The sequence below is a fragment of the Bacillus sp. Xin1 genome (genome assembly GCF_013314535.1).
Lineage (GTDB): Bacteria > Bacillota > Bacilli > Bacillales > Bacillaceae_G > Bacillus_A.
The window spans coordinates 1-57,671 of record NZ_JABUAE010000013.1 but is presented as its reverse complement, the minus strand read 5'-3'; the positions used below and the strand labels follow the sequence as shown (position 1 = coordinate 57,671).

At 34.9% G+C, this 57,671-nt stretch carries 53 protein-coding genes and 4 pseudogenes (1 of these 57 running past the window's edge); 49 read left to right on the top strand and 8 right to left on the bottom strand.

Going from position 1 to position 57,671, the window contains the following annotated elements; genetic code table 11:
- The 3 genes in view from HRG09_RS13840 to HRG09_RS13830 are tightly spaced (at most 39 nt apart) and all read left to right on the top strand, a layout consistent with a single transcriptional unit that may run on beyond the window.
- Positions 1–435, top strand: the 3' portion of a protein-coding gene (locus HRG09_RS13840) for a NupC/NupG family nucleoside CNT transporter (protein ID WP_174101344.1). 747 nt of this gene lie to the left of the window's left edge; the window shows 435 of its 1,182 coding nt (coding positions 748–1,182); its start codon lies beyond the left edge, outside the window; the stop codon is at positions 433–435.
- 35 nt (positions 436–470) lie between these two features.
- Entirely contained in the window at positions 471–1,772 is a 1,302-nt protein-coding gene (locus HRG09_RS13835; protein WP_174101343.1) for a pyrimidine-nucleoside phosphorylase, read from the top strand.
- A gap of 39 nt (positions 1,773–1,811) precedes the next feature.
- Positions 1,812–2,207, top strand: coding sequence for a cytidine deaminase (locus HRG09_RS13830; protein WP_174101342.1), 396 nt, complete (start codon positions 1,812–1,814; stop codon positions 2,205–2,207).
- Between the two features lie 150 nt (positions 2,208–2,357).
- Here the strand turns inward: HRG09_RS13830 and HRG09_RS13825 are convergent, their stop codons facing one another.
- Positions 2,358–2,588: a DUF896 domain-containing protein gene (locus tag HRG09_RS13825; RefSeq protein ID WP_174101341.1), complete on the bottom strand. Its 231-nt coding sequence runs from the start codon at positions 2,586–2,588 to the stop codon at positions 2,358–2,360.
- A gap of 504 nt (positions 2,589–3,092) precedes the next feature.
- On the opposite strand from HRG09_RS13825, the gene HRG09_RS13820 reads away from it, so the two are divergent.
- From HRG09_RS13820 to HRG09_RS28625, 6 genes and pseudogenes are all read left to right on the top strand, one after another.
- On the top strand, positions 3,093–3,989 hold the full coding sequence (locus HRG09_RS13820) for a LysR family transcriptional regulator (RefSeq protein WP_174101340.1): 897 nt from the start codon (positions 3,093–3,095) through the stop codon (positions 3,987–3,989).
- Between the two features lie 89 nt (positions 3,990–4,078).
- Positions 4,079–4,927, top strand: coding sequence for a YitT family protein (locus tag HRG09_RS13815; protein ID WP_174101393.1), 849 nt, complete (start codon positions 4,079–4,081; stop codon positions 4,925–4,927).
- A 578-nt stretch (positions 4,928–5,505) separates the two neighbouring features.
- Positions 5,506–5,672 (top strand): annotated as a pseudogene (locus tag HRG09_RS13810) (multicopper oxidase domain-containing protein); the annotation flags it as partial.
- Positions 5,673–6,220: 548 nt separating this feature from the next.
- Positions 6,221–7,279, top strand: coding sequence for a lactonase family protein (locus HRG09_RS13805; protein ID WP_174101339.1), 1,059 nt, complete (start codon positions 6,221–6,223; stop codon positions 7,277–7,279).
- A 405-nt stretch (positions 7,280–7,684) separates the two neighbouring features.
- The gene (locus tag HRG09_RS13800) at positions 7,685–7,819 is read left to right on the top strand and encodes a BA3454 family stress response protein (protein WP_098339462.1); all 135 of its coding nucleotides are present in this window, start codon (positions 7,685–7,687) and stop codon (positions 7,817–7,819) included.
- A 161-nt stretch (positions 7,820–7,980) separates the two neighbouring features.
- Positions 7,981–8,136, top strand: a pseudogene (locus HRG09_RS28625) (site-specific integrase); the annotation flags it as partial.
- Between the two features lie 369 nt (positions 8,137–8,505).
- On the opposite strand, the gene HRG09_RS13795 reads toward HRG09_RS28625, so the two are convergent.
- On the bottom strand, positions 8,506–8,811 hold the full coding sequence (locus tag HRG09_RS13795) for a WGxxGxxG family protein (protein ID WP_174101338.1): 306 nt from the start codon (positions 8,809–8,811) through the stop codon (positions 8,506–8,508).
- A 345-nt stretch (positions 8,812–9,156) separates the two neighbouring features.
- Between HRG09_RS13795 and HRG09_RS13790 the strand changes: the two genes are divergently transcribed.
- The 7 genes from HRG09_RS13790 to topB all read left to right on the top strand — a co-directional run bounded on the left by HRG09_RS13790 (position 9,157) and on the right by topB (position 17,950).
- The gene (locus tag HRG09_RS13790; protein ID WP_174101337.1) at positions 9,157–9,672 is read left to right on the top strand and encodes a DUF3231 family protein; all 516 of its coding nucleotides are present in this window, start codon (positions 9,157–9,159) and stop codon (positions 9,670–9,672) included.
- Between the two features lie 596 nt (positions 9,673–10,268).
- Positions 10,269–10,565: an HNH endonuclease gene (locus tag HRG09_RS13785; RefSeq protein WP_174101336.1), complete on the top strand. Its 297-nt coding sequence runs from the start codon at positions 10,269–10,271 to the stop codon at positions 10,563–10,565.
- 393 nt (positions 10,566–10,958) lie between these two features.
- On the top strand, positions 10,959–11,270 hold the full coding sequence (locus HRG09_RS13780) for a metal-sensing transcriptional repressor (RefSeq protein WP_174101335.1): 312 nt from the start codon (positions 10,959–10,961) through the stop codon (positions 11,268–11,270).
- A 12-nt stretch (positions 11,271–11,282) separates the two neighbouring features.
- Positions 11,283–13,679, top strand: a complete 2,397-nt coding sequence (locus tag HRG09_RS13775) for a heavy metal translocating P-type ATPase (RefSeq protein ID WP_174101334.1) — start codon at positions 11,283–11,285, stop codon at positions 13,677–13,679.
- A gap of 20 nt (positions 13,680–13,699) precedes the next feature.
- Positions 13,700–13,903: a copper chaperone CopZ gene (gene copZ / locus HRG09_RS13770; RefSeq protein ID WP_174101333.1), complete on the top strand. Its 204-nt coding sequence runs from the start codon at positions 13,700–13,702 to the stop codon at positions 13,901–13,903.
- Positions 13,904–14,287: 384 nt separating this feature from the next.
- Entirely contained in the window at positions 14,288–15,571 is a 1,284-nt protein-coding gene (locus tag HRG09_RS13765; protein WP_174101332.1) for an aminopeptidase P family protein, read from the top strand.
- A 240-nt stretch (positions 15,572–15,811) separates the two neighbouring features.
- Entirely contained in the window at positions 15,812–17,950 is a 2,139-nt protein-coding gene (gene topB / locus HRG09_RS13760; RefSeq protein WP_174101331.1) for a DNA topoisomerase III, read from the top strand.
- Between the two features lie 160 nt (positions 17,951–18,110).
- On the opposite strand, the gene HRG09_RS13755 is transcribed toward topB, so the two are convergent.
- On the bottom strand, positions 18,111–19,304 hold the full coding sequence (locus HRG09_RS13755) for a nucleoside transporter C-terminal domain-containing protein (protein ID WP_174101330.1): 1,194 nt from the start codon (positions 19,302–19,304) through the stop codon (positions 18,111–18,113).
- A gap of 477 nt (positions 19,305–19,781) precedes the next feature.
- Here HRG09_RS13755 and brnQ point away from each other — a divergent pair, with 477 nt between their 5' ends.
- From brnQ to HRG09_RS13735, 4 genes are all read left to right on the top strand, one after another.
- Positions 19,782–21,134 carry a branched-chain amino acid transport system II carrier protein gene (brnQ, locus tag HRG09_RS13750; protein WP_174101329.1) on the top strand — a complete coding sequence of 451 codons (1,353 nt, stop codon included), beginning with the start codon at positions 19,782–19,784 and terminating at the stop codon, positions 21,132–21,134.
- A gap of 155 nt (positions 21,135–21,289) precedes the next feature.
- On the top strand, positions 21,290–21,709 hold the full coding sequence (locus HRG09_RS13745; RefSeq protein WP_174101328.1) for a VOC family protein: 420 nt from the start codon (positions 21,290–21,292) through the stop codon (positions 21,707–21,709).
- Between the two features lie 378 nt (positions 21,710–22,087).
- Positions 22,088–23,743, top strand: a complete 1,656-nt coding sequence (locus tag HRG09_RS13740; RefSeq protein WP_174101327.1) for a copper resistance CopC/CopD family protein — start codon at positions 22,088–22,090, stop codon at positions 23,741–23,743.
- Between the two features lie 38 nt (positions 23,744–23,781).
- Positions 23,782–24,408 carry a YcnI family copper-binding membrane protein gene (locus HRG09_RS13735; RefSeq protein WP_174101326.1) on the top strand — a complete coding sequence of 209 codons (627 nt, stop codon included), beginning with the start codon at positions 23,782–23,784 and terminating at the stop codon, positions 24,406–24,408.
- A gap of 48 nt (positions 24,409–24,456) precedes the next feature.
- Here HRG09_RS13735 and HRG09_RS13730 read toward each other — a convergent pair whose 3' ends face one another.
- The gene (locus HRG09_RS13730; protein ID WP_174101325.1) at positions 24,457–25,368 is read right to left on the bottom strand and encodes a DMT family transporter; all 912 of its coding nucleotides are present in this window, start codon (positions 25,366–25,368) and stop codon (positions 24,457–24,459) included.
- 97 nt (positions 25,369–25,465) lie between these two features.
- Here HRG09_RS13730 and HRG09_RS13725 point away from each other — a divergent pair, with 97 nt between their 5' ends.
- From HRG09_RS13725 to HRG09_RS13695, 7 genes are all read left to right on the top strand, one after another.
- Positions 25,466–26,335 carry a LysR family transcriptional regulator gene (locus tag HRG09_RS13725; RefSeq protein ID WP_174101324.1) on the top strand — a complete coding sequence of 290 codons (870 nt, stop codon included), beginning with the start codon at positions 25,466–25,468 and terminating at the stop codon, positions 26,333–26,335.
- Between the two features lie 128 nt (positions 26,336–26,463).
- Positions 26,464–26,895 (top strand): Rrf2 family transcriptional regulator, encoded by a 432-nt coding sequence (locus tag HRG09_RS13720; RefSeq protein ID WP_174101323.1) that lies wholly within the window; start codon positions 26,464–26,466, stop codon positions 26,893–26,895.
- Between the two features lie 102 nt (positions 26,896–26,997).
- The gene (locus HRG09_RS13715) at positions 26,998–27,648 is read left to right on the top strand and encodes a DsbA family oxidoreductase (RefSeq protein ID WP_174101322.1); all 651 of its coding nucleotides are present in this window, start codon (positions 26,998–27,000) and stop codon (positions 27,646–27,648) included.
- Between the two features lie 73 nt (positions 27,649–27,721).
- Entirely contained in the window at positions 27,722–28,324 is a 603-nt protein-coding gene (locus HRG09_RS13710) for a nitroreductase family protein (protein ID WP_174101321.1), read from the top strand.
- A gap of 29 nt (positions 28,325–28,353) precedes the next feature.
- Positions 28,354–28,746 (top strand): nuclear transport factor 2 family protein, encoded by a 393-nt coding sequence (locus HRG09_RS13705; RefSeq protein WP_174101320.1) that lies wholly within the window; start codon positions 28,354–28,356, stop codon positions 28,744–28,746.
- A 558-nt stretch (positions 28,747–29,304) separates the two neighbouring features.
- Positions 29,305–30,558 carry a hemolysin family protein gene (locus HRG09_RS13700; RefSeq protein WP_217448033.1) on the top strand — a complete coding sequence of 418 codons (1,254 nt, stop codon included), beginning with the start codon at positions 29,305–29,307 and terminating at the stop codon, positions 30,556–30,558.
- 444 nt (positions 30,559–31,002) lie between these two features.
- On the top strand, positions 31,003–32,037 hold the full coding sequence (locus HRG09_RS13695) for an AI-2E family transporter (protein WP_174101319.1): 1,035 nt from the start codon (positions 31,003–31,005) through the stop codon (positions 32,035–32,037).
- 72 nt (positions 32,038–32,109) lie between these two features.
- Here the strand turns inward: HRG09_RS13695 and HRG09_RS13690 are convergent, their stop codons facing one another.
- A complete protein-coding gene (locus tag HRG09_RS13690; RefSeq protein ID WP_174101318.1) occupies positions 32,110–33,054 on the bottom strand; it encodes an L-lactate dehydrogenase in 945 nt (314 codons plus the stop codon).
- A 643-nt stretch (positions 33,055–33,697) separates the two neighbouring features.
- On the opposite strand from HRG09_RS13690, the gene HRG09_RS13685 reads away from it, so the two are divergent.
- From HRG09_RS13685 to HRG09_RS13640, 10 genes and pseudogenes are all read left to right on the top strand, one after another.
- Positions 33,698–34,621, top strand: a complete 924-nt coding sequence (locus HRG09_RS13685) for a CobW family GTP-binding protein (protein WP_174101317.1) — start codon at positions 33,698–33,700, stop codon at positions 34,619–34,621.
- 334 nt (positions 34,622–34,955) lie between these two features.
- Positions 34,956–36,173: a substrate-binding domain-containing protein gene (locus tag HRG09_RS13680; RefSeq protein ID WP_174101316.1), complete on the top strand. Its 1,218-nt coding sequence runs from the start codon at positions 34,956–34,958 to the stop codon at positions 36,171–36,173.
- 102 nt (positions 36,174–36,275) lie between these two features.
- Positions 36,276–37,049 (top strand): ABC transporter ATP-binding protein, encoded by a 774-nt coding sequence (locus HRG09_RS13675; RefSeq protein ID WP_174101315.1) that lies wholly within the window; start codon positions 36,276–36,278, stop codon positions 37,047–37,049.
- Positions 37,027–37,731 carry a branched-chain amino acid ABC transporter ATP-binding protein gene (locus tag HRG09_RS13670; protein ID WP_174101314.1) on the top strand — a complete coding sequence of 235 codons (705 nt, stop codon included), beginning with the start codon at positions 37,027–37,029 and terminating at the stop codon, positions 37,729–37,731. Before HRG09_RS13675 ends, HRG09_RS13670 begins: the two co-directional genes overlap by 23 nt.
- Before the next feature lie 26 nt (positions 37,732–37,757).
- Entirely contained in the window at positions 37,758–38,618 is an 861-nt protein-coding gene (locus HRG09_RS13665) for a branched-chain amino acid ABC transporter permease (RefSeq protein ID WP_174101313.1), read from the top strand.
- 1 nt (position 38,619) lies between these two features.
- Entirely contained in the window at positions 38,620–39,624 is a 1,005-nt protein-coding gene (locus tag HRG09_RS13660; RefSeq protein ID WP_174101312.1) for a branched-chain amino acid ABC transporter permease, read from the top strand.
- Positions 39,625–39,766: 142 nt separating this feature from the next.
- On the top strand, positions 39,767–40,210 hold the full coding sequence (locus tag HRG09_RS13655; protein ID WP_174101311.1) for a MarR family winged helix-turn-helix transcriptional regulator: 444 nt from the start codon (positions 39,767–39,769) through the stop codon (positions 40,208–40,210).
- 51 nt (positions 40,211–40,261) lie between these two features.
- Positions 40,262–41,203 carry a ring-cleaving dioxygenase gene (locus tag HRG09_RS13650; RefSeq protein WP_174101310.1) on the top strand — a complete coding sequence of 314 codons (942 nt, stop codon included), beginning with the start codon at positions 40,262–40,264 and terminating at the stop codon, positions 41,201–41,203.
- A gap of 16 nt (positions 41,204–41,219) precedes the next feature.
- Entirely contained in the window at positions 41,220–42,275 is a 1,056-nt protein-coding gene (locus tag HRG09_RS13645) for an LLM class flavin-dependent oxidoreductase (protein ID WP_174101309.1), read from the top strand.
- A gap of 15 nt (positions 42,276–42,290) precedes the next feature.
- Positions 42,291–42,857, top strand: a pseudogene (locus tag HRG09_RS13640) (NADPH-dependent FMN reductase).
- 242 nt (positions 42,858–43,099) lie between these two features.
- Here HRG09_RS13640 and HRG09_RS13635 read toward each other — a convergent pair.
- Positions 43,100–44,041, bottom strand: coding sequence for a Na/Pi symporter (locus HRG09_RS13635; protein ID WP_174101308.1), 942 nt, complete (start codon positions 44,039–44,041; stop codon positions 43,100–43,102).
- A 74-nt stretch (positions 44,042–44,115) separates the two neighbouring features.
- Entirely contained in the window at positions 44,116–44,325 is a 210-nt protein-coding gene (locus tag HRG09_RS13630; RefSeq protein WP_174101307.1) for a hypothetical protein, read from the bottom strand.
- A 234-nt stretch (positions 44,326–44,559) separates the two neighbouring features.
- On the opposite strand from HRG09_RS13630, the gene HRG09_RS13625 reads away from it, so the two are divergent.
- The 6 genes and pseudogenes from HRG09_RS13625 to HRG09_RS13595 form a co-directional block, all read left to right on the top strand.
- On the top strand, positions 44,560–44,784 hold the full coding sequence (locus HRG09_RS13625; RefSeq protein WP_174101306.1) for a hypothetical protein: 225 nt from the start codon (positions 44,560–44,562) through the stop codon (positions 44,782–44,784).
- 56 nt (positions 44,785–44,840) lie between these two features.
- Positions 44,841–45,164 (top strand): hypothetical protein, encoded by a 324-nt coding sequence (locus HRG09_RS13620; RefSeq protein WP_174101305.1) that lies wholly within the window; start codon positions 44,841–44,843, stop codon positions 45,162–45,164.
- A 63-nt stretch (positions 45,165–45,227) separates the two neighbouring features.
- The gene (locus tag HRG09_RS13615; RefSeq protein WP_174101304.1) at positions 45,228–45,458 is read left to right on the top strand and encodes a hypothetical protein; all 231 of its coding nucleotides are present in this window, start codon (positions 45,228–45,230) and stop codon (positions 45,456–45,458) included.
- Between the two features lie 173 nt (positions 45,459–45,631).
- On the top strand, positions 45,632–46,903 hold the full coding sequence (locus HRG09_RS13610; protein ID WP_174101303.1) for a hemolysin family protein: 1,272 nt from the start codon (positions 45,632–45,634) through the stop codon (positions 46,901–46,903).
- Between the two features lie 267 nt (positions 46,904–47,170).
- The gene (locus HRG09_RS13605; RefSeq protein WP_174101302.1) at positions 47,171–47,932 is read left to right on the top strand and encodes a TerC family protein; all 762 of its coding nucleotides are present in this window, start codon (positions 47,171–47,173) and stop codon (positions 47,930–47,932) included.
- A 613-nt stretch (positions 47,933–48,545) separates the two neighbouring features.
- Positions 48,546–48,740: pseudogene (locus HRG09_RS13595) on the top strand (tyrosine-type recombinase/integrase); the annotation flags it as partial.
- A 294-nt stretch (positions 48,741–49,034) separates the two neighbouring features.
- Here HRG09_RS13595 and HRG09_RS13590 read toward each other — a convergent pair.
- Positions 49,035–49,658: a histidine phosphatase family protein gene (locus HRG09_RS13590; RefSeq protein WP_174101301.1), complete on the bottom strand. Its 624-nt coding sequence runs from the start codon at positions 49,656–49,658 to the stop codon at positions 49,035–49,037.
- 734 nt (positions 49,659–50,392) lie between these two features.
- Between HRG09_RS13590 and HRG09_RS13585 the strand changes: the two genes are divergently transcribed.
- From HRG09_RS13585 to HRG09_RS13560, 6 genes are all read left to right on the top strand, one after another.
- Positions 50,393–51,796: a cytochrome ubiquinol oxidase subunit I gene (locus HRG09_RS13585; RefSeq protein WP_174101300.1), complete on the top strand. Its 1,404-nt coding sequence runs from the start codon at positions 50,393–50,395 to the stop codon at positions 51,794–51,796.
- Entirely contained in the window at positions 51,783–52,799 is a 1,017-nt protein-coding gene (cydB, locus tag HRG09_RS13580; RefSeq protein ID WP_174101299.1) for a cytochrome d ubiquinol oxidase subunit II, read from the top strand. The genes HRG09_RS13585 and cydB overlap by 14 nt, the downstream gene beginning before the upstream one ends.
- The gene (gene cydD, locus HRG09_RS13575; RefSeq protein ID WP_174101298.1) at positions 52,799–54,520 is read left to right on the top strand and encodes a thiol reductant ABC exporter subunit CydD; all 1,722 of its coding nucleotides are present in this window, start codon (positions 52,799–52,801) and stop codon (positions 54,518–54,520) included. The genes cydB and cydD overlap by 1 nt, the downstream gene beginning before the upstream one ends.
- Positions 54,517–56,241, top strand: coding sequence for a thiol reductant ABC exporter subunit CydC (cydC, locus tag HRG09_RS13570; RefSeq protein ID WP_174101297.1), 1,725 nt, complete (start codon positions 54,517–54,519; stop codon positions 56,239–56,241). The genes cydD and cydC overlap by 4 nt, the downstream gene beginning before the upstream one ends.
- 478 nt (positions 56,242–56,719) lie before the next feature.
- The gene (locus HRG09_RS13565; protein ID WP_174101296.1) at positions 56,720–56,941 is read left to right on the top strand and encodes a hypothetical protein; all 222 of its coding nucleotides are present in this window, start codon (positions 56,720–56,722) and stop codon (positions 56,939–56,941) included.
- 249 nt (positions 56,942–57,190) lie between these two features.
- On the top strand, positions 57,191–57,640 hold the full coding sequence (locus HRG09_RS13560) for a DUF6376 family protein (protein ID WP_174101295.1): 450 nt from the start codon (positions 57,191–57,193) through the stop codon (positions 57,638–57,640).
- The last annotated feature ends 31 nt before the right edge of the window (positions 57,641–57,671 follow it).

The window sequence follows — 57,671 nt, the reverse complement described above, 5'->3', positions numbered from 1 at the left end:
ACAGTAGCGGCTATGTTAATTGGCTTTGTTGCTTTAATTGCTTTCATTAATGCTGTGTTTAAAGGTGTAATCGGTATCTCATTCCAAGAAATTCTTGGCTATGTATTTGCGCCGTTTGCATTTATTATGGGAGTTCCTTGGCATGAAGCTGTTAACGCAGGCAACATCATGGCGACAAAACTTGTATCAAATGAATTTGTGGCAATGACAGATTTAGCACAAGGGAACTTTAATTTCTCTGGAAGAACAACAGCTATTATATCTGTATTCCTTGTTTCATTTGCAAACTTCTCTTCAATTGGAATTATTGCAGGCGCTGTTAAGAGCTTAAATGAAAAACAAGGGAATGTAGTAGCAAGATTCGGTTTGAAATTACTTTTCGGTGCAACGTTAGTAAGTTTCTTATCAGCAACGATTGTGGGTTTAATATATTAAAAGTTTCATAGAATATAAAAGGATTGGTGATTAAGATGAGAATGGTAGATATTATTGCGAAAAAACGTGATGGTAAAGAGTTAACAACAGAGGAGATCGAGTTCTTTATTAAAGGATATACAGATGGGTCAATACCTGATTATCAAGTGAGTGCACTGGCAATGGCTATCTTTTTCAAAGACATGTCTGATCGAGAGCGTGCTGATTTAACGATGGCTATGGTAAATTCAGGAGAAACAATTGATTTATCAGAGATTGAAGGAGTTAAAGTAGATAAACATTCAACTGGCGGTGTTGGGGATACAACAACATTAGTTTTAGGACCATTAGTAGCTGCGTTAGATGTGCCAGTTGCAAAAATGTCTGGCCGAGGTTTAGGACATACAGGTGGTACGATTGATAAATTAGAAGCAGTAGAAGGCTTCCATGTTGAAATTACGAAAGAGCAGTTCATTGAATTAGTGAATCGTGATAAGGTTGCAGTTATTGGACAAACAGGAAATTTAACACCTGCTGATAAAAAAATCTATGCATTACGCGACGTAACTGGAACAGTGAATTCCATTCCGTTAATCGCAAGTTCAATTATGAGTAAAAAAATTGCAGCTGGTGCTGATGCAATTGTTCTTGATGTTAAAACAGGTGCAGGTGCATTTATGAAAACAGAAGAAGATGCGAAAGAATTAGCACATGCGATGGTGCGAATTGGAAATAATGTTGGGCGTCAAACGATGGCTGTTATTTCAGATATGTCGCAACCTCTTGGTTTTGCGATTGGTAATGCGCTTGAAGTGAAGGAAGCGATTGATACGTTAAAAGGAGAAGGGCCAGAAGATTTAACAGAATTGGTGCTTGTATTAGGAAGTCAGATGGTCGTGCTTGGTAAGAAAGCAAATACATTAGAAGAAGCACGTGAAATGTTAATCGAAGTGATGAAAAACGGAAAGGCAATCGAGAAGTTTAAAGAGTTCTTACACAATCAAGGTGGGGATAGTTCGATTGTAGACAATCCAGAAAAGTTACCACAAGCGAAATATGTCATTGATGTACCAGCAAAAACTTCAGGTGTTGTATCTAACATTGTGGCAGATGAAATTGGTATCGCAGCAATGCTTTTAGGCGCAGGGCGTGCGACAAAAGAAGATGAGATTGATTTAGCGGTAGGTTTAATGTTACGTAAAAAAGTTGGTGAAACTGTAAAAGAAGGAGAACCACTTGTTACGATTTATGCGAATCGTGAAAATGTAGAAGATGTAAAAGCGAAAATTTATGAAAACATTTCTGTATCAGAAACTGCTGAGACTCCTAAATTAATTCATACAATTATTACTGATTAATAGTTAATAGGATGGAATCTACTTTGAGGAGGAAATAGTATGGATAAAAAAAGATACATTGAAGAAGCGACAAAGATGTTAGAGAAGGCTTATATTCCATATTCTAAATTCCCTGTTGGTGCAGCGTTAGTTACGAAAGAAGGTAAAGTGTATACCGGTTGTAACATAGAAAACGCTTCTTACGGTTTATGTAATTGTGCGGAAAGAACAGCTATATTTAAAGCGGTGTCAGAAGGGGAACGTGAATTTAGTTATTTAGTAGTAACAGGTAAAACCGATGGGCCCATTTCTCCATGCGGAGCTTGTAGACAAGTCATTGCAGAGTTTTGTGAACCTCAGATGCCAGTGTTACTAACAAACCTAAAAGGTGATGAGAAAGAAGTAACGGTTGAACAATTACTGCCAGGGGCTTTTACAATCGCAGATTTATCTTGAATGTAAGAGTGTTTTAAATTATGAAGTAATTGGATTAGAGATAACGAGATTACATGCTAAAAAGAGCCATGATTTCTAAATATAGAAACTTTGGCTCTTTTTATGTTGCTATTATTTTGCGAAATTGTTTGCCCAGATCCATTTTAGATTTCATTTTCTAAGGTTCATACGATTTTGTGCATGCTGTAAAGCAAACGGAGTTACGTTTTCTCCGTTAGGATCTACAATCGTTGTATTTAATAAAATAGAATCTAAACTCCCGCGAAATTCTTTCATATAGCTTTGTCGTAACATTTGTTGTTCCTGTTTTTCAGTTTCTTTTAGCCCGGACGTTCTTTCTTTTTTTGCTAGTTCATTAATACGAAATAATATATTTTTCATTATGTTCACCCCTTGTTCTCGATTATAAATTAGTTACTTACTAATTTATAGTAATTGTAGTATTTCTTTTTGATTATGTCAATAGTTAGTTGTAAATGAAAAAGACACTCTTTTTTCAAGAAGAGTGTCTAACTGTACGATATTAAGTTCATCCATCATTTTTATAAATGATTTCTATTAAAATAATTCATTTTATTTATTTGTGTTCTAAATATATAATAGCGATTAGATGAGTGTAAAGAAACAGCTGTTTCATGGATGATTAAAGTAGAGAATAAATGTTCTTCAGAGACTTGCTTAATGTGAAAATATGTGAGTTAGTAAAACCAACTAAATGCATGAGAATAATTATTTTTATTGGAGTTTTGTTAAATGATGGACTGTGTTTTTGAGTAAATGGAAAACGGTATAGCTTACATATTCATTTTCGCATTATTATAGAGATATGATTATAAAAAGAAAAACATCCAGACGGTATAGGATCGTACAACAGGAGGAGTAAGTATGGAGCTGCGCCATTTGAAAACTTTTATTATTGTAGCGGAAAGCGGTGGCTTTACACGGGCTGGAGAACAACTTGGGTATACGCAATCGACAATCACCAATCATATTCGATCGTTAGAAGAAGAGATTGGGAGTCCATTATTTGATCGCCTTGGCAAAAAAGTAATTTTAACTGAGGTAGGAGAGCATATGCTTTCTTATGCACATAAAATATTAGAATTATCGAACGAAGCATTGGAATCATCTCAAATGAATGGAAAATCTTCAGGGACAATACGCATTGGAGCGAATGAGTCTTTAATGATTTATCGATTACCTGCTGTTTTATATGAATTTAAAAGGAAGTATCCACAAGTACATATCATTTTACAACCATCAGAGAGTCAAGAATTGCACAATGAACTAAAATCAGGGAAATTTGATTTTGCTTTATTTACACATCCAGAACAACTAGGTGCGGATATCGTTACCCATTCTCTTGTTCAAGAGAAGATTGTGCTTATTGCTCCGCCGAAACATCCACTCACAAAAAAAGTGAACGTTAGCCCTGCTGATTTAGAAGGAGAAATGTTGTTGCTTACAGAGCCAGGGAGCTATCGAGATTTGTTAGAAAGACGGATTAAAGAAGAGGGTATTAACTGTTCTCATATTCATTTCTGGAGTATTGAAGCGATTAAACAAACTGTTATGTGTGGGTTAGGAATATCTTATTTACCATTTATAACGGTAAAAGAAGAAATCGAGCAAGGCAAGTTAAGTGTACTACCATGGACGTATAGCGAAGATTTCGTTACAACTGAATTGGCATATCATAAAAGTAAATGGTTAACTCCTGCAATGAAGAAATTAATTGAAATGATAGAAAAGCATGCAGAGAAATGGAAAGAATTCGCTTGATTCTCTGATCTGAAAGTAGGCTGAAGAAATATACATTGGGGTAGATAGGGGGAAAAGTAATGAATGAAAGAGTAATGAATGAAAGAGTAATGAATGAAAGAGTAATGAATGAAAGAGTAAAAGAAGTAGCGCTTGTCGTAATTGGATCATTATTGTTTGCGATTGGAATTAACTTTTTTGCTATTCCAAATCGATTATCTGAAGGTGGCATTATTGGACTTACAGTTATTACATATTATTTATTTGAATGGTCACCAGGTACTGTAAACCTGTTAATAAATGCAGTATTACTTGCAATTGGATATAAGTTTTTTGATAAAAAGACAATGGTGTATACAATACTTGGTATTGTCTCTTCATCTTTCTTTTTATATATCACAGAAGATATAGCGACTCCGGTAAATCATGATACATTATTAGCTGCTCTATTTGCGGGTGTTTTCGTTGGCGTTGGTTTAGGATTTATGTTCCGGGCAGGTGGTACATCAGGCGGCTCTGCCATTCTAGCACAATTAGCAAATCAATATTTAGGTTGGAGTGTTGGAAAAGGTGTATTAATTATTGATATCGTCGTTATTGCAGGTTCCGTATTCATTATTGGACAGGAAAAAGCGATGTATACGCTGGTAGCGGTATTTATCGGTGCAAAGGTTATTGACTTTATTGTGGAAGGATTGAATACAAAAACTGCTGTAACCATTATTTCAAACTATCCAGACATGATAAGAGAATCTATTATGAAGAATATGACACGTGGTGTAACAGTATTAGAAGGAAAAGGCGGTTACACAGGAAATAATAAAGAAGTATTATATATTGTCATTAATAAACAAGAGCTCATGCAATTAAAGAAAGTCGTGAGTCAAAAAGATGAAAATGCATTCGTTGTTATTCACGATGTACGTGACGTGTTAGGTGGCGGATTTAAAGCGAGTTAAAAGAGCTAGTCTTCAATTTTGAAGACTAGCTTTTTCTTATCATGAAGCGACAGTCTTCTGTAAATGAAATTATTTCCATAAGAGTAGTTGCTTTATAACTGTTCTGGAAAGGGCTATATAGTATTTTTTATCCCGCATTAACGGGCAGTAAGACCCCCACCTCAAGATTCAGAGAGAAACGAGGAAGATAGGTGGGGGATCAACTGCCCGTAAAAGCCCGATTGGTGAGGGCTAATAATCAGTGGGGGATGAAGAAAACCCCCACTGATTAAAGTTTCACTTTATTTAAGAATAAACATGTATATCTTACAGTACTACTTTAGATTATTACAGAAATGTAGCTAGTGTAAGCGTAAAAAAATAATTTTGAAGAATATGGTTAAGGGGGGAAATTCTTTATTTTTTTATTTTTGAAATATTGCTGTTAAATTTAAAAGATTCTAATCGGTTACAACCTACCATCTTACGGTAGCAGTTACAAAAAAGCGAAATGTTAATAACATTTCGCTTTTTTGGTTTTAGATGTTAAGATCTACTAAGTTTAGAAACGATAAAAGACAGTATTGTTATGTAACTGAATCTCTTTTGTAGCAGACAATCCAGGTGAATGGATGTTCCTCTGTCACGATTTACATCATGCTTCAGCGGTGATAGAGTAACAGAAGTGAAATATAAAGATTATAAATCTGATTACGTTTCAAACCTTAATATTTCGAATATGTCAGAGAAAAGAAAAATCCCATAAAGTGAAACTTTAATCAGTGGGGGTTTTCTTCATCCCCCACTGATTATTAGCCCTCACCAATCGGGCTTTTACGGGCAGTTGATCCCCCACCTATCTTCCTCGTTTCTCTCTGAATCTTGAGGTGGGGGTCTTACTGCCCGTTAATGCGGGATAAAAAATGAACCGAATGCTTTTTGTTTATAGTTTGGATTGGAAAAATTAAAGAAAAAGTACCTGCCTGTTAATGCGGGATAAAATTGTAAATGTTAAAAATTTAGCCCCTTATCGAGACTTTGGCTACAACTAATGTTTTGATAAGGGAGCTTTTTTATGAAAAGAATTATTTGTGTAGGATTCTGTGTCTGTATGTTGTTGCTCGTTCTGCGAAAGGGGTTTCAATTCCATTTTTGTGGTAGAATGTCGTAAAGTGAAACGCTGATTAGACTCCTCCATTGAACGTTTACAGGTAGCCGATTTCTATTGAATATCTTTACAATTGTTGAATGTTGCGATAGGGGTCTTACTATTCGTTAATGCGGGTTAAATTATGTCAAAGGAGGATATAAAAAATGAATAACGGTAAATTACTTGGATATATCGGAACATATACGCGAGGGGATAGCGAAGGGATTTACAAATTTACATTGGATACACAGACAGCCACAATTGAAGAAGTAAGTATAGCAGCTAAATTAAATAATCCTACATATTTAGCTATTAGCGAAGATAATCAATTTTTATATTCTGTCATAAAAAAAGGTGAATCAGGTGGAGTAGCAGCTTTTTCTATTAACCATCATACTAACAGTCTTGAAACATTAAATAGCCAAATATTAGATGGGGCATCACCATGTCATGTGGGTATTGATAAAACAAATCAAATGGTAGTTACGGCAAACTATCATAAAGGGACAATTGAATCTTATATAGTAAATAAAGAAAGTGGAGCTTTAGATTCGGCGACATCTATTATAGAGCATAAAGGTTCAGGCCCAAATAAAGAGAGACAAGAGAAGGCACATACACATTACGCTGGATTTACGCCTGATTATAAATACGTGGTTGCGGTGGATTTGGGGATTGATCAATTAATTACGTATAAAGTCAGTAGAGGAATTTTAACAGAAGTTAATCGATTGTCAGTTCAGCCTGGGAGTGGCCCAAGGCATCTCGTATTTCATCCAAATGGACGCTACGTTTATACGATGACAGAGCTGAGTTCGCAGGTAATCACTTTAACATATAATGCCGAAAATGGTGAATTTAAAGAAGTTCAATATATTTCCACTATTCCAGACGAATTTAAAGAAAATAATCAAGGTAGTGCAATTCACATATCTTCCGATGGTCGTTTTGTATATGCAGCAAACAGAGGGCATAATAGTGTTGCTATTTTCAGTGTGAATCAAGACACAGGGGAACTTACTTTTGTTGAATCTGTATATACTGAGGGTGATTGGCCACGAGATTTCATATTAGATCCAACTGAGAAATTCCTTATCGTTATAAATGAAAGAACTAGTAATCTTGTGCTATTTTCAAGAGACGAGTCTCTTGGAAAATTAAAGCTTTTGCAGTCTGATGTTGTAGTGCCTGATCCAGTATGTATTAAGTTTTTAAATATATAATGTTTTGCTATTGCTGTATTTATGTAAGATAATGAAATATTTTAAGTTGAAGCGTATGTGTATTCCTATGAGCATACGTTTTTTGTTAATGATAAGTTTTTAACTGAGAAGCTCTCCTCCTCTAAATGAAGTGGAAGTAGGGAGATTTTAATGAGAGCTTGCTATTGATGAAGGATGAAAAGATAAATATTTTTCTTGACGAGAAAATAATTAAAGTATAATAAATTCATGTTAGGTAACCTAATTCTAAAAGGTAAGTTGTGTATTTAATATAAGTTTATTGAAGGGAATAAGATAGAAATGAGAGTATTTTTCATTCAACTATCATAATGATTATTATTTCATTACTCATGGACAGTTCTATAGGAAAAGATTGTTTTTTTATAGATGAAAGGAGGAATAACAATGATGGCGGTAACTGTTACAGTCAATATTCAAGGGAAAAACTATCAAACAAATGTTATTGCGTATGCAGGAATGACAAAAGAAGCAATTGAACATTTGGCTGAAGTACAAGTAAGAAAACAATGGTCATTGTAGGTTTTATTTATATCTTTATGGGAGGTATACTATAATCTGATTTAAGCCGAAAAAAGTATTTATCGGTGCTGTAGAAAATGATACATTCATATCACCTCAAGAAACAAAGGACTTAGTTCAGATTTTACATGCAGCGAATACAAATATTCATCTGCGATGAGATAAGAAAGACGTTTGGCTATCATATGTACATGCAAACGAAGAACGTAGCATTACTTTTGGAGATATTCAATTATTCATCAGAGAAGGTAACACTTCGATATATAGGTGTAAACCAAGATGCAATGGATAAAGCAATGACTAGGTTTAAAATCTAATCATTGCTTTTTTTATTTTTAATTTATACAGTTACTCATAAATTTCGTACTGTGTAACTCGAAAAAGAAAGTCTTATAAATTCAATGATATCAAGGGATTCAGCAATAGGCTCAGTTACACACAATATAAGATATGGGTAAGGGAAGCGACGGCATAAAAAAGAAGCGTAGTTCGTCAAATGGACGTACCGCTCCATTACCATCAAGTTAAGAAATTCATTGTTTCCGATTAATAGTATCCGTTTTTATGTAATTATTATTGATTTTGAAAAAATAAAAAATCGCCTTATTAAAGGCGATTCATAGTTTATTCATTTTGCATTCTTTTGATAAATAAGTATCTTTTAAAGTTAAATGCAATTTTCTACATTAACGTGTTTCTGGATCTTTTTCTTTTCTTCTAAGACCGAATAAACCGACTAGACCTAATAAACCAAGCCAAGCCCAATTATTATTATCATCACGATCATTATTCAAATCATTTGTTGTATTCACATTTCGAGTTCTAGTATCATTATTAACTCTATTCATGTTATTGTCATTAACTCGAGTTGTAATATCATTATTGTTAACTCTATCCATATTATTTCCATCGTATTCAGCATGGACACTTGTACCAAAAACCATAATAGTTAGTAATAGAGCACCTAAAATAGATGAGAATTTTTTCTTCATAGTTTTCCCTCCTTTCATATTTAGTAATGTCTCCAGTTCCTTTAGGCAATATTCGTTTAAGAATATATAAATGCATTTGAGTTGAAATTATGATGAACATCTTTAATTTCTATTATTAAAAGTACTGATAATAATGGATTATGTTAATTGAAATATATGTGTTATTTATAAGAATAGATTTTTTGTAACAGTATATTCTATAAGATGTAATTACTATATTTGGGTAAGGTGTTCCTTATGAGTTATAAGAACTTATTTTCTTTAATCCGGAACATGATTGGGAAAATTTTTTCTATAGTAAGTATTTTTGTTAAAAGTTTAATTTCTTTAAGGAGGAATATTTTAATGGGTATTTTAAGTGGAAATCCACAAAATGAACCAATGCACTACGGAGAAGTCTTTGGGATTTGGAGTTATCTTGCAGCGGCACAAGGTGCAATTGCTGGATATCAAGTTCTTATTAACCACACAGGAGACGAGGATTTGAAGAAATTTTTAGAAAATCTTGTAGAAAATGATATCCAATCAGAAGTTGAAGAATTAAAAAAATTATTAAAATTAAATGGTGTTGCATTACCACCAGCACCTCCAGAAAGACCAGTTGCATCTATTGAAACGATTCCTCCTGGTGCTCGTATTAATGATGCAGAAATTGCAACTAAAATTTCTATGGATCTTGCTGCTGGGTTAGTAGCATGTAGTCAAGCTATGGGACAATCTCTTCGAGAAGATGTAGGAATGATGTTTGGTCAATTCCATATGAAAAAAGCACAAGCTGGAGCTATATTACTTCGTCTAAATAAGAAAAAAGGTTGGATTATTCCGCCTCCATTACATGTTCAACAATCAGATCAAGCATAATACCTTAATAGAAATCCAATTTATTCTTTATGGCTGTTGCAGTGGGCTTGTCTAGGGAAATAAAGGTTATTGGCGAATTAAAATAAGTGGCAGAGTCGTGACCGCTTTTTGGCCATAAATGTACCGGTTGTTTTAGAATTACCATGTTATATTTGTATTGTGAGAAGTGGCGGAAAACACTTCTCGCAAGAATACCTTTATAATTCTAAACGGCTTCATATTGACAGCATGATTAAGAAATCCGTAACCAGCTTTAATGGTACTGATTGAATGATACCGTTAATATAGGAGAGCTTTTGCTCTTCTTTGAGCTAACAACATCCTAGGTAGATGCAATGAAGACGGCCTAATAAGTCGACCAAGAGCGTCTGTCGTGGTTGTTAGCTGGAAGAAGAATGAAACTTCATATACCGTATTTAAAATATAAACATCCGTAATGGATGTTTTTTTATTTTATGAAGGGAGTGATTAGATTTTTTGGTTAGGTTGCTTCGTCGGATATTGTATAGGAATGACAATTTGTTTATTACTTATGATTCAATTCATTAAAGAAAAGGAAGTTAAGGAGTTAGATTGATAAGGAGTGAAATGGTTGGATGGCAAAAGAATATGCAAAACATTTCTATAAGTTATTAGCTTGGAAGAAGTGCAGAGATTCATACTTCAAACTAAGGCATAGATTATGTGAGAGGTGCCAAGGTACAGGAAAGATAATTCATCATAAGGAATACATAACGCCTGAGAATATTAATGATCCAGAGATAACACTAAGCTTTAGTAATCTAGAATTCTTATGTCAAGATTGTCATAACCGTGAACATCATGAGAAGAATAGTCCAGTTGTTGAAGGGGTCACGTTTGATGAGAATGCCAAAATAGAATCCAATACTTAATCCTATGCTCATACTAAAAGACATAATAAATACCATATACTCCATTAGGGTACCTTTGGATTTAGAAATATAAGAAGTACAAAGAACCAAGATAAAACAAAGTGTTAAGGTGATTAATGTATAAGTGAATATAGTAATACCTCCCTGTCCTTTTGTTCACTTCATCATATGAGTGAGTATAGAATACTTATGCCTATTTATATCTGTAAAGTATCTGCATAATTTCGAAAGCTTAACGATAAAAGAGATTAGCATTACGAAAAAAATGTAGTATGGCTACAGTATTTTATATTTGAAAAAATTAAAAATGGATTTGTAATCAGTTGCATTTTATACCCCTTACCCGTATAATGTATATAAAGATCGATAATTATAATAACTGAGGTGATATGAATGGGTCATTGTGAAGATAATGAAATCAATCCAAAAATGGTTCCTCGTACAGAAGAGGAAATTCAAAATGTAATAAAACGTTTAAAGCGTATTGAAGGGCAAGTTCGCGGTGTTCAAAAAATGGTGGAAGATAATCGGTACTGTGTTGATATTTTAATTCAAATTTCAGCAATTAATGCAGCTTTAAATAAGGTAGGTTTTTCTTTGTTAGAACGTCATACAAAGCATTGTGTAGCAAAGGCGATTCATGAAGGGGATGGAGATGAGTCTATTCAAGAATTGATGAATGTCATAAAACAATTTTCAAAATAGGAGGGGGATACAATGGATAAACAAAAACATGTTACGCTTGGCGTTACAGGAATGACATGTGCAGCTTGTGCAACTCGGATTGAAAAAGTATTAAATAAAATGGATGGAGTAGAAGCTAATTTAAATTTAGCTATGGAAAAAGCAAGTATCACATATGATCCATCCCAGCAAGAAATCTCTACTATAAAAAATAAAATTGAAAAATTAGGCTATAACGTAGCAGAGGAAAAAGTTACTTTAGATATTGAAGGAATGACATGTGCAGCTTGCGCAACCCGAATTGAAAAGGTGTTAAACAAAATGGAAGGCGTTTCGAGTGCAACTGTAAATTTAGCTACAAATAGCGCGGTTGTAGAATATAATGAAAGCTTGATTTCGACAGAAAATATTTTAGAAAAAATAAAGAAAACGGGGTATAAGGGACAGATACGTAATGAAGATGTAGATCGTTCAGAGAGAAAAGAAGAGGTTATTAAGGCGAAAAAGCGTCAACTTATCATTTCTATTATTTTGTCTTTACCTTTACTCTATACAATGATTGGCCATATGCCATTTGATACAGGTATACCAATGCCACATATTTTAATGAATCCATGGTTTCAACTTCTATTAGCAACACCAGTTCAATTTTATATTGGTGGCCATTTCTATGTTGGTGCTTACCGTGCGCTTCGAAATAAAAGTGCAAATATGGATGTACTGGTTGCCTTAGGAACATCAGCAGCCTACTTTTACAGCCTATACGAGGCATTGAAAACATTAGGAAACGCAAACTACAGTCCGGATCTTTATTTTGAAACAAGTGCAGTTTTAATTACATTAATTCTAGTTGGAAAGTATTTTGAAACATTAGCAAAAGGACGTACAACAGAAGCAATTTCTAAATTATTGAGTTTACAAGCTAAAGATGCACTTGTTGTACGTGAGGGTCAGGAAATACGGGTACCCCTTGAAGAAGTAGTGATTGGAGATACGATTATTGTAAAACCAGGTGAAAAAATACCTGTGGATGGTATGGTAACTTCAGGGATATCTTCCGTTGATGAATCTATGATTACTGGAGAATCTATTCCAGTGGATAAAAAAGAGGGAGACGCTGTTATTGGCGCTACTATTAATACGAATGGTGTTCTGACTATTAGAGCTGAAAAGGTTGGAAAAGATACAGCTTTAGCAGGTATTATTAAAATTGTTGAAGAAGCGCAAGGTTCTAAAGCACCTATTCAAAGATTAGCAGATGTTATTTCAGGTATTTTTGTACCTATCGTTGTAGCTATTGCTTTAGTTGCTTTTATTGTATGGTATTTCTTTATTACACCAGGGGATTTACCAAAAGCATTGGAAGTCGGGATTGCCATCCTTGTAATCGCTTGTCCGTGTGCATTAGGTTTGGCAACACCAACTTCTATTATGGTTGGTACAGGAAAGGGAGCAGAGAAAGGAATTCTCTTTAAAGGAGGTGAATTTTTAGAAGGAACGCATAAAATTAATGCTGTGTTACTTGATAAAACAGGAACAGTAACAAAAGGGAAACCGGAAGTTACTGATGTGTTAGAATTTGAAGAAGGTATGCTCGATTATGCTATTTCAGCTGAAAGTGCTTCCGAACATCCATTAGCGCATGCCATTGTTGAATATGGAAAACAAAATAAAATTAGATTGAAAGATTTAAAACAGTTTTCAGCAATTCCTGGTCATGGTATTGAAGCGAACATTGAAGACAAAAAGGTCCTTGTTGGAACACGTAAATTAATGAATGAACAATCAGTAGAAATATCACAGCATGAAGAAGTTATGCAAGAATTAGAGTATCAAGGTAAAACAGCAATGCTTGTTGCGATTGATGGAAAACTTACTGGAATTATCGCTGTAGCTGATACAGTAAAAGAAAGCTCAAAGTATGCGATTCAATCACTAAAAGAAATAGGAATCGAAGTATACATGGTAACAGGTGATAATAAACGTACAGCTGAAGCGATTGCGAAGCAAGTTGACGTTGATCATGTATACGCAGAAGTATTACCTGAAGATAAAGCTAAAATTGTAGAAGATTTACAAAAGCAAGGGAAACGAGTAGCGATGGTAGGAGACGGTATTAATGATGCGCCGGCTCTTGCGAAAGCTGATATTGGTATGGCTATTGGAACTGGTGCAGATGTAGCGATTGAAGCAGCGGATGTTACTTTAGTTGGTGGGGATTTATCTCATATATCAAAAGCAATTGAGTTAAGTCGTAAGACAATGAAAAATATCCGTCAAAATCTATTTTGGGCACTATTCTATAATGCAATTGGAATTCCTGTAGCTGCGGCTGGATTATTAGAACCTTGGGTAGCTGGGGCTGCAATGGCATTTAGCTCAGTATCTGTTGTGACGAACGCGCTTCGCTTGAAACGCGTCAAAATATAAATGAAATGGAGGAATGTATGATGACTATCACATTAAACGTACAAGGAATGACATGTAATCACTGTAAAATGGCAGTAACAAATGCACTTACAGAGTTAGAAGGAGTACAAAATGTTGAGGTGCATTTACAAGAAGGAACTGTAAATGTAAAGTATGATGACACAAAAGTAGATGCAGACAAAATGAAAGAAGTTATTGAAGATCAAGGATATGATGTGAACTAAGAGATAATCTCAATTATCTTTTAGGTAAAAGGCCACTTTATAAAAGGGGCCTTTTTCTTTTAAATAATATATATTTTGGATAATGATAGGTTATATTTTTCAATTAATCGGATTTACAATAATGAAAACTTGATTAAGATGAAAAAACGATTAAAAAACAATAAATAGCCCGCGCATTTATAGTTTTTGGCTAAATTACCAGAAACTACTGGCTTGTTTCATCATTCATTATCACTGAGTTTTGCCTTTCGTATGTAATCATAATATTCTTTCGCTTGAGTCTATCGATAGGTGGTTAATTGACGGAAAATTATAACGATAATACAATTAAATAAACTGGATAGACAGCTTTAAGGGGATTCATAAAACTTAAGGGGGATTATTATGAAGCAATCATTTTTTATTCAAAATCGAAAAAGATTAGTAGAAACATTGCCAGAGGAGTCTGTTACTATTCTATTTGGGGGACAGGCGCCTTATAAGTCGGCTAACGAACATTATAAATTTGTGCCAAATCGAAACTTCTATTATATGACCGGTATCGATGAGCCTAATATTATTCTTATGTTAAAGAAAGTAGGCGATGCAGTGGAAGAAGTACTTTTCATTGAAAAAGCGGATCCGATTCTTGAAAAATGGGTAGGCAAAACAGTTTCAAAGGAAGAAGCACAAACAATTTCAGGTATAAAAACAATTGTGTACTTAGAAAGTTTTGAATCATCAATAGCACGGACATTTTTTGCAGAACATGTGAAGCATGTGTATTTAGATTTGGAGCACCGCGAATGGGCAGGAACGCAGACAAGGACGTTGGCGTTCGCTAAGCATGTAAGAGAACATTATCCGCACCTTTCAATCGGTAATGTCTATCCGAATATTTGTGAATTACGAGTATTTAAAACTGATGAAGAAATTGAAAAGATAAAGGAAGCTATTATGGTTACAAAAGAGGGCATTTATAATGTGCTCAAGCATGCCAAAGAGGGTATGATGGAATATGAATTGGAAGCTTATTTTGATTTTACGTTAAAATCATCCGGTATTAAGCATCATGCATTTAATACGATTTTGGCAAGTGGTAAAAATGCAACCGTGCTACATTATGAGGATAATGATTCTAAAGTTAATAAAGGTGATCTGGTGCTGCTTGATCTTGGGGCTCAGAAGGACTACTACAATGCTGACATCAGCTATACGTTCCCTGCAAGTGGAACATTTTCGAATCGCCAAAAACAGATTTACAATATTGTGTTAAAAGCATTGAGGGAAACAATTGAGATTGTGAGGCCGGGATTAAAATTCGCGGCATTAAATGAACATGCAAAAAAGGTGCTCGCCGAAGAGTGCAAGAAGATCGGTTTAATCCAAGAAAATTCAGAACTATCCAAGTATTATTATCATGGAGTGAGCCATTTTCTCGGTTTGGATACTCATGATGTAGGCTCGTATAAAGACCGAGTGCTGGAGGCTGGCATGGTCATTACAGTGGAACCTGGTTTGTATATTGAAGAAGAGTCAATTGGAATCCGTATCGAAGATGATATTCTTGTTACTGAAAAAGGTTATGAAAATCTCTCAAAAGATATGGTTAGGACGGTTGAAGAGATAGAGAGTTTCATGGGAGCATACAATCCATATGTGAGGGAAAGGCAGATTGTTGCAAAATAATAAAGATAAACGGCGCTCAATTTCGGGCGTCTTTTTTATTTGAGAAGTGTACAATAGAGGGGATACGTATGATATATAATGAGTTCCTATTGTGAAGGTGTGAAGGTTAAGCGTATAATATTATAGGTCTAAAAAAATATAAGACGAATTGTGAATGAAAAAAATGATAGATATTTTTTCATCACTTATAAAAAGAGATAAAATGAAAGTAGTACTGGAATTTAGATAGGGAGTTATAAAATGAAATTAATTATTGCCGAGAAACCCGATCAAGGTTTGGCTCTTGTTTCTCAATTTAAATATCGCCGAAAAGATGGTTATTTAGAAGTAGAAGCAAATGAGTTATTTCCCAATGGAGCTTACTGTACATGGGCAATTGGTCATTTGACGCAGTTATGTAATCCGGAGCATTATCACGCTGAGTGGAAAAAATGGTCATTAAATACATTACCAATGATCCCAGAACGTTTTCAATTTGAAGTTACAAAATCAAAATATAAGCAATTTAATGTTGTGAAACAGTTGTTACATAATCCGCAAGTGACGGAAATTATTCATGCAGGCGATGCGGGGCGAGAAGGGGAATTAATAGTACGAAATATTATCAACCTTTGTAACGTGCAAAAACCGATGAAACGCCTTTGGATTTCGTCTTTAACGAAGCAAGCGATTTATCAAGGGTTTAAAAACTTACTTGATGAGTCAGATACGATTAATACGTATTATGAAGCATATACAAGGTCATGCGCTGATTGGGTCGTTGGGATGAACGCATCACGCGTCTTTAGCATTCTGTTAAAGAAAAAGGGAATGAATGATGTATTTTCGGCTGGCCGTGTACAGACGCCGACATTAGCTTTAATCGTAAAACGTGAAAAGGAAATTGAAAATTTTAAATCAGAACCATTTTGGGAAGTGTTTGCAACCTTTAATATAGAAGGAAAGAAATATGAAGGAAAGTGGGAGAAGGATAATGAGTCCCGCTTAAAAGATCCTGATATGGCAAATAAAATCGCAGCATTTTGTCAAAATAAACCGGCTGAAGTAAAGGAAATGAAAACGGAGCGGAAAGAGTTTCAACCACCGTTTTTATTTAATTTATCATCACTGCAAGCAACAGCGAATAAAGCATTTAAATTTTCACCGAAAAAGACCCTTGATATTACACAAGCTTTATATCAAAAAGAGATTGTGTCTTACCCTCGTTCGGATTCTAACTATGTAACACAAGGAGAAGCAGCAACGTTTCCTGACATCTTACAAAAGTTAAGCCAGTTTGATGATTATAAAGATTTGTTACCTGCGCCGATTGAGTCCATTATGAATAATAAGCGATATGTGAATGAGAAGAAGGTTACGGATCACTACGCCATCATTCCGACTGAACAAGTAACAAGTCCAAGTAAACTATCTGGTGATGAAAAGAAAATTTACGATATGATTGTTAGAAGATTAATTGCAGCACATTATGAAGTTGCAATTTTTGATTATACAACAATTACAACACTTGTTGATGGACGTGCAGAATTTATTTCAAAAGGGAAACAACAAATTCAAGAAGGCTGGCGCAAAGTTATTTTTCAAGATGATAAAGACGATGAAACGATTCTTCCAATCGTAGCAGAAGGTGAACAAGGAAAAGTCGTAAAGGTGAAAGTGAAAGAAGGGAAAACACAGCCGCCAAAGCGTTACACAGAAGGACAACTTATCACATTAATGAAGACGGCTGGAAAGTACTTAGATAATGAAGAGCTTGAGAAAGTATTAAAGAAGACAGAAGGTTTAGGTACAGAAGCAACTCGTGCTGGCATTATCACAATGCTGAAAGATCGTAAGTATATTGATGTGAAGAAAAACCAAGTATACGCAACGGATAAAGGGAAAGTATTAATAACGGCAATTGGTGATAAAATTTTAGCCTCCCCAGAAATGACGGCAAAGTGGGAACAGCGTCTTGCTGAAATTGGAGAAGGTACAGCTTCACCAGCAACCTTTATGGAACAAACGAAAAAATTATCAGCGAAAATTATTGAAGATGCGATTGAAATGTCTGAGAAATGGGACTTTACTGGATTGAATGTAGAGTCAGTTGAACGTAAAGGATCGAAATTTACAACAGGTAAAAAAGTAGGACAATGTAAAAAATGTGCTGGCGATGTAATCGATAAATCGACTTTTTACGGTTGTGCAAACTACAATACAACCCAATGTGATTTCACAATCTCCAAAAAAATATTAGGAAAAACAATTTCACAAAAGAATATGACGAAGCTATTAAAAGGTGAACAGACGGATTTAATTAAAGGTTTTAAAAAGAATGATAAAAGCTTTGATGCGAAGTTAGAGTGGAAAGAGAATAAAATTAATTTTGTTTTTTGAGAAGTGATGGAAGGTGTTACGACATGTCGTAACACCTTTTTTATAAGTATTTGTTTGAAATATAGATATTTATTGTGAAGGGTGTAGTGATATTACCTTGTTCCTTGCATAGTCTACATAATATCCATATGTAAAGGTGTCATGTATCTTTCATATTCACTTACCATACAAAAAGCCCCACAAGCATAGCACTCAATAAGGAAACAGCCATCCCGCTAACAAGAAGCTTCCAAACATTCTTCCCGATAATTGCTGATTTTTCTGCACCAAATAATGAATTGTAAGTCCCATAAATCATCCCAACTGTACTAAAGTTAGCAAAAGAGGCTAGAAATGTTGTTGCAACTGCAACTGTATGTGCAGGTAAAGAATGTAAATGTGATTTTAAATCCATCATCGCAACAAATTCATTAGTTGTTATTTTTATCCCCATTAATTCAGCGACATACATAGCATCAGTGCCTGATAAACCAAGTAAAAAAGCAAAAGGACTAAAGATAATAGAGAAGATTTTTTGAATTGTTAAACCTGCTACAAGGAAACTTAAAATACCATTTAAACATGCTGTTAATGCTACATATCCAATTACCATAGCTAAAATAACAATAACCATATTCATCCCAACTAACATACTATTTGAAATGGTAGAAAAGAAATCTTTTTTTTCTTTTTTTGGAGGTGAATAAATAATATCTTCTTCTTTAGTGATTTCTAAAGGATTTAAAACATTGGCTAAAATTAATGCATTTAAACAGTTTAAAGGAATTGCGCTGAAAATATATGTTGCTGGAACCATTGATAGATAAGCACCAAGAATGGACCCGCTGACGCTACTCATACTCATAATTCCAAAAGTCAACAAACGATTTTCTTTTAAAACAGATAATTGATCACGAACGACAGCAAGTGCTTCTGTGTTTCCTAAAAACATCATTTGAATGGAGAAGAAACTTTCTAACTTTGGTAAGCGCGAAATTTTTGAAATGATTGCACCTACTTTATCAATAATCCAAGTTAAAATTCCAAAATAAGAAAGAATATCAAAAAATGTAATAACAAAAATGATTGGAAGTAATGCACTGAAGAAGAAGTCAATCGTTTGATTTTCCATAGCTGATGGAAATGCAAAACGAATACCTTCATTTGCACACGATATTAGCCAAGTGAAAAATGAAGCGATTTTATCAATTATGATGTTTCCAAATTTGGTTCCTAACATAAACCAAGTAATAAAAAGTTCAAGTATTATTAGAATAATGATTGGTTTCCATTTTATTTTTCTTTTATTAGGCGAACATAAGAAAACTACTAATAATACAATGAGAATCCCTATAACGTTTAATATCAAATTCATGTCAACAACTCCTTGAGGCTTATTATTTGTATATAAAAAAGCTCTTATTCTTCATATTTTGGCTAATGAATAAAAATTATAAAAAAAGGGAGGGAAACTAAGTGAACCTACTGGGGGATAACCACTAGTAAAAGACTGATTCCATCGGTGGACGATGAAGAAAACATCCACTGATAGAAGTTTCACTTTATTCAAAAATAAAATCAGTGAATATGAAACAGGGTAATATGGTCACTTTAATAAAAGTTTATAGCATTAAGTGATATGAGGAATATGTGATGTTTTAAGTTTTGTATTCAAAGTAAATTTAATTGATAAATTCAAAATTTAATTAAAAAATTCAAAAAATAGTATTGAAATATATTATTCTTAAGACTATAATAAGTGAGAATAACACACTTACTTATTAAATATTCAGAATCTTCAATTAGTTAAAATTGGAAATTAGATAATGTATTTTGTAATGGAGGTTGTATCATGGCGAATAAAGTACCTTTTTCGTTTATAGTAGTTATCGGATTAATGTTATTTGCTCTCTTTTTTGGAGCAGGAAATTTAATTTTCCCTGCGATGTTAGGGCAATCGGCTGGCACAAATATTTGGGCAGCGAATGCTGGGTTTTTAGTAACTGGAGTTGGACTACCGTTACTTGGTGTATTAGCATTTGGAATTTCAGGTAAAGAGGATTTACAATCACTGGCAAGTCGAGTTCATCCTGTTTTTGGAATTGTGTTTACAACAATTTTATATTTAGCAATTGGTCCATTATTTGCAATACCGAGAACGGGTAATGTTTCCTTTGAAATTGGTCTTAAACCTTTTGTGCCAGAAAGTTTAAGTTCTATGGCTTTAATTATTTTTACAATTATATTTTTTAGTATTACTTGTTTTTTTTCGCTCAATCCTGCGAAAATTGTCGATATTGTTGGAAAAATCTTGACGCCAATTAAACTAACATTCATTGGAATTTTAGTAATTGTTGCTTTCATTCATCCGATAGGGGATATGCAAGCACCTGTTGAAACGTATACATCTAATGCCTTCTTCAAAGGGTTTCAAGAAGGATACTTAACAATGGATACGCTTGCATCTTTCGTATTTGGCATTATTATTATTAATGCTATTAAAGAAAAAGGCGCAAAAACGAAAAAACAAATTATGGTTGTTTGTGCAAAAGCAACGATTATTGCAGCGACAGTATTGGCAATTCTTTATACAGCGCTTTCTTATATGGGAGCTTCAAGCGTAGCAAAACTTGGACACTTAGAGAATGGTGGAGAAGTTTTAGCAAAAGTTTCAAATTACTATTTTGGTTCATATGGTGGAGTATTATTGGGGTTAATGATTACAGTAGCTTGCTTAACGACTAGTGTAGGACTTGTCTCAGCATGTTCTTCATTTTTCTATAAACTATTTCCAAATGTATCTTACAAAAAAATCGTTGTTATTTTATCTGTTTTTAGTGCAATTGTTGCGAATGTAGGATTGACACAACTCATTGCAGTTTCTGTTCCGGTATTAACAGCGATTTATCCATTAGCAATTGTACTAATCTTTTTAACATTCTTCCATTCATTATTTAAAGGGAGACCGGAAGTGTATCAAGTAAGCTTACTGGTAACGTTTATTATAAGCTTGTTTGATGGATTAAATGCAGCTGGAGTAAATATCCAAGTAGTAAATCATGTATTTACTAAATTTCTTCCGATGCATGAAGTCGGTTTAGGATGGATCTTCCCGGCTATTATTGGTGGATTTATTGGATACGGCATTAGTCATTTGAGAGTGAAAAATGAAATTCATTCAAGCGTAGCAAAAGTAAATAAGTAATTATATGTCACAAAAAAGTTATAGCATTTATTTCTATAACTTTTTTGTTATTATAGGAGATAAATGGCTGAGTTGTTATAGTGGATAGCCATGCGAAAAGTGTAGCGATTTATATATCTTTCATAAAAAGTAAAAATGAGTGTAGGAGAAATATAATGAACAAAAAAATTGATCATATCGGTATTGCTGTTCGCGATATAGATAGTAGTATACGATTTTACAAAAAGGTTTTAGCAGGAACATTAATAGATCGTTATGTAAGTGAAGCGGCAGGTGTTGAGAGTGAAGTAGCGATTCTTGAAGTAAATGGCGATAGAATTGAATTGCTTGCACCGACGAATAATACAACTTCACCAATTGCAAGATTTATCAAGCAAAAAGGGAAAGGTGTACATCACATTGCTTATCGCGTAGACAATTTGGATCAAGCTTTAGAGGAATTAAAACAACAAGGGATTCGAACGTTGGAGCATACATTACGTATAAACAAGCATGGTAGAAGATTAATTTATCTTAATCCCGCAGATACAGAGGGGACGATTATTGAATATTGCGATTACCCAGAAGAACAGTAATTTATAAACGAAGAGTGATAAAAGGTGTTACGCGTTGGCATAATGCCTTTTTCGTTTTTGAGGAGCACTAAACTGTATGAAGGGACATTTCACATTTTCTTCACAAATGATTCACGGTTTCTTTTCTTCTTTAGAAACTTATATTTATATATTATATGTTATAATCACAACTAGCTTCCGAAAGGTAAGTAATGATTATATAAATAGTTTCTTAATTTATATAAGAATAGAAAGGTGTATAAAAAGTTTATAATGAAATTTTTAATTTATATTTTATTGCTTAATATTTAATGAAGTTAATTTATGGGGGAGCATAAAAATAAGTAATGTTTTATTAACTTCCGAGTGAAATACAGCGATATAAAAGAAAGAAGTGAAATGAATGTGAGTGTATTAAGAAAACTAGGAGCATGGATGGTAATGGCATGTGTACTGATGATATCGCTACCTACAGCAGTTTCGGCTCATGCTTATATTGTAAAATCAAACCCTTCAGAAAATGAAACATTAGAGAAAGTACCTTCTGCTGTAAGGATTGAATTCGATGAAATATTGCAATCCTCAAACTTTAATACAGTATTCGTGAGGAATGCTTCAGGGAAACGAGTGGATTTAAAAGATGCCCATGTTGATAAAAAGAACCCGAAATTATTAAAAGTTGGAGTGAAACAAGATATACCAAATGGTACATATTCTATTCAGTGGAAAGCTATTTCTGCTGATGGACATCTGATTCAAGGAGTCATCCCATTTCGTATTGGAGCAGAGGCAAAGGGAGAAAGTAGCATTCAAGCAGAAGAATTTGGTTATTTTCCACAATTGGATATGTTGCTAGAAAGGGGAATCTTATATACAAGTTTTTCTCTGTATATAGGTGTTTTATTTTTTAACCTGATTATGTATAAGGGGAATTCGAGCAAAGTGCAATCAAGAAGTCAAAAACTCATTTGGGCTTCATTGTTTGGTATATTCATTAGTTTGTTATTTAGTCTCCCTTTGCAAGCAAAAGTAAATGCTGATGTTTCGTGGGTAGATGCATTTCAGCCTGCATTATTAAAAGAAACATTACAGTTATCAGTTTTTGGACCTGTATGGATGATCCAAATGACATTGGTGATTTTGCTGATTGCTTTTACATACTTTGCTTTAAAACGCGGAAAGCTCTCATCGTTTAAAGCATGGGCAATTCCAATTCTCCTTTTTGTTGGGTTACTTATTATAAAAGCAATGAATAGTCATGCATACGGCCTAAAGTATAAAGTGATTGCGGTAATTATGGATTTTTTACATTTACTTGCGGCTTCACTGTGGATTGGAGGATTATCGGCAATTGTTCTTCTTTTACCTAAAGAAGAAGGGAACGAGAAGTGGGCGAAGTATTGGAATACTACTAAAAGCTTTTCACCGTGGGCGATAGGTGCAGTTATTGTTATTTTTGTGACAGGTCTTTTTAATAGTACTTTCTTTATTCCAACGATTCATTCACTATTTGATACAAATTATGGATTAGCATTGTTAACGAAGTTTCTTTTATTTATCAGTATGGGAATATTGGGACTTATTCATTATGTAAGAGGAAGGATGAGGAAAGAGAAAAAGTTGGGTGCTACGGTGAAAGTTGAGTTTGGTATAGGAATCACTATTTTCATAATAGTAGCTTTTTTAACAAATATACAAACGCCACCAATGCCGCCAACTGGACCATTTACAGGAAGCGAAAAAATTGATAATGGGTATGAACTTACTTTACAAGTCAGCCCTAATAAGGTAGGGATGAATACATTCCGCATTGATTTAAAGGATACCAATGGACAGCCTGTTACTGATATGGAACAAATTGTGCTGACCACGAAATCTTTAGAAATGGATATGGGAAAAGGTACATTTAGGGTTTCGCCGGTTTCACCAGGATTGTATCAAGCGGAAGGGATGTACATTAATATGACCGGTGAGTGGAATATACATGTTCATGGATTAACGAAAGCTCTTAATAGTTTTGATACGGATTTTAAATTCATAGTCGGCGGTCGATAAAGTCAAGTTTATATAGAGAAAAAAGGAGTAATGGAAAAATGAAACGTATAAAAAAATTGGGAACAACAATGATAGCAACAGTAATTGCCATGGGACTTTTCGCAGTACCTGCTAGTGCACATGTAACGGTGAAACCAGCTACTTCTGGTGTTAGCTCTTGGGAAACGTATACAATAAAGGTCCCTGTTGAAAAGGATATAGCAACAACGAAAGTTATCCTTAAAATACCAGAGGGAGTCGAGTTTCAACAGTATGAGCCAGTACCGGGATGGAAGATTGATGAACAAAAAGATGCATCTGGAAAGATTAAATCTGTTACGTGGGAAGCGACTGGGGAAGGGATTTTACCAGGTCAATTTCAGCAATTTACTTTTGTTGCTAAAAATCCAGATAAAGAACAAAAAGTAGCTTGGGACGCATATCAACAGTACAAAGACGGAGATATTGTAGAATGGACAGGCGATGAGAAGGCTGATAAACCACATTCACTTACAACAATTACAAAGGGCATAGCATTGACTGGAGAGCATGGAGAATCAAAAGTATCTAATGTGAAAGAGAAAGAAAGTACAAGTATACAAACGATAGCTATTATTTTATCCATTCTTTCTATTATAGTTTCATTTGGTACATGTATCTTTGTAGTACGCCGTAAAAAGTATTAAATAAGAAAACGCCTATTTGATGATAGGCGTTTTCTTATTTATATTGGACTAGCATCTTTTAGGTTCAACAGACTGTTTCATGGTAAGTGACTTTGGTTTTATATTTACAAAACAAATACTCACGACAATAAATAAGAGTCCAACGAATAAACTAGTGGTAATAGCTTCATGCAGGAAAATAGAACTTACAATAATTGCGATTAGTGGAATAAGAAATGTATAAGCTCCAACTTTACTAGCTTCTCCAGCTCCGACAAGTGTAAAGTAGGCAAGCCAACCCATTGCAATAACAAAGATTGAAATGAATAGTAATACGATTACAAATGGTATGCTCCAAGTAATGCTAGACCAGTTTTCAAATTCTGAACCGAATCCAATTAAGCAAAATCCTCCAATGATAAGCTGAAGTGTAACCATCCAAATTGCATTTACACGGTTTCCAGTTTTTTTGATAAATACTGTACCAAGTGCCCAGCCAACTGCACATCCTAAAGCAAGGAAAATACCGATAATAGAAATATGTCCGGTTAAGCTACTAGAGCTAATAACAGCAACGCCCGTAAATCCAAGAATAAGGCCGAAAATTTTCAAGCCATACATTGTTTCTTCAAGCCAAATCCAAGAGAAAATTCCAAGTAAGACAGGCTGAAGAAATACAATAGCGGAAAAGAGTCCGGCAGGCATATACTGAAGTCCTACAGTTTGTAGTCCGTAAAATAAAATAATGTTGAGTAAAGCGGAAATAAAGTATAAATGCCAAGTTTCTTTTAGATGTAATTGTTTGTATTTCGGTAATGCGAAAATAAGTAGAATAAATCCTCCTATTAATGTTCTGACTCCTGCAAATAATACGGGCGGTGTATAATGCAGAGCAAATTTAGATAAAGGCCAATTAATCCCCCACATAAGAACGAGGAATGAAAGGATTATGGCTGTTTTTGTTCGTGAAAGTTGCACCACGATAATACCTCCTTGTTGTATTTCATTTCACTATGATATGATATTGAACACGATAAATAAAATGAATCTTTTTTATAAGGAGTATAAGTAATTAGTTATGACCATTACGCAACTTCAAGTTTTTGTAAAAGTAGTCGAATTAGGAAGTTTTACGAAGGCAGCTCGAGCCTTGAATATGACGCAACCAGCTGTCAGTCATGCTATTTCTAGCGTGGAATCGGAATTAGGTGTAACACTTATCATACGTGATAAACGAAAAGGTTTGATTCTTACTGATGTAGGGAATCGTATTTTGGTTCATTTTCGAGAAATTTTAAATGGCGTTGAGAAAGTAGAACAAGAAGTAGCGAAGGAGAAAGGACATGAAGTTGGTACAATTCGAATCGGAAGTTTTCCAAGTGCATCAGCATATTTCCTGCCTAAAATGATCAATGTCTTTCGTGAGAAATATCCGAATTTAGAGTTGATACTCCATGAAGGAACATTGAAAGAAGTAGAAGAGTGGCTAGAGTCACGTGTAATTGATGTAGGAATCGTAATTTTACCAAATAAAGAAATGGAAATTGTACCTTTAACGAAGGGAAAGATGGTTGTTGTTTTAAGAAATGATCATCCTCTATGGGAGAAAGCGACAATTACAATTCAAGATTTAGAAAATGAACCAATTATTATTTGTAAAGGTGGGTATGAACCACCAATTATAGAAATGTTTAAGCAAGCTTCCGTACCGCTTCGTATTGAATACGTTGTGTCTACTGTGACGACATCCTTGAATATGATACAAGAGGGATTAGGGTTAGCTATATTAGCTGAATTATCCTTATCAGATTTACCACCGAATGTTCAAACGAGAGAATTACAACCACAAGTATGGAGAGAAATTGCGTTAGCTGTTCCTTCATTAAAAGAATCTTCACTAGCTGTTCAACTTTTTATTGAAGAATTTCAAGGGGTGTTTGCAGAATAGTAAAAAAGCATCTTGTTTGTAAGGTGCCTTTTTACTTATTGCTATCACATGTCAAAAAAAGTTTTATAGAAAGGGTTGACTTACATTCTTGTTGTAACTATAATGATTACATCAAGGTGGTGATTACGATGAAAATTAGTAGCCGCTTTTCTATAGCTGTTCATATTTTATCCATTTTGAAAAACAATCCATCTTCTGTTTGTACTTCTGAATTTATGGCTGAGAGTGTAAATACAAATTCGGTTGTAATTCGAAAAATAATGTCTTACTTAAAACAAGCCAAGTTTGTTTATGTAAATCGAGGACCAGGTGGGGCTGGGTTATTAAAGGGTTTAAGTGAAATTACATTATTAGATGTATATCATGCAGTAAATGTAGTTGAAGAAGATAAGCTATTTCACATTCATGAACAGCCGAATCCAGATTGTCCAATTGGAGCGAATATTCAAGCTGTATTAGAATTGATTTTAATTCAAGCACAATCTGCGATGGAAGAAGTGTTAAAAAGTATCACGATGGAGCATTTGTATGAATCGTTACAAGAGAAAATGAATGTTTAAAACATGCAAAGCTCGATAAAAAGAGAATGCATATTTTTTTCTTACAGGTGTAACAGTAAGTGTTACATCTAATGGAATCAAAAGAAGGTAAGGTGTAATCATATGACTGTAAAAATGAAAGTGTACTCTGATTTTATTTGTCCGTTTTGCTTTTTAGCAAAAGGTCCATTAGATGAGGTAGCGAAGGAGAAAGATGTAGAAATCGAATGGATGCCATTTGAATTACGTCCAAGTCCATATTCTAAAATAGATCCTTGGAATGAGCCGGAAAAGTTAGGTTCATGGGATTCATTCATTCTTCCTACTGCAAAGAAATTAGGAGTTGAAATGCGATTGCCACGTGTTTCACCGCATCCATATACACATTTAGCTTTTGAAGGGTGCCAATTTGCGAAGGAGCACGGACTTGGAAATGAGTACCATCACCAAGTGTTTACTGCATTTTTTCAGGAAGAACAAAATATTGAAGATATAGATGTATTAACAAAATTAGCAGTAGAAGTAGGGCTTCCTGAAGCCGAATTTAAAGATGCTTTAGTAACTCGTAAATATAAAGAAAAACATCAGCAAGCGATTCAACATGCATACGATGAAGCGAATATTATGGCTGTTCCAACTGTAATGATTGGAGACGAAGTCATTCAAGGACTTGCTAGTAAAGAAACGTTAGAAAGAATAATTGATAAAGAGATCGAAAAGGATAAAACAAATTCATTTGAAGGTATGCAATGTAATACGGATGGATATTGCTAATCCATCTTTCACTGAATAGTCAAATCGATTTGTTTAAATAAATTATAAAACGTATAAATTTGGAGGAATTGTCATGTCAGTAACTACAACAAACTTAAAAGAAGCAATTGTGAACCGTCGTTCAATTCGTAAAGTAACAAAAAATGCTACGATTACAAAAGAAAGAATCAATGAAGTTTTAAAAACAGCTTTACATGCACCAACCTCTTTCAATATGCAAAGTGGCCGTATGGTTGTATTAATGGATGCAGAGCATGAAAAGTTCTGGGGTATTGTAAAAGAAACACTTAGAGCTCGCGTGCCAGCAGAAAATTTTGAAGCAACTGTAGAAAGACTAAAAGGTTTCCGTGAAGGAGTAGGAACAGTACTATTCTTTGAAAATCAAGCGACAGTAAAACAAATGCAAGAAAATGCACCATTATATAAAGAACAGTTCCCATTCTGGTCTCATCAAGGAAATGCGATGCTACAACATACTGTCTGGATGCTATTATCTGCAGAGGGAATCGGAGCATCATTACAACATTACAACCCAATTGTAGATGCTGAAGTGAAAGAAACTTGGAATATTCCAGCGGAGTGGAGCTTAGTAGGGCAAATGCCATTTGGTGAGCCAAATGAACAACCGGGTGAAAGAACATTCTTACCTACTGAAGATGTAGTGGAATTTTACTAAAATATCCTTGGAAGTATAGGGAGTAATATATGACAGAAAGTACAAATTTGCAAATCATTCGTAGTACGTATAAAGGTCCAGATTACTTAATAAAGGCTCTTTCAAAAGAAGTAGAGTGGACAGAAGCGGAAGGGTTCCCATATGGTGGCACGTATGTTGGGGTAGAAGCTGTAATAGAAAATGTTTTTAGCCGTCTAGCATCAGAATGGGATGATTTTAGAGCGAGCGTGCATACGTATCATGAGGTGAATAGCAAAGAAATCGTTATTGCTGAAGGGATATACTCTGGAGTATATAAAACAACAGGTAAAGTATTTCAAGCTGATTTTGTACATGTTTGGGAATTGCGTAATAGAAAAGTTGTAAGATTCAAACAATATGTTGATAGCCATACTGTTCAACAAGCACTACTACCTTCTTAATAGTAAATAGAGAGTGAAAAGGGAAGCTGTTTCAGAAATAGTTTCTCTTTTTTGTGTGCTTTTAAACAAAGATTTGTTATTGGGTGGAGTATAACGTCTTCGTTTAGGGAAGCATAGGGACGGTTCTTATGCTTCTTTTCAGTCTTCGACAACCCTCTTCTATCAATATTAACCTTCTCAAAATGTTCATCTGGTAGTGGACAAACCCACAATCCTTTTTAAAAAAGATTCATATACTAAAAGTAGAGTAAGTGGAGGTTCTTAGGCCTCTTTTTTCCTGATGTCTAACATCAGATGTGTTAAATTTAGAACGTTTAAATACACCCTACATTGGTTAGGGCTAGGTAGCAGTTATTTGCACACCGCGATTTTTCTTGTTTCACACTGATGTTCCACAAGGGCGAAGAAAGGGATTTATCCTTTTTCACTTACTCTATTTATTTTCTGAAAATAGGTAACGGAAAAATCTTCAATCTATTCATTGGGATTAAAAATAGGTATTGGATTTGAGGTAAAAGAACTGTCGCCTGTTTCAATCTAATTGGAGTGTGAATTATATTGGATACTATTGTCTTAATTATTGTGCTTGTGGTTTCACTTTATTTATCAACATACTATTCAGCGGCAGAAACGGCTTATTCAAGTGTTAATAAAATCAGGTTAAGATATTATGCTAGTAAAAACAAACCAGGCAGTAAAAAAGCCTTATATATAACCGAGCACTTTGACGAAGCCCTATCTACCATTTTAATAGGGAACAATATTACGAATGTGGCCGCTACTAGTATTGGGACAACTGTGGCAGCGAAGCTTTTCGGAGAGGGAGCTGGACTACTTATTAGTACAATTGTCATGACGATTATCATCTTAATATTTGCCGAAATTTTACCAAAAACCATCGCGAATGAAAATGCTGGGAAATATTCCTTAAAATATTCTCGAAGTTTACTTTTTCAAATGAGGTTATTAACGCCGGTTAATGTTCTGAACCATAAGCTGAAAGAATTTGTTTCTAAAAAATTCGGAAAAACCGAAAACCTGCCATCTATTACAGAGGAAGAAATTAAGTTATTGGTAGACATCAGTGAAAAAGAGGGGATTATTAATAAGGACGAGAAGGAGCTCGTTCACCGGACCCTGGCGTTAAAAGAAATAATGGTTGGGGAAATTTTTACCCCACGTATGGATATTATTGCCGTAGAAGTAAACCAATCAATTGAAGAAATTAAAAAAGTTTTTTTGAAGGAGAGATATTCGAAAATTCCAGTCTACAAAGAAAACATCGATAATATTATAGGATTCTTGACAGAACGTGAATTCATGTCTGAGCTGATCCAGCATAATGAGGTCAATATTGCGAAACTTTTACGATATCCTCTGTTTGTTGAGAATTCAATGAGTAGTGGTTCCCTAATGCATAAATTACAAAGGACGAAAAGCCAAATGGCTATCGTTGTCGATGAATTTGGAGGAACTTTTGGATTAATCACCCTTGAGGATATTCTCGAAGTATTGGTAGGAGACATTTGGGACGAGCACGATGAGAAAATCATGGTGAAAAAGCTGGATGAGTCTTTGTATAAAGTGGATACCCGGTTTAAGTTAAAAGAATTCGTGGAATTGTTTAATGTCCCAATGCCTGAAACGCAAGCTCATACCCTTGGCGGTTGGATTTTTGAAAAGCTTGAGAGAATTCCGAAAGAAGGCAAAACATTTCAATTTGAAAACCTTCAAATTACTGTACATGAGGTTAATCATTACCGAATTCGAAAAGTTATGATAGAGATTCTCCCTATAGAGAACGAGGAATGAAGCAAGAGGAATGGAAGATGGTTCTCTTGCTTTTTTCATTTCAAAATGTCTAAGCATACTGAAAAAGGATCGTAGCACTTTATATTTGCTTGTACAGATATAAAGAGGGATTATATGATTTAGCAAGAACACAATGTATATAAAGAAGAGTGAAAAATTGCATTCTGTCGCTATGGATTATATGAAACGAGGGAGTGCTTGCATATAAAGGGTAGAGCTCATAAGGTTGTGAATGGAGAACTTTTGAAAGTTGTAATAATATACGAAGTAGGAGTTGTTTGAGAATATTACAATATAGATGGAAAATGGGACTTTTCGAAGTTAAAAGAAAGATTCAAGAGTTTTAGTCATAAGATGTTGTAAAGAGCAACTTTATTATGGGAATTGATAGAACTAGTCATGATAAAACAAGATAAAGAAACTGGGAGAGGAAGTTTGAAATAAATGATGCAAATGAAAAGTTTCTTTCAAAGTAGAGGGTTCCAGAGGTTCCTTGTATTAATCATCTTAGCTCTTATATTATACGGGCTAAAAAGTATGATTAATTTAATTTTGATTACCTTTATCCTTACGTTTCTAATGGATCGATTTCAAAGGTTTATTTCTGAAAAGCTTAATCGTTTTGTACGGATAAATAGAAAATTGATTATCGCTTTTTTATACATTGTTTTAGTGACGTTTATTATTACTACGCTATATAAATATTTACCTGTGTTAACGATACAAATTTCACAATTGATTTATCAGTTTAAACTCTTTTTCCAGAACCCACCGGATAATGAAATGATACGATATGCGTTTTCGACGATTAATCAGATGGAAGTTTCAAAGTATATTGAACAAGGTGTAGATGTCGTTTACCAATCTTTAGCAAATATTGGTAAATTGAGTTTGCAAATTTTACTCTCTCTTATTTTGAGTTTATTTTTCTTGTTAGAAAAGGAGCGCATTATTCGCTTTACCTCTAAGTTTAAGGAGAGTAAATTAAGAATCTTTTATGAGGAACTCACATATTTCGGTCAAAGGTTTGCGAGGTCGTTTGGAAAAGTGATTGAAGCGCAGTTTTTGATAGCTGTTGTAAATTGTATTCTCACTGTGATTGCACTTGTGTTTCTCGGTTTTCCACAACTTCTTGTATTAGCTGTCATGGTATTCTTACTAGGACTCATTCCTGTTGCAGGTGTGATTATTTCATTATTTCCACTTTGTATTATTGCGTATAACATCGGTGGAATTGCCTATGTCGTATACATATTAATTTTTATTACAGTCATTCATGCAATTGAAAGCTATTTCTTAAATCCAAAATTTATGTCCGCAAAAACGAATTTACCAATCTTTTATACATTTATGGTTCTTATCTTTTCAGAACACTTTTTAGGAATATGGGGTCTTATTATTGGGATTCCGATCTTTATTTTCTTACTTGACGTGCTTGAGGTGCACGATGGAGAGAAATCTTATCCAAATGCAGAATGAATTTTCAAGTTATGTAAAAAGCAATCCAATATCTTTGGATTGCTTTTTTTGAAGGCATAATCAGTATGTATTTTACAGTACAGGAGCCATTGTTTCTTTCAGTACTTGAACAGAGTGATCGAACTTTAACTCCTCGTCTTCACTTAGTTCAACTTCTAAAATTTCACGAACTCCTTGACGGTTTAAGACGGCAGGAACACCGATATAAACATCATTTTGTCCATATTGACCTTCAAGATATGCAGATACAGTTAATACGCTGTTTTCATCATTTAAAATTGCTTTTGTTACACGTAAAAGCGACATGCCGATGCCGTAGTATGTTGCACCTTTTCGTTCAATGATGTGATAGGCTGCATCGCGAACATTTATAAAGATTTCATCTAAATCTTTTTGGTTATGTTCATTATCTTTTTCAAGAATCGTTTGTAGTTTTTGAATTCCGATTGATACGTGGCTCCAAACAGGGAGTTCTGTATCGCCATGTTCACCGATGATGTAGGCATGAATATTGTGAGATCCAATATTAAAATATTCTCCTAGCATGTAGCGGAAACGAGCAGAATCTAGAGTTGTACCAGAACCAATTACCCGTTCTTTTGGTAGTCCGGATTCTTTCCATGTTACGTAAGTTAAAATATCTACAGGATTTGTAGCAATTAAGAAGATACCATCAAATCCGCTATCCATAATACTACGAACGATTTGTTTAAAGATCTTAGCATTTTTCTCGACTAAGTCTAAACGTGTTTCACCTGGTTTTTGTGGCAAACCAGCAGTGATTACAACAAGATCTGCATCTTTACAATCTGCATAGCTACCTTTCCAAACTCTTGTTGGTGATGGAGCAAAGGGAACCGCATGACTTAAGTCCATAGCTTCTCCTTCTGCTTTCGCTTCGTTTACATCAACGAGAACAAATTCTTCTGCAACACCTTGGTTAATCATGCAGTAAGCATAGCTACATCCTACTGCTCCAGTTCCTACTAATACAACACGGTTAATCCCTTTTTTCATATGACAATTCCTCGCTATTTCAGTAATTTTGATATGTAAGATAGGTCTTACTTCTATAGAATCAAATCTAGTTTATTACATTTTATGAAAGATATTCAAGTATTTCAAAATATATCCGTTCAAATAGGTATTAATTATAATGAATAAAACATAGCTATCTCTTAGCTAAAGTCAAAATCCATACTTTTGCGGAGGATTAACAGCTTTTGAACAAGGGAAAGAACTCGAATTATTTCCTCATATTACATTGCCAGCGGGGGGCATACATTTTGCAAGAGAATATACAACGTTAACATATGATTGGATACTAGGAACAATTAAATCTGGAATTCGGGTTGCTGATAAAGTGAAACTTTAATCAGTGGGAGTTCCTCATTCCCCACTGATTATTAGCCCTCACCAATCGGGCTTTTACGGGCAGCTTATCTCCCATCTAACTTCTTTGCTCCCGCCGAATTTTGAGGTGGGAGTATTACTGTCCTGAAATAGCGGGATAAAGTAAATCACTTAACATATAGAGGGAATCAACATAGTGAGCTTGTTTTGTTTACAAATAGAAGTTGTTTTAATAAAATAATAAATATAAATCGTAATAATTACGCTTTAAAATATATTAGAAACGCAGAAATGGATGGTCGGTAATATGAGTAAAGTAGAAATTCATATATTAGGTGGTTTTTTGGGAAGTGGAAAATCAACACTGCTACAAAATCTATTATTAGCGGAAAAGAAGAAAAATCGAAAAGTAGCTGTTTTAATGAATGAAATAGGTGAATACTCAGTAGATACGGATATTATAGGAAAAGAGAATGTTTTAAGAGAACTTTTAAAAGGCTGCATTTGTTGTACATTGAAAGATGAACTTGAAATTCAATTACATTCTTTATATCAACAAGAAAGACCCGATGTCATTTATATAGAAACAACAGGAGTGGCTCACCCAATTGAAGTATTAGATGCATGCTTGTCACCTATTTTAGCTCCTTATCTTGATGTGAAGTCCATTGTTGTTGTATTAGATGCGATGAGATGGTTAAATCGCGATACATTAAGTAAAAATATTCAACAACTTTTACATGAACAAATCAAATATGGAAGTCATATCCTCATCAATAAATCAGATTTATTAAAAGATGAGGAGAAGCAAAAAGTTTTAGAAGAAGTAGCAGCAATTAATAAACATGCTAAATTGTATAAAACACAGTATTGTAATATATCTTTAGGAGATATAGAAGGTGTGGAATTTAAAGGGAATGAAGAGCATGAAACATTACATGTGAAGCAGCATTTACATATACAAACGATGACATATCAATTTACAAAATCAATTGACCAAGATCAACTATATGAATGGCTTTCCAATTTACCGCAGGAGATTTATCGAGTTAAGGGATTTGTAAAATTTCATGGGGATAAGTACCCGCATTTATTACAATATTCATTTGGGGTACCAATTTTATTGGAACAGGACTTTGGATTTCCGACAAACCTTGTGATTATTGGTGAAGGTTTAGATAAGCAACAATTAAAGGTAGGGTTAAGTAGCTTAGAAAATAATGCGTTTTAATGAGTTGATATAAAACAAACAGCGGAGAATGATAGATTCTCCGCTGTTTGACATGTATTCAAATGGTAGCGGATGTAGCATTTAGTCACCACCGGAAAATGCTTACTAAATTGTAGATGCTCAAAGGTTAGGGTGTATAATTCAAATAATTGTATGAATATTTACAAATGCATTGGAAGGGATTTGGAAATGTCTGGCGAATGTAGAGGTACTTCAAGAAATTTTTATTAACAGCCTAATTCACATTGTTAAAAGCGAAAAGTCATGATTACGGATGGTTTACTGCTATGGCGTATTTGATTCTATTAGAAAGTAAAGTATGGGGAGGATCACAATGTCAGCAAAAAAACGTAAGTGGCTAAAAATGGTGTTTACGGGATGTATTCTTGGTTCGTTGTTAGTCACAGCAGGATGTGCAGGAAAAAAGGCAAGTACAGACGATGAGAAGGCGATTAAGGTAGGTGTTCTTGCTTCGTTAACAGGTCCACTTGAATCATATGGGAAACAAACGGTAAGTGGATTTGAATTAGGATTAGATTATGCAACAGGTGGAACAGGAAAAGTAGAAGGAAAGAAGATTAAGTTTGTTGTAGAAGATACAGAAACGAAAGCGGATGTAGCGGTTAAAAAAGCTACGAAACTATTAGAGGAAGACAAGGTTGATTTTCTTGTTGGATCCTCGAGTTCAAGTGATACATTAGCAGTGTTACCACTAGCGGAAGAATATGAAAAAATAATGGTTGTTGAACCTGCAGTTGCAGATAGTATTACAGGTAAGAACTGGAATAAATATATTTTTAGAACAGGTAGAAATTCATCTCAAGATGCAATTGCTGGTGCAGCGTCAATTGCTAAGAAAGATGTAAAGGTTGCAACGTTTGCACCAGATAACGCCTTTGGTAGGGAAGGAATTGCTGCATTTAAAATGGGTGCGAAGAAACTAGGAGCGAATATTGTAAACGAACAATATGCTGATACGAATTCCACTGATTTTACTGCAAATATTCAGAACATCATTAGTTCAAAACCAGATTATTTATTTGTTGTTTGGGCCGGTGCGAACTCACCATGGAAGCAATTAAAGGATATGAATGTGGAAGCACAAGGGATTAAAATTTCAACTGGAGCACCGGATATACCGGCATTAAAAACGATGGATGCATTAGTAGGTATGCAAGGATTTTCAGTATATTATCATACACTTCCGAAAAATAAAGTAAACGATTGGCTAGTGGAAGAACATAAGAAGCGTTTCAATGGAGCAGTTCCAGATTTGTTTGCAGCTGGAGGAATGTCAGCAGCAATTTCTATCGTTGAAGGGTTAAAGAAAACAAAAGGTGATACAGACGTTGATACGCTTATTAAGAAGATGGAAGGAATGGAATTTGAGACTCCAAAAGGAAAAATGAAATTTAGAGAAAAAGACCACCAAGCGTTGCAAACGCTTTATTCTATAACGCTTCAAAAACAAGATGGTGTTGATTATCCAGTACCTGTTTTAGAGCGTGAACTGACAATGAAAGAAACAGAGCCACCAATCCAAAATAAATAATCAGAATTTTTAGTTAATCCGAAGGTAAAGAGAGGGGTGTCCCCTCTCTTTATAGTTAGTTTTTGAAATGAATAATAAAAAATCCTTATGAGGAGGGATAGAGTGGAGAGTTTATTAGAGACTCGGAATCTTTGTGTCTCATTTGGTGAACATCATGTTATTAAAAATGTGAATTTGACAATACCAAAAGGAAAGCTAGTTTCTATCATTGGACCGAACGGAGCAGGCAAAACAACTCTATTTAACTTGTTAAGTGGACAGATTTCTCCAACAAAAGGTGAGGTATATTTTAAAGAACGTGACATTACAAAGTTATCGATTTCAGAGCGAACTCGCCTTGGGATGGGACGCTCTTTCCAGCTTACAAATATTTTTCCAGAGTTAACAGTAATTGAAAATATACGTTTAAGTGTACAGTCGTTTGCTCAAGATTATTATAGTTTTTTTCCAAACTTCTCGCGATTTAAGCAGCAGATGGGAGAGGCGAGACGTCTTCTGAAGACAGTATTGCTTCACGAAAAAGAAGAAGTGCTAGCGAAAAATTTAGCACATGGGGAAAAGAGAAAATTAGAACTGGCTATGCTGCTAGCACTCAAAACAGATGTATTGCTACTTGATGAACCGACAGCGGGTATTTCTGTTGAGGAAGTTCCAGCTATTCTACAAGTAATCGAGAATATAAAGAAAAATCGAGAGAATACGATTGTACTTATCGAACACAAAATGGATATGGTTTTGCATTTATCAGATCACCTTATTGTATTATTTCATGGTGAGTTATTAGCGGAAGGATTGCCGAAGGATATTGTGAAGGATGAGCGGGTACAAACGGCATATTTAGGGGGATTGCACGGTGACACTATTAAAAGTGGATAATATAGAAACATATTTGGATCAGTTTCATATTTTGCAAGGTGTTTCTTTTAAGGTTGAGACAGGAACGATCACCGTATTATTTGGGAGAAATGGGGCTGGAAAAACAACGACTTTACGTTCAATTATGGGGTTTCATCGAATTTCTAATGGCGAGATTTATTATTGTGATGAAAAAGTACATGGTTTATCTACTCATCTAATTTCGCGAAAAGGAATAGGCTATGTGCCAGAAAATCAAGGGATTTTTCATGATTTAACGGTAGAAGAAACATTTGCTCTTGCGGGAGCGAAGAAAGGGATAGAGGTCGCGGAAAAAGTAGAATGGATGCTCGATTTATTTCCAGATTTAAAACAATATTGGAATAAAAAAAGCGGGTTGTTGAGCGGAGGACAAAAGCAAATGCTGGCGATTTCAAGGGCGTTCATTAATAGTGATGGGTTGCTATTAATTGATGAGCCGAGTAAAGGATTAGCGCCAATTATGATTGAGAAGTTAATGTCAGCCATTTTGCAAATGAAAGAGAAAACAACAGTTTTGCTTGTGGAACAAAATTTTATGATGGCCAGCCAGATAGGTGATTATTTTTACATTATGGATAATGGCACAGTCGTGCACAACGGCCCAATGAATGAACTGAAAGAAGATAAGGAAACATGTCATAAGTATTTAGGGATTTCTTAACATTGATACGGAAGGAGGTATAGAACGTGGATGTGTTAGTGAATTTGTTTGTAAACGGTGTTTCGACAGGTATGCTTATTTTCTTATTAGCATCTGGACTTTCACTAATTTTCGGTTTAATGAGTGTGCTCAATTTTGCTCATGGTGGATTGTTTGCATGGGGGGCTTTTACGGGGGTATGGCTATTCAACATGACGGGTAGTTATGTACTTGCATTAATAGGTGCGATTTTGATGGGAATGTTTCTTGGTTTCGTTTTAGAAAGATTTCTCATTCGTCCGGTCTATGGAAATCATGTTCGTCAACTTCTCGTTACACTTGGTGGAATGCTCGTACTTAGTGAATGTATAAAAGTATTTTGGGGACCGAATCCAATTAGTGCTAAATTACCATCATGGTTACAAGGGAGTTTTACATTTGATGGAATTATATTAATTAAGTATCGCTTATTTGTCATTATCGTTGGAGTCATAATCTATATTGGCTTGATGTTGTTATTACGTAAAACAAAAATAGGTCTTATGATTCGTGCTGGTGTAATGGATAAGGAGATGGTGCAAGCTCTTGGTATCAACGTAAAGGCTATATTTTCATTTGTCTTTTTATTAGGAGCTGGAATGGCAGCATTAGGAGGGTTTCTTCTTGCGCCATATTCAGGAGTTATTTTTGCTGAAATGGGTATGCAGTATGCGATTTTAGCTTTTATTGTTGTCATTATCGGAGGATTAGGTAGCGTGCAAGGTTCGGCGATTGCATCTTTAATTGTTGGATTGGCAGGAGCGTTTACGGCGTATTATATACCTGATTTATCACTCGCAATCAATATGTTAATGTTATTGTTTTTCTTAATAGTCAAACCGACGGGACTTGTTGGTGAGAAGGGGTGAAATGGTGAACAGTACATTTAACCGTGGTGGGATATATTTGGGGATGGCTGCATTGATTTGTTTAAGTGTATTTCCCTTTGTAAATGATTCAAGGAGCTTACTCATTTTGTTCACACAAATTTTCATCTTTGCTATATTTGCAATGAGTTTTGATCTTCTTCTTGGATATACAGGAATTGTTTCATTTGGTCATTGTATGTTTTTTGGAATCGGTGCGTATTGTGTCGCGCTTTTATTAGATCGACAAGAAGTTTCGATCACCAGTTTTTTAATGGGCATTGGGATAGCGGTTCTATTATCAGCGATAGTGAGTTATATAATTGGATTGCTCTCTTTACGATTAAAAAGTCATTTTTATGCAATGTTAACACTGGCTATTTCTCAATTATTCTTTGTACTGGCTGAAAAATGGCGAGCTGTGACACATGGAGGAGATGGCTTTACATTCGGGGTACCTGATATGTTTCGTGACCGCTTCACATTTTACTATATTACCCTCGTATGTTTACTTGTGATTTTTTTATTGCTTCGCTTATTTACTCAATCTTCTATCGGAAAAGTTTTGAAGGCAATTTCGCAAAATGAGCAACGGGTAGAAGCACTTGGATATAAGGTTCTTCACTATAAAATTATTGCGAGTATAGTTGCGGGAATAGTAGCAGCGATTAGCGGTGGTTTATTTGTTATTACATTACGTTTTGTAAATACAACTGTTTTTTCAATTGAAATGACTTTGAATGCTCTATTGATGGCAATGATTGGGGGAGTTGGAACATTAATTGGGGCAATTGCAGGAGCTGGAATTATTGAATCTCTAAAGTATTATTTATCAGAACTGGCGGCGCAGTATCCAATCTTTGAAAGATGGACCATTTTCCTTGGGTTACTTTATATTATTGTGTTATTAGGTTTCCCGACAGGATTGGTTGGAACGGTGAAAAAAATAAGAAAGGTAGTACAAAATAAAAAGACAGAGAAAGGCAAGGAAGTTGAACATAGCGCATGAAACTTTATCTCTAGGTAAGAGTTATCCATCAGCGGGAGAATATTCTGCTGATGGAGGTTTCAATTGATAAATTTTTTTGCTTGCAATTTTATCAGTTGAGTAGTAAAGTGATAGTGAAATCAGTGATGAGGAGGTATTCGAAGTGCGTGAAAATACGATAGGATCGTTAATTTGGTTACGTTTAATTCGTTTTACAAACCAAAGTAATCAGTTATCAAATGATTTTTTAAAACGCTTTGATTTAACGACTGCTCAATTCGATGTACTCATGCAAATTCGAATTTATCAGCCACTTACGCAAATGGAGCTAGCTGAGAAAGTTACAGTTACGCAAGGTGGCATTTCGCGTATGCTAACGCGTCTTGAAAAAGAAGGATACATTGTACGTAAGCAAGATTGGAAAACGAAAATGATTAGTCTTACAGACAAAGCTGAATCTATTTTAGACAAAGCATTACCTGAACAAGTTGCATTTCAATCATCATTTTTTAATGATGTATTAAACGAAGAAGAACAAGAAACACTATATAAACTAATAACACGTGTTCATAAGCATAGTGTAAAAAAAGAATTACCATCTGAGTAATTTTTTTTACGCCATCACTTGATTAGTCAAATGATAAAAGGAGGAATAAACATGTATAAAATTCCTGGACATCATCACATTTCAATGATTACGAAAAATGCTCAACTGAATAATCAATTTTATCAAAAAGTATTAGGACTACGCCGCGTAAAAAAGACTGTGAATCAAGATAATCCTAAAATGTATCATTTATTTTATGGAGATTTAACAGGTAGTGCGGGAACAGAACTTTCATTTTTTGAAATGACTATGGCAGGAAGAACAACTGGTGGTACAAATGCAATCACACAAATTGGTTTACTTGTTCCATCGCTTGAAAGTCTTGCGTTTTGGAAAAAACGATTTGAACAATTGGATGTAAAGCATAGTGAAATTACAACATATGTTGGTCGAGATGCTTTACATTTTGAAGATCCAGATGGATTACGATTGGTATTGTTAAATAATAAAGAGGAAGAGGTACCAGCGTATTGGTCTGCATGGGATGGTTCTGCTGTAGAGAATGAGCATCGTATTTTAGGTATGGGAACTGTTGAAATCACAGTACGAGACTTAGAGAGTTTAGGGAAAACATTAAAGGATATGTTTGGTTATGTAGAAGCATCTCGTTCTGATGGAGAGGCAATTTACCAGGCTGTTCATGGACAGTCATTTGGAGAAATTGTTGTGAAACAAAAAGAAGGACCAAAGGAAAAGCCTGGGAGAGGAAGTATTCATCATTTAGCAATCCGAGTGAAAAACGAAGAAGAGTTACGTTATTGGGAAGAGGTTGTTAAAGAAAATGGATTTCATTCAACAGGGATTGTAGACCGCTTTTATTTTCAAAGTTTATATTTCCGGGAATCAAATGGTATTTTATTTGAAATTGCAACAGATGGACCTGGATTTACTATAGATTCAAAAGTAGAAGAACTTGGTAAAGTGTTAGATTTACCACCATTTTTAGAAGAACGACGTGCAGAAATCGAAGGGAAGTTAACACCACTTGATTAAAAAGGAGAGAGAAATGATGAAACAATATCGTATAGATACAAGTAAAGGGATTGAGTTTGGTTTATATTCGATTGGGGATCATATTCCAAATCCACATACAGGTTCAAAAATTAGTGCAGAGCAGCGCATTCGAGAATTAATTGAGGCAAGTAAGTTAGCCGATGAAGCAGGACTTGATGTATTTGCTGTTGGGGAAAGCCATCAAACATACTTTACAACTCAGGCTCATACGGTCATTTTAGGGGCAATTGTACAGGCGACAAAAAATATTAAAATTGCTAGTTCGGCAACAGTGTTAAGTACATCGGATCCTGTTCGTGTATACGAAGATTTTGCTACACTTGATTTAATTTCAAACGGCAGAGCTGAAATTGTTGCTGGACGTGGTTCACGTGTAGGTGCATATGATTTGCTTGGTTATGATGTGCGTGATTATGAAGAGTTATTTGAAGAAAAAATGGAGCTATTGCTGAAGTTAAATAATGAGGAAAAAGTAACGTGGGAAGGTCAATTTCGTGCTCCACTGAAAAATGCAACCATTTTACCACAACCAGAAGGTGGATATATGCCGATTTGGCGTGCAGTAGGTGGCCCACCTGCTAGCGCAATTAAGGCTGGATATGCGGGTGTACCGATGATGCTGACAACACTTGGTGGTCCTGCTGTCAACTTTAAGGGATCGGTAGATGCGTACCGTGAAGCAGCAGAGCAAAGTGGTTTTGATCCAGCAACTTTACCAATTGCAACTACAAGTTTATTGTATACAGCAGAAAATTCACAAGATGCACTTCGTGAATATTATCCACATATTAATGCTGGAATGCTCGCATTACGTGGCGGGGGCTATCCAAAGCAACAATTCGCACAAGCTACAGATTATCGAGATGCACTAATGATTGGTAGCCCAGAGCAAATTATTGAAAAAGTACTTTATCAACATGAATTATATGGTCAGCAGCGTTTTATGGCACAAATTGACTTTGGCGGCGTACCATTTGAAAAGGTAGCGAAAAACATTGAGTTGATTGCCACAAAAGTAATACCAACTATTAAGAAACATACAGCGAAATAATAAGGGGTGCATAGAGTGAAAATCGTAGGAATTGCAGGTTCTAATGTGGGTTCTAAAACAAGAACAGCGATAGATTATACGTTGAAATTGGCAAGTGAAAAATATCCCAATGCAGAAATCACATTACTAGACCTTGCAGAATATGAAATGGTCTTTAGTGATGGGCGAAATTATTGGGAATATGAAGGGGATACAAAGTATGTAACGGAAACAATCATGGCAGCAGATGCAATTATTATGGGGACACCAACATTTCAAGCATCTATTCCAGCGACATTAAAAAATATTTTTGATTTATTACCAGTTAACGCTTTTCGAGATAAAGTGGTGAGCATGCTTGTTACAGCCGGAACAGCGAAGCATTATTTAATGGTGGAGTAGCAGTTAAAACCAATTTTATCCTATATGAAGGCGCATATTGTCCCAACGTATGTATTTATTGAAGAAAAAGATTTCCACCGAAAAGAAATCATCAATGATGATATTCTTTTCCGGATGGAGCGTTTAGTGGAAGATACAGTACTACTTGTTGACGCATATGCAGGCATTCGCCAAATAAAAGATGCGGAATATGATTTTTAATTTTATACTCTGAAAAAAACGCTGATGAAGCAGGAGAATACTGCATAATCGGCGTTTTTTATGTTTTGCTTTTCCATGCTGATCACGTCCTTTTTAAGAGTAATAGTATCAGGATGTCCAAGCTTCAGAGATTAATTGCAATTGTTTTAAGGTTTTTGCACCAAAACCAGATAACTAGTAAAACACATGAATGGGACAGAGTAGAAATAACGTATCACTATTTGCTACTTTGCCCCTGGACCTTATAACGAAGGGTTCTTTTTACGATCGTGTATTTTTAAAATAAATTTTGCAAATTGATTTGTAAATGGCAGGAATAGAAGTGAAACTAATACATTAAAGATAACACTAACATGTGCTAGCTGAACATCTGGATGGGAGGACAGTAGTTGACCAAGGTCAGTAAGCCATCCTATGAAAGGGAAAAATACAGCAACTCCTAATATATTAATCCATACATGAGCCCAGGCAGTAAGTAGCGATTCCTTTACACGTGAGACATAACCAGCAAATAATACATCTACACATGTACCAATATTAGCCCCCAGCATAATCGCAACGGCTGTATCTAACTCCATAATACCTGACGTAAGGAATCCCATTGTAATTCCTACAGTAGCACTGCTTGATTGAATCGTTCCTGCAATTACTATTCCGGCTAAAACAGCATAAAAGGAATTATTACCTATAGTTAGAAGCATTTGGTTAACGAATTCCATTTCTAACAATGAGGATGCTAAATATTCAAATCCCCACATAGCTCCAAAGACGGCAGCTAAACCAAGTAAAATAAACCCTGAACTGCGGAGGATTTTTCCTTTTATCAATGCAAACACTCCACCGACAACTGCCATAGGAATGATGAGCGAATCAATGTCCAGCGTAATAATTTCTGCATCTACAGTTGTACCAATATTAGTACCGAGTATAATTCCAATGGCTTGTGGAAATGTCAGTTTTCTGGCGGAAATGAGCCCAATTGTAATGACCATTACTGCAGAACTGCTATTTAGAACAGCTGTGACTAGAGTACCTATTATTAGACCTTTCCATGGTGCACCCGTTATAGTAAATAGCCATTTATTAAGGGATTCTCCTGAAAAATTAAATAGTCCCTTGCCAAATAAGAACATTCCATAAATGAATAGTCCTATAAATAGCAGAAAGAGAAATAATTCTAGCATCTTTAACCTCCTTTCTAATTAATCGATATTGTTTACCATGAACATGCAATGCAAAGGTTTAGCCTCCTATGGGACTAGTAGTATTTTTTAGGATTAAATGCTCTAATTAAAACAGAATTTGGATTCATATTTTTCTTTGAATAGACATTATCTGGAGAAAATTTTTGACCTTCAGATAATATGTTAAAGATCTTATTAATTTGATTTGCAAAAAGTATTCTTAAAAGTGTCAGCTCAAGAATGAAAAAGACTGCCAGGAAAATAAATAGCATTAATTGATGCATTTTTTCACCTCCTATATATATTAATATATGATTATGATCTTGCGATGCTTGGACAATTGATGAATGAAAAGAAAGAGTATGTAAAAAATGAGAGATTAATAGAGGATGAAAAAAGATATTTTCCCAATATTTTGATTAAACTAACGCATATTTTATTATTCTGTAATAAACGCACAGGCAAAAGCTGCTGGTATGAAATATAGTAGAGTAATTGAAAGTAAGGAGGAAATCAAATTGACTAATCCAATCTGTCTGCTATTGGAACAAACCCCTCCAGGTACTCTTATACAAGAACTAATGATCAATGGAGAAGATGTATCAAGAGTTGAGGAATTTGTAAAGTATGATAGAGTAACGGGTTTGGCTTTTTTTACCAATAAATCTAATAGTGTTTTTGTGGCAATCGCTGAAAAAATTGACATGATTGAATTTATACCCGAAATCGAGAACAAAAAATAGGACTGTCATATGAATGAAATAAAGTAAAATAATTGAAAGCAAAGGAGGAAATCAAATTGTCTAATTCTATCCGTCTTCTATTGAAACAAGCTTCCCCATATACACTTGTAAAAGAACTAATAATCAATGGAAAAGAAGTATCAGGAGTTGGGAAGTTTGTAAAGTTTGATAGATTATCAGGCCTTGCTTATTTCAGTAAAGAGTCTAATGATATTTTTGTGGTAATATGCGAGAAAATTGACAAAATTGAGTTTGTATCCGCAGCCGAAAGCAAACCGAAAGCGAAACCGATAAGGAAACCGGTACTGAAACCGGTACGGGAACCGATAAGGAAACCGATACCGAAACCGATACTCAACTTTAAAACAAAGTCTGAGTAATAATAAGCCAGGCTATATGAATGAAATATAGTAAAGTAATTGAGAGTAAAGGAGGAAACTAAATTGTCTCATCCAATCTGTCGGCTGTTGGAAGAAACCCCTCCAGGTACACTTGTAAAACAAATATTGATGAGTGGGGAAGATATCTCTGGATTTGACACATTTGTAAAGTACGATAAACTAGAAGGTCTTGCCCATTTTACCAATAAATCAAATAGTAGTGTTTTTGTGGCGACCGGTGAAAGAATTGACATGATTGAATTTATAATTGAAATCAAATCCAAGCAAAAATGAGTTTGGATTTATATCAAATTTCTGGATATAAAAATGTAAGTTTTAAATCTTATGCTTGCCCCAGGCGTCTGTGGGTATGATTTCAAAAAAAGGGTATATTCCCTTTTTTTATCATTTTATTTAAATTTTTGAAATCGTTAAAAGAAAAAATTTATTTTTTGGAGGTGATATTGATGTTTTCACTCATTCTTTTAGTTTTTCTCTTTTTATTGTCCTCATTCTTTGCATCAGCAGAAACAGCTTTAGCGAGTGTGAATCAAGTAAGGTTAAAAAAATTTGTTAACGAAGGAAGAAGAGGAAGTGATACAGCTCTTTATCTTACTAAACCCGAAAATTTCGATAAATCACTTTCTTCAATTCTAGTGGGAAATAACATTGTGAACATTGCAGCGGCAAGTATATCAACTAAATTGTTGACTGATATATTTGGTGGAAATATTGGTGTATGGATAAGTACAGTGGTCATGAGTATTCTGATATTGATATTTGGAGAAATCATTCCGAAATCATTAGCGAAGAATCATGCAGAATCCTATTCTTTAGCTATATCAAATGTTATATATGTTTTAAATAAACTGCTTGCCCCTATAAATTCTCTTCTCCTCAGTTCAAAAATACTGTTCACAAAATTGTTTTCAAATAATAATAAATTACCTTCTATCACTGAAGAAGAAATAAAATTAATTATAAATATGGGTAAGGAAGAGGGAGTAATTGATGCTGTAGAAAGCCAACTAATCCATCGATCAATGAATCTAGATGAGATCTCCTTGAAAGAAATTTTAACCCCACGTGTGGATATTGTTGCTATTGATATCACCTTAACCACTGAAGAAATAACAAAAGTTTTTTTTAAAGAGCGCTTTTCAAGAATTCTTGTTTATGAAAAGAGTATGGATAATATTATTGGATTTTTATCTAAGAAGGAATTTTTATCGCATTTGCTAAAGTATAAAGAGATAAATATTAAAGACCTGCTAAGAGAACCATTGTACGTAACGGAATCTATGAAGGCTTCAGCTCTATTACCGCGCTTGCAAAAAGACAAAATGCGTATGGCAATTGTTTTAAATGAATTTGGAGTAACAATAGGTCTCGTAACTTTGGAGGATATTTTAGAGATGATTGTTGGTGAAATATTAGATGAAAATGAGGGATCGAAGAAATTAGTATCTCAAATAAATGAAAATGTATACATTTTTGATGCTCAATACCCTTTACGTGATTTCGCTGAGTTGATGCATGTATCCTTACCTAAAAGTGCCTATTTTGTATTAGGAGGATGGATTCTCGAAAAGCTTGAAGCGATTCCTTTAAAAGGAGATTCATTTTATTATGAAAAATTAAAGATAAGTGTTGATGAAGTAGTAGATAGACGAGTAAGAAAGGTTAAAGTTGAAATTCAGGGCAACGAAGTAGCACATAAAAACAGCTCTGAGGAGTGAAAAATCTTCAGAATAATATCAAATCACACACCTCTAAAATACAACAAATTTGAGATGATTTTCTTTATTAAAAACATGTTTAAAGCGTATTTTATAGGTTATTAAGGGAGATTATGACAAACTTCAAAACCCGGAATTTCAAATTGTAAAATAGTTAGAGGGAATGATCAAATAATCTATAGAACACAGGTGGTGAACCAATAACATACTTTCTTTCTTCAATTGTTAACTTTACATGATTATTAGTTTTAGAAAGGAGAGAATTGGATGGAGTCATTATGGCTAGAGTATGCTTGGGCATTGTTAATTCTAATAGGATTAGAAGGATTGCTATCGGCAGACAATGCTCTTGTACTAGCAGTTATAGCCAAGCATTTACCTGAAGATCAGAAAAAAAGAGCGATAAATTACGGAATCATTACGGCCTTTGCTTTTCGATTTGCTACCCTTTTTGCCATTTCATTTATTGTAAATGTCTGGCAGATACAGGCAATAGGAGCGGCTTATCTTCTTTACCTAGGATTAAAGCACATCATTCAGGCGCGGTTCGGAAAAGACAATAAGAATATTCATAAGGACGATGAAAAGGAATCTGCAGGTAAAAGTTTCTGGCCCACAGTAGGAAAGATTGCAGTAGCTGACCTTGCTTTTGCAATTGATTCAATTCTAGCGGCAGTTGCTCTTGCCCTAGGCCTTCCAGATTCACCACTAGACGATTTCGGTGGTATGGATGGAGGACAGTTCTTGGTTGTTATTCTTGGAGGGATTGCTGGTCTTATTTTGATTAAGTTTGTAGCAACCTGGTTTGTACAGCTTCTTGAAAAACGTCCAGCATTGGAAACAACGGCATATGCAATTGTTGCATGGGTGGGTGTCAAACTTGCTGTAATTACCCTTGCCCATGAGGATATTGGTATCTTAGACCATGATTTTCCACACAGTACAGCTTGGACTCTGATTTTCTATGGAGTTTTAGTCGGTATTGCACTAATTGGTTGGTTTATACCAAGAAATCAGTCTTTCAGATAAATCCTAAAAGATAAGTGTAAAATAACTTGTATGCAAATCACTTAAATACATTATATAATACAAATATTAAAGATGACGAATAAAGATGCCTCATTAATGGGGATCAGATTACTGAGAAAGAGAGTATACACTCTTTCTCTAGATTTATTCCAGTTATAAAATGAATGAATTGTCATTCGTTTTTTCATTGATTGAAGGCAGAACAGTTCCCGTCATAGTCTTATATAATTAAAACATAATATTTAAATTTAATTAAAAATTAATATATTGAGGAGGATATATATGGAACATATTATCGTGGATACGCAGAATGGGGTTCGCACATTGACGTTAAACAATCCTGAGCGTCTCAATGCGGTCAATGATAAATTTAGCTCTATATAATCCAGTGAAATCATTTTAGTAAAAGCTAAACCTGGTTTTGTCCGTTGAATAAATAACTTTACACATCTATCTGTAGACTCTGAACAATCCAGCTAGGGTGTCCTATACATAATAGATCCTTCGAAAATCCTATCAATTCCATGCCCAGTTCTCTCCGCCAAACCAATTCTTTTTAGAGCATAGGTAGTAATACTTCATTTTCTTCTTTAACTCCTTAACGAACAAGGAACTTCAGCCCATTACCATTCGTGGATTCAGGCGTATTCATGCTTCATTACTATTTGAAGCTATGGCGAGTATTAAAGATGTTCAAGTAAAACTAGGGCATAAAGATATTCAAACAACGATGAATATCTTTACTCACGTGACAAATACAGCAAAAGAAAAACTAGCAAATTTATTTAAACATTATATGAGTTTTTGAGGAAGGGTATTCAAACCGGAATTTTGTGAATTAAAAACCCTTTCTCGGATTTCTGAGAAAGGGCCGTAAATGTTGATATACCAATAATATTAACGATTTGAGAACTGAGGTGCACGATAAGTGCCTTTAAGGCCGTATTTTTACGCTCTTTTATTAATTTGCGGGATATATATCTTCACAAGAGAAATTAGATTATCGTTTACCGGTTAACCTCGTTTCACCAGAATTCGGGAATTTGATATTATCGTTTACCGTTTGATCTAATTCAACCTGTGAATTGACCTATACTTAAAATCAAACATCCTCTTCAAAATGAGATGTATCACCTACTGTTTCGAATATGAATCTTTTACCATCCCAATGAAAAACAGTAAGACTTGTCCCATAAATGAATGGAGGATCCCACATTTTTTCGATAGGGATATTCATGGTGTAGAGTAATAAGGCTTTAATCGTTGCTGCATGTGAGACAATAAGAACATTACCACTGGGATTTTCAGCAAGGATTTTATTTAAAACATTCTCGACCCTTTTCTTTAAATCGTTGATCCCTTCCCCTTTATGTGGTCTATGATCGTATAGGTGAGGAGCGTTCCAGTAATCGAAATACTCTTTTTTAAAATTTTTCTCAATCTCTTCCTTTGTCTTCCCCTCCCATTCTCCGTAACTAATTTCTTTTAAATTTTCGTCCGTTATAATGGGAATATTTCTTCCTGAACAAATATATTTTGAAGTTTGAATGGTACGCTCGTTAGGGCTTGAATAAACGGCACGAAATTCAATGTTCGACAATCTTTTCCCCAACAATTTAGCATTTCTTATTCCTTTTTCCGTAAGCGGAGAGTTTTTCCATCCTTGTAAGCGATTCTCCGTATTCCATTGCGTCTCACCATGACGTACTAAATAAATCGTTAACATAAATTCTTTCCCCCAATATATTTCTTTCCATAATATATAAAAAATAATAGGGCTTTACGCCGATCCTTACTTTGATATCACATATAACATTTTTACGACGTTAACATATTCTTTTGAAACGCCCCTTTTTAATAAGAGTCTTTCTAAACCCGAATAACCCTGGATTTGTGTAGGTAATTCTCCGGTCTAGCACCTTAGACATCATCGTTATACTATATATTATGTAATAACTTCCTATCAGGAAGTGTATAAGCCTACTTCACATGAAAGTGTGCTGTTTCAAAAGGTCTTTTAAGAGTAATAGTATCAGTATGTCTGAGCTTAAGAGATTAATTGCAATTGTTTTAAAGTTTTTGCACCAGAACCGTTTGAAAAGTAGGTTATATGTTTGAAAAACATGTTTTTGTAATATGAAATTTCTATTTCAAAAAATTACAAAAGACATATTTCAGACAAAATCCTGTCAAGAATACGTCAAAAATCACCTGAATTTATTATGCGAGTATATTATACAATTTGATTAACAAACAAAACACTGTGGAAATAGTGAAAAAGTAAAGTGTAAGTTTTACTTTGATGTATTAAAAGACTGAAAATTTATACTTTCCGATAATACATAAGTGGTACTATCTTTTCGTATTTCCAATGGATTGGATTGCAATGAGAATCTCTTTAATCATTACGACTCAATCTATTTAAAAATATAAACATTTTAAGAAGGAAGTGACTTTGACATGGATACGCTCGAATTAGCACGAATACAATTTGCATCCACGACGATTTTTCATTATTTTTTCGTTCCGTTGTCTATTGGTTTAGCCTTTATCATTGCGCTAATGCAAACGTTGTATGTGGTAAAGGGACAAGAAATTTATAAGAAGATGACGAAATTTTGGGCGCAGTTATTCCTTGTTAACTTTGCAGTAGGTGTTGTAACAGGTATTTTACAAGAATTTCAGTTTGGTATGAACTGGTCAACGTATTCACGTTTTGTTGGTGATGTTTTTGGACCATCACTTGCAATTGAAGGGCTATTAGCCTTTTTTATAGAATCAACATTTCTTGGGTTATGGGTATTTGGTGCGGATAAACTTCCGAAGCGAATTCACCTTTTATGTATTTGGCTTTTGTCACTAGGAACAATGTTATCATCATTTTGGATTTTAACTGCAAGTGCCTTTATGCATGCTCCAGTAGGATATGAAATGGCAGCAGATGGACGTGCGCAGATGAACGATTTCTGGGCGATTATTCAAAATCCGCAACTATGGGTGCAGTTCCCACATACGATTACAGCAGCATTGGCAACAGGAGCATTCTTTATCGCTGGTGTTAGCGCATGGAAGATTTCAAGAAGACAAGAGACGGAGATGTTTAAAAAGTCTTTCCGAGTTTCAATTACTGTTGGAACAATTGCAACAGCTCTTGTATTATTCTTTGGCCATGCACAAGCGCAGCATTTAATTAAATCACAACCAATGAAAATGGCAGCAGCTGAAGCATTATGGAATACAAGTGAAGATCCAGCACCATTTACAGTTTTAGCAAACATTAATCCGGAAACAAAATCAAATTCGTTTGAAATTCAAATTCCATACATGTTAAGTCTGTTGTCTTATGATAAATTTAGCGGTCAAGTAGAAGGTATGAATCAAATTCAAAAGCAATATGAAGAAAAATATGGACCTGGAGATTACATTCCGCCAGTACGTACAATGTTTTGGAGCTTTAGAGCGATGGTAATGAGCGGAACATTTATGATGCTTTTAGGAGCTTACGGATGGTTCTTATCAAGAAAAGATCGTTTAACTGAAAAGCCTTGGTATTTAAAATTAATGGTGTATGCGATTGCCCTTCCATTTATCGGTAATACAGTTGGATGGATTATGACTGAAATGGGTCGTCAACCGTGGGTTGTCTTTGGTGTTATGAAAACAGAAGATGCTGTATCACCAAATGTAACATTTGGTGAAGTATTATTCTCACTTATTTCATTCACATCACTGTATTTAATTATGGGTGGAATTTGCGTTTACTTATTCGTTCGTATTATTAAAGGACATGCGAATAAGAAAACGAAAAAGGATTATCAAAGCCATGATCCATTTGATAAGGAGGAAGAGTATGTTATCTCTTAATGAGTTGTGGTTTTTAATTATCTCAATCTTATTTGTTGGATTTTTTGTACTTGAAGGTTTCGATTTTGGTGTAGGAACAGTTTCGAGGTTTTTAGGAAAGAACGATTTTGAAAAACGAGTTTACTTAAATACAATCGGACCGTTTTGGCATGCGAATGAAGTATGGCTTGTTTGTGCTGGTGGCGCTATGTTTGCGGCATTTCCACATTGGTATGCTACCTTATTTAGCGGCTTCTATATTCCGTTTGTATTTATGCTGCTTGCTTTAATTATGAGAGGAGTTGCTTTTAAATTTCGCGCGAAAATAGACAATCATAAATGGAAGGGCGCATGGGATTGGGGCATATTTATTGGAAGTTTGCTACCACCTATCCTTTGGGGAGTTGCGATCGCAAACTTTATGGTAGGTGTACCTATTGATGAAACTAAAAATGTAGTAGGTGGATTCCTGCAATTACTGCATCCATTTGCGTTACTTGGAGGAGTAATGTTCCTACTATTATGTATCGTCCATGGATTACAATTTCTAACAATACGTACAACTGGTAAATTAAGAGAACGTGCACGTATTGCTGCAATGAAAATTGCTCCCTTTTCACTAATCGCACTCTTTATTTTTACTGGTGTGGGATTATGGAAAACCGATATTTTCACTGCTCATGGCACAGAGTGGATTATGGTTCCAATTGGAGCTTTTGTAGCGTTATTTGCGTCAACGTTATTAAATAAAAGAAGAAGAGACGGCTTAGCTTTCTTTATGACGAGTTTAACAATCATTTTGCTAAGTGCAAGTGTGTTTATTGGCATGTTCCCTCGTGTCATGATTAGTACGTTAGGGGCGATGAATGATTTAACAATTTATAATGCAGCATCAGGGGCTTACGCATTAAAACTCATGACGTATTTTTCGATTGCTATATTGCCGTTTGTAATCGGAAGTCAAATATGGAGTTTTTATGTGTTTAGACAACCTGTTAAGTCAGACAATGATTTGGAGTACTAATGAAAAGAAAAAGAGGACTTCCGTCTTATCCTGGTAGCCGTATTTTATATGTAGCATTAAGTATTATTAGTATTTTAGAAGCTTGTAGCATTATTGCACAGACCGTTTTTTTAGCTCGTGCTATTACGTTTTTATTTCATGGAGAAGTAGTTCAAACAGTGCTAAATGAAATTTTATATTTTGGAATTTCATTTGCTGTACGTCAAATATTGGTTCGAACATCACAGTTACTTGTTGAACGCTTTGCTGAAAAAGTGGGATTGCTACTACGCAAACAATTAATTGAGGCATATTTCACATTAGGACCAAGATTTGTTCAAACAAGTGGAACTGGTCGTCTGGTGACCTTATCAATTGAAGGGGTAGAGAAGTTTAAAACATATATTGAGTTAACAATCCCTCGAATGATTAGAAGTTGTATCGTTCCAGCGCTTCTTGTTATATATGTCTCTACACTTGATTTGGAGTCAGCGGTGATTTTAGTTGTAACAATTCCCATTGTCATTGTATTTATGATCCTTTTAGGACTAGCAGCACAGAAAATGGCCGATAAGCAGTATGACACGTATCGTATACTATCGAATCATTTTGTAGATACGTTAAAAGGATTAGAAACATTGAAATATTTAGGAAAGAGCAAAGAGCATGAAGGTAAAATTGAAAAAGTGAGTAAAAGATATAGGAAAGCAACCATTCGCACATTGCGAGTTGCTTTTCTTTCTTCTTTTGCACTTGATTTCTTTACGAGTTTATCGATTGCTTTTGTTGCAGTAGGTCTTGGAATTCGTCTAATAGACGGAACGATTCTGTTGTTGCCAGCTCTTACAATTTTAATTTTAGCTCCAGAATATTTTTTGCCAATTCGCCAAGTTGGAGCCAATTATCACGCGACATTAGATGGACAAATCGCAATGGAGCAAATGGAAGAGATTTTAGATCAACAAAAAGATGTGTCAGCTCATATAAGTAGTGTGAAAATGATGTGGGATTCATCTAGTATTATGGAATTAAAAGATGTAAATGTTTGTAATGATGAAACAGGAAAAGCGATACTAGAAGATATTTGCTTTTCATGGAAAGGTAATGGAATGATTGGCATTATTGGAGAAAGCGGAGCAGGGAAATCGACATTAATCGATGTGTTAGCAGGATTTCTTCAGCCGTCACATGGAAGCCTGATTGTGGATGGAAATACAATACATGCATGTACGCGGGAAGCATGGATCCAAAATATTGCTTATATTCCGCAGCAACCATATATCTTTCCGATTTCATTAAGAGATAATCTTTGTTTTTATGAGACAAATACAACTGATGAAGAAATAGAAAGAGTAATCGATGAGGTCGGTCTTCGTTCACTTATTGGGTCTCTTCCAAATGGAATGTATGAAAGAATTGGAGAAGGTGGGCGTATGCTAAGTGGTGGGCAGGAACAACGCGTTGCGATGGCCCGTGCTCTTTTAAGTAAAAAGCCTATCATTTTATTAGATGAACCGACAGCTCACCTTGATATTGAAACTGAATTTGAGATAAAGCAAGCGATGTTACGTGTATTTAAGGGGAAGCTTGTCTTTTTTGCAACTCATCGTCTTCATTGGATGAAACAAATGGATCATATTCTTGTTTTGGAAAAAGGTAAGATTATAGAAAAAGGAACATATGAAGAGCTTTTTGCGAAAAAATCATTCCATTTTCATACTGAAGGGAGGAGAGCGAAATGAATAACTGGATTGGGCCTTATATAAAGAAAAATAAAGGGAGAATGACCCTGACTCTTATTCTCGGCCTTCTTGGGGTAAGTTCAGGGGCAATGCTACTCTTCATTTCAGGCTATTTAATTTCTAAATCTTCCCTTCGGCCGGAAAATATAATGGCTGTATATGTTCTGATTGTGGCGACGCGTGCGTTTAGTATCGGGCAAGCAGTCTTTCATTATGTAGAGCGCTTAGTTGGACATGATGTGGTTCTCCGTATATTAGAAAAAATGCGCACAAAGTTATATAGAATAGTAGAACCGCAAGCTTTATTTTTACGGTCTCGCTTTCAAACTGGCGATGTATTAGGTGTGTTATCTGAAGATATCGAGCATTTACAAAATCTATATTTACGAACAATATTTCCTAGTATATTAGCTTTAGCTATATATAGTATATTTGTTGTTGTCCTTGGTGCGTTTGATTGGATGTTTGCACTTATAGCAGGAAGCATGTTAGCTGTTATTGTCTTTCTCCTTCCATTCGTATCGCTATTCATGATGAAACAACATCATGTTATATTGAAGCAGGGTAGGAATCGTTTATATCAACAATTGACAGATGCTGTATTTGGGTTATCCGATTGGCAAGCAAGTGGCAGAACAACTGAGTTTGTAAAAGAATATACAGAGCAAAATGTCCAGTTAGTAAAGATTGAAAAGAAAATGAAGCGTTGGCACCATATTCGAGATGGGATTATTCATTTAATAGTAGGAATGGTTGTTATCTCCATGATCATTTGGACTGGAAATCAAGCGGAAAGCGGGCAAATTGCACCAACAGTGATTGCGGCATTTATATTAATGACACTATCAATAACAAATGCGCTTATCCCTGTCTCAGATGCAATTGATCGAATTCCATCTTATATAGAGTCTGCACATCGGCTTAATAGTGTAGAAAATGAGATGGCTCCACAAGACGAACAAGAGAAGGGTGAAGACAAAAGCGATGTTGTGCCAAAAGATGTAGAGATTGAATTGCGCAATGTATCGTATAGTTACCCGGAAAGTAACGAGTTAGTATTAAAAGATGTCTCGCTTAAAATAAAGGCAGGAAAGAAGATTGCTATTTTAGGGAGAAGCGGAACAGGGAAATCTACTTTATTAAAGTTATTAACAGGCACTCTGAGTCCAATAACTAGTCAAGTTTTACTAAATGGAAAATTAGCACATACGAACCTTTTATCAAAATATATTTCTGTGTTAAATCAAAAACCGCATTTGTTTGACACGACAATTGGGAATAACGTGCGGATTGGAAGACCTGAAGCTGCTGATCAAGATATTTGGAAAGCTTTAGAACAAGCACAAATCGCTTCTCATATTCAATCTCTTCCGAATGGATTACAAACGAAAATGCATGAGATGGGGAAGAGATTTTCCGGAGGTGAAAGGCAAAGAGTAGCTTTTGCAAGAACTCTTATGCAAGAAGCACCCATTATTATACTGGATGAACCGACTATTAGTTTGGATCCTAAAACGGAAGTAGCTTTATTGGAAACGATGTTTGCGGCAACGAAAGATAAAACTGTAATTTGGGTAACACATCATCTTGTAGGAATTGAGTATGTGGATGAAATTATTTTTCTCGAGGATGGTCACATCACGATACAAGGTAGTCATGAGCAACTTCTTGTAGAAAATGAGAAATATCGTAGACTCTATAAGATGGATCAAGGAATGTAAAAAACATCGTTATGAAAAGCACGAATTCTCGCTAGTTTAAGATTCGTGCTTTTTTATCCCGCATTAACGGGTAGTAATACTCCCACCTCAAAATTCGGCGAAAGCAATGTCCAGCTCTAGCGGCTAGAATCTCCGGTCGTTTCGCCCCCTCGGACGAGGTAAAAAGCGCCTCTCTGCCTAGGGGTCCAACGTCCAGCGATTCTGAGCGAGCCGCTTCCGCTTTTCTAAAGAAGGTAGGTGGGAGATAAACTGCCCGTAACAGCCCGATTGCTGAGGGCTGATAGTCAGTGGGGGATGAAGAAAACTCCCACTGATTAAAGTTTCACTTTATTTGGGATTTGAAAAAATAGTTCGTATGACTATGGAAAATGAATGTTCATCGAATGCAGAGTAGCATACGATTTGTAAGTGGGTTTAGAACCTAGCACATAAAGGCAATACTGAGCCATAGTAGGAATGTAAGTGAAAGGATGATTGTATGTTTGAGGAAGATGGGATGATTTTACTTATGGAACCTGAAGATGAAAGAAATCTTAGGAAATTCAGTTTGACTATACCTCAGTCAGCTTATAAGAGAAAACAAATTTCTTTACAATATGGAGCGGCTATAGGAGAAGGATACACAAATGTTATTGAGGAAATTATCAGTGTTCATATAGAATCAGAACTTGTCACAGTTATAGGATATGTAAGAAAGTAAGCGGCAGGATAGAGAAAAGGACATACTTAAGTGATGCTTAAGTATGTCTTTTTCTTTATGAAAATTCCGTATGCTTTTCAAAATTGATTATGAAAAGGAAAATGAAAAGTTTTGCTAGAATATATAAGTTGAGGTAAGGGAAATGAAAAATTAAGTAGCTAGTATTTTAAATGAAGTATAACGAAAGGAATAAGTGTTTATACATGTATAGAAGAAGCAATAGATTCGTATTCGTTTAGGAGGTAAAATATGAAATTAAAAAAGACAATATTACTTGTGTTTTTAATTACAATTGGTTTAATGGGATGTTCTGTAATTGAAGAAGGTAAGAATTCAATTGATTACGCTCAAAAGGCAACAGACTATGTGAATGAAGTAAGTGCGTTTGCAAATGAAGCACCGGCATTAGTAGAAAAGGCAATTAACGATAGTGCTGCTCGAAAAGAGTTAGAAACTAAGCTTGGGGAGATAAAAAAGGATATTCCAGCTTTTAATGAATTGACGCCCCCAGATGTAGCAAAGGACATTCATCAGCAAATTGTTGGATATAATGAAAAATTAAGCGCATTAATTGATACAACGATGAAAAAGATAGAAGAAGGGAAACTGGATGTAGAACAATTTAAAAACTCAGAGCTTATGCAGACAGTTCAACAAGTTCAGGATTTAAAAGATAAGGTTCAAAATTTAGGACAGTAGAGAGGGGATAAAAAAAGTCCGTTATTAATAA

Coding starts and splice junctions, on each gene's coding strand:
- HRG09_RS13650 (WP_174101310.1), top strand. CDS start 40,262: ATGTATAAAATTCCTGGACATCATCACATTTCAATGATTACGAAAAAT.
- copZ (WP_174101333.1), top strand. CDS start 13,700: ATGACTATCACATTAAACGTACAAGGAATGACATGTAATCACTGTAAA.
- HRG09_RS13835 (WP_174101343.1), top strand. CDS start 471: ATGAGAATGGTAGATATTATTGCGAAAAAACGTGATGGTAAAGAGTTA.
- HRG09_RS13735 (WP_174101326.1), top strand. CDS start 23,782: ATGAAACGTATAAAAAAATTGGGAACAACAATGATAGCAACAGTAATT.
- brnQ (WP_174101329.1), top strand. CDS start 19,782: ATGGCGAATAAAGTACCTTTTTCGTTTATAGTAGTTATCGGATTAATG.
- HRG09_RS13775 (WP_174101334.1), top strand. CDS start 11,283: ATGGATAAACAAAAACATGTTACGCTTGGCGTTACAGGAATGACATGT.
- HRG09_RS13790 (WP_174101337.1), top strand. CDS start 9,157: ATGGGTATTTTAAGTGGAAATCCACAAAATGAACCAATGCACTACGGA.
- HRG09_RS13795 (WP_174101338.1), bottom strand. CDS start 8,811: ATGAAGAAAAAATTCTCATCTATTTTAGGTGCTCTATTACTAACTATT.
- HRG09_RS13780 (WP_174101335.1), top strand. CDS start 10,959: ATGGGTCATTGTGAAGATAATGAAATCAATCCAAAAATGGTTCCTCGT.
- HRG09_RS13815 (WP_174101393.1), top strand. CDS start 4,079: ATGAATGAAAGAGTAATGAATGAAAGAGTAAAAGAAGTAGCGCTTGTC.
- HRG09_RS13720 (WP_174101323.1), top strand. CDS start 26,464: ATGAAAATTAGTAGCCGCTTTTCTATAGCTGTTCATATTTTATCCATT.
- HRG09_RS13765 (WP_174101332.1), top strand. CDS start 14,288: ATGAAGCAATCATTTTTTATTCAAAATCGAAAAAGATTAGTAGAAACA.
- cydD (WP_174101298.1), top strand. CDS start 52,799: ATGAAAAGAAAAAGAGGACTTCCGTCTTATCCTGGTAGCCGTATTTTA.
- HRG09_RS13745 (WP_174101328.1), top strand. CDS start 21,290: ATGAACAAAAAAATTGATCATATCGGTATTGCTGTTCGCGATATAGAT.
- HRG09_RS13630 (WP_174101307.1), bottom strand. CDS start 44,325: ATGCATCAATTAATGCTATTTATTTTCCTGGCAGTCTTTTTCATTCTT.
- cydB (WP_174101299.1), top strand. CDS start 51,783: ATGTTATCTCTTAATGAGTTGTGGTTTTTAATTATCTCAATCTTATTT.
- HRG09_RS13605 (WP_174101302.1), top strand. CDS start 47,171: ATGGAGTCATTATGGCTAGAGTATGCTTGGGCATTGTTAATTCTAATA.
- HRG09_RS13685 (WP_174101317.1), top strand. CDS start 33,698: ATGAGTAAAGTAGAAATTCATATATTAGGTGGTTTTTTGGGAAGTGGA.
- HRG09_RS13740 (WP_174101327.1), top strand. CDS start 22,088: ATGAATGTGAGTGTATTAAGAAAACTAGGAGCATGGATGGTAATGGCA.
- HRG09_RS13755 (WP_174101330.1), bottom strand. CDS start 19,304: ATGAATTTGATATTAAACGTTATAGGGATTCTCATTGTATTATTAGTA.
- HRG09_RS13590 (WP_174101301.1), bottom strand. CDS start 49,658: ATGTTAACGATTTATTTAGTACGTCATGGTGAGACGCAATGGAATACG.
- HRG09_RS13805 (WP_174101339.1), top strand. CDS start 6,221: ATGAATAACGGTAAATTACTTGGATATATCGGAACATATACGCGAGGG.
- HRG09_RS13820 (WP_174101340.1), top strand. CDS start 3,093: ATGGAGCTGCGCCATTTGAAAACTTTTATTATTGTAGCGGAAAGCGGT.
- HRG09_RS13635 (WP_174101308.1), bottom strand. CDS start 44,041: ATGCTAGAATTATTTCTCTTTCTGCTATTTATAGGACTATTCATTTAT.
- cydC (WP_174101297.1), top strand. CDS start 54,517: ATGAATAACTGGATTGGGCCTTATATAAAGAAAAATAAAGGGAGAATG.
- HRG09_RS13560 (WP_174101295.1), top strand. CDS start 57,191: ATGAAATTAAAAAAGACAATATTACTTGTGTTTTTAATTACAATTGGT.
- HRG09_RS13830 (WP_174101342.1), top strand. CDS start 1,812: ATGGATAAAAAAAGATACATTGAAGAAGCGACAAAGATGTTAGAGAAG.
- HRG09_RS13680 (WP_174101316.1), top strand. CDS start 34,956: ATGTCAGCAAAAAAACGTAAGTGGCTAAAAATGGTGTTTACGGGATGT.
- HRG09_RS13660 (WP_174101312.1), top strand. CDS start 38,620: ATGGTGAACAGTACATTTAACCGTGGTGGGATATATTTGGGGATGGCT.
- HRG09_RS13800 (WP_098339462.1), top strand. CDS start 7,685: ATGATGGCGGTAACTGTTACAGTCAATATTCAAGGGAAAAACTATCAA.
- HRG09_RS13565 (WP_174101296.1), top strand. CDS start 56,720: ATGTTTGAGGAAGATGGGATGATTTTACTTATGGAACCTGAAGATGAA.
- HRG09_RS13695 (WP_174101319.1), top strand. CDS start 31,003: ATGATGCAAATGAAAAGTTTCTTTCAAAGTAGAGGGTTCCAGAGGTTC.
- HRG09_RS13645 (WP_174101309.1), top strand. CDS start 41,220: ATGAAACAATATCGTATAGATACAAGTAAAGGGATTGAGTTTGGTTTA.
- HRG09_RS13710 (WP_174101321.1), top strand. CDS start 27,722: ATGTCAGTAACTACAACAAACTTAAAAGAAGCAATTGTGAACCGTCGT.
- HRG09_RS13715 (WP_174101322.1), top strand. CDS start 26,998: ATGACTGTAAAAATGAAAGTGTACTCTGATTTTATTTGTCCGTTTTGC.
- HRG09_RS13785 (WP_174101336.1), top strand. CDS start 10,269: ATGGCAAAAGAATATGCAAAACATTTCTATAAGTTATTAGCTTGGAAG.
- HRG09_RS13825 (WP_174101341.1), bottom strand. CDS start 2,588: ATGAAAAATATATTATTTCGTATTAATGAACTAGCAAAAAAAGAAAGA.
- topB (WP_174101331.1), top strand. CDS start 15,812: ATGAAATTAATTATTGCCGAGAAACCCGATCAAGGTTTGGCTCTTGTT.
- HRG09_RS13690 (WP_174101318.1), bottom strand. CDS start 33,054: ATGAAAAAAGGGATTAACCGTGTTGTATTAGTAGGAACTGGAGCAGTA.
- HRG09_RS13610 (WP_174101303.1), top strand. CDS start 45,632: ATGTTTTCACTCATTCTTTTAGTTTTTCTCTTTTTATTGTCCTCATTC.
- HRG09_RS13725 (WP_174101324.1), top strand. CDS start 25,466: ATGACCATTACGCAACTTCAAGTTTTTGTAAAAGTAGTCGAATTAGGA.
- HRG09_RS13585 (WP_174101300.1), top strand. CDS start 50,393: ATGGATACGCTCGAATTAGCACGAATACAATTTGCATCCACGACGATT.
- HRG09_RS13705 (WP_174101320.1), top strand. CDS start 28,354: ATGACAGAAAGTACAAATTTGCAAATCATTCGTAGTACGTATAAAGGT.